48 protein-coding genes and 2 riboswitches (1 of these 50 running past the window's edge) are annotated in these 57,671 nt (G+C 71.3%); of the genes, 28 read left to right on the plus strand and 20 right to left on the minus strand.

Translation table 11 applies throughout. The features are described from left to right. Window positions 1-1,739, minus strand: a 1,739-nt coding sequence (locus ACVV2G_RS30025; RefSeq protein WP_453845934.1) for an alpha-1,4-glucan--maltose-1-phosphate maltosyltransferase, incomplete at its 3' end; no start/stop codon positions are given. A gap of 314 nt (window positions 1,740-2,053) precedes the next feature. Here ACVV2G_RS30025 and ACVV2G_RS30030 point away from each other — a divergent pair. Then, window positions 2,054-4,672, plus strand: a complete 2,619-nt coding sequence (locus ACVV2G_RS30030; protein WP_453845936.1) for a glycosyltransferase family 1 protein — start codon at window positions 2,054-2,056, stop codon at window positions 4,670-4,672. 30 nt (window positions 4,673-4,702) lie between these two features. Here ACVV2G_RS30030 and ACVV2G_RS30035 read toward each other — a convergent pair whose 3' ends face one another. From ACVV2G_RS30035 to glgX, 5 genes are all read right to left on the minus strand, one after another. Further along, window positions 4,703-5,212, minus strand: a complete 510-nt coding sequence (locus ACVV2G_RS30035; protein WP_453845937.1) for a DUF1990 domain-containing protein — start codon at window positions 5,210-5,212, stop codon at window positions 4,703-4,705. 130 nt (window positions 5,213-5,342) lie between these two features. After that, a complete protein-coding gene (locus tag ACVV2G_RS30040; protein WP_453845938.1) occupies window positions 5,343-7,379 on the minus strand; it encodes a M4 family metallopeptidase in 2,037 nt (678 codons plus the stop codon). A gap of 446 nt (window positions 7,380-7,825) precedes the next feature. Next, window positions 7,826-9,700 (minus strand): ABC transporter ATP-binding protein, encoded by a 1,875-nt coding sequence (locus ACVV2G_RS30045; RefSeq protein WP_453845939.1) that lies wholly within the window; start codon window positions 9,698-9,700, stop codon window positions 7,826-7,828. Beyond that, on the minus strand, window positions 9,697-11,676 hold the full coding sequence (locus tag ACVV2G_RS30050; RefSeq protein WP_453845940.1) for an ABC transporter ATP-binding protein: 1,980 nt from the start codon (window positions 11,674-11,676) through the stop codon (window positions 9,697-9,699). Before ACVV2G_RS30050 ends, ACVV2G_RS30045 begins: the two co-directional genes overlap by 4 nt. 351 nt (window positions 11,677-12,027) lie before the next feature. Beyond that, window positions 12,028-14,286 (minus strand): glycogen debranching protein GlgX, encoded by a 2,259-nt coding sequence (glgX, locus tag ACVV2G_RS30055; protein WP_453845941.1) that lies wholly within the window; start codon window positions 14,284-14,286, stop codon window positions 12,028-12,030. A 162-nt stretch (window positions 14,287-14,448) separates the two neighbouring features. Between glgX and ACVV2G_RS30060 the strand changes: the two genes are divergently transcribed. The 6 genes from ACVV2G_RS30060 to ACVV2G_RS30085 all read left to right on the plus strand — a co-directional run bounded on the left by ACVV2G_RS30060 (window position 14,449) and on the right by ACVV2G_RS30085 (window position 19,836). Beyond that, window positions 14,449-15,681: a L,D-transpeptidase gene (locus ACVV2G_RS30060; protein ID WP_453845942.1), complete on the plus strand. Its 1,233-nt coding sequence runs from the start codon at window positions 14,449-14,451 to the stop codon at window positions 15,679-15,681. A 135-nt stretch (window positions 15,682-15,816) separates the two neighbouring features. After that, entirely contained in the window at window positions 15,817-17,079 is a 1,263-nt protein-coding gene (locus ACVV2G_RS30065) for a L,D-transpeptidase (RefSeq protein ID WP_453845943.1), read from the plus strand. 108 nt (window positions 17,080-17,187) lie between these two features. Continuing rightward, window positions 17,188-17,955 (plus strand): enoyl-CoA hydratase/isomerase family protein, encoded by a 768-nt coding sequence (locus tag ACVV2G_RS30070; protein WP_453845944.1) that lies wholly within the window; start codon window positions 17,188-17,190, stop codon window positions 17,953-17,955. A 295-nt stretch (window positions 17,956-18,250) separates the two neighbouring features. Beyond that, complete coding sequence (locus ACVV2G_RS30075) at window positions 18,251-18,754, plus strand: ATP-binding protein (protein ID WP_453845945.1); 504 nt, start codon at window positions 18,251-18,253, stop codon at window positions 18,752-18,754. Between the two features lie 97 nt (window positions 18,755-18,851). Further along, complete coding sequence (locus ACVV2G_RS30080; protein ID WP_453845946.1) at window positions 18,852-19,448, plus strand: ADP-ribosyltransferase; 597 nt, start codon at window positions 18,852-18,854, stop codon at window positions 19,446-19,448. Window positions 19,449-19,623: 175 nt separating this feature from the next. Continuing rightward, window positions 19,624-19,836, plus strand: a complete 213-nt coding sequence (locus ACVV2G_RS30085) for an EF-hand domain-containing protein (RefSeq protein WP_453845947.1) — start codon at window positions 19,624-19,626, stop codon at window positions 19,834-19,836. A gap of 89 nt (window positions 19,837-19,925) precedes the next feature. On the opposite strand, the gene ACVV2G_RS30090 is transcribed toward ACVV2G_RS30085, so the two are convergent. From ACVV2G_RS30090 to gcvT, 9 genes are all read right to left on the minus strand, one after another. Continuing rightward, a complete protein-coding gene (locus ACVV2G_RS30090) occupies window positions 19,926-20,333 on the minus strand; it encodes a hypothetical protein (RefSeq protein ID WP_453845948.1) in 408 nt (135 codons plus the stop codon). Next, window positions 20,330-21,376: a hypothetical protein gene (locus ACVV2G_RS30095; protein ID WP_453845949.1), complete on the minus strand. Its 1,047-nt coding sequence runs from the start codon at window positions 21,374-21,376 to the stop codon at window positions 20,330-20,332. The genes ACVV2G_RS30090 and ACVV2G_RS30095 overlap by 4 nt, the downstream gene beginning before the upstream one ends. A 5-nt stretch (window positions 21,377-21,381) precedes the next feature. Continuing rightward, the gene (locus tag ACVV2G_RS30100; protein ID WP_453845950.1) at window positions 21,382-23,661 is read right to left on the minus strand and encodes a hypothetical protein; all 2,280 of its coding nucleotides are present in this window, start codon (window positions 23,659-23,661) and stop codon (window positions 21,382-21,384) included. 104 nt (window positions 23,662-23,765) lie between these two features. Beyond that, on the minus strand, window positions 23,766-24,323 hold the full coding sequence (locus tag ACVV2G_RS30105) for a glycoside hydrolase family 25 protein (RefSeq protein ID WP_453845951.1): 558 nt from the start codon (window positions 24,321-24,323) through the stop codon (window positions 23,766-23,768). Window positions 24,324-24,452: 129 nt separating this feature from the next. After that, window positions 24,453-25,868 carry an MFS transporter gene (locus ACVV2G_RS30110; protein WP_453845952.1) on the minus strand — a complete coding sequence of 472 codons (1,416 nt, stop codon included), beginning with the start codon at window positions 25,866-25,868 and terminating at the stop codon, window positions 24,453-24,455. A gap of 102 nt (window positions 25,869-25,970) precedes the next feature. Continuing rightward, the gene (locus ACVV2G_RS30115; RefSeq protein ID WP_453845953.1) at window positions 25,971-27,338 is read right to left on the minus strand and encodes an L-serine ammonia-lyase; all 1,368 of its coding nucleotides are present in this window, start codon (window positions 27,336-27,338) and stop codon (window positions 25,971-25,973) included. A 100-nt stretch (window positions 27,339-27,438) separates the two neighbouring features. Beyond that, entirely contained in the window at window positions 27,439-28,701 is a 1,263-nt protein-coding gene (gene glyA, locus ACVV2G_RS30120; protein WP_453845954.1) for a serine hydroxymethyltransferase, read from the minus strand. A gap of 15 nt (window positions 28,702-28,716) precedes the next feature. Continuing rightward, a complete protein-coding gene (gene gcvH, locus ACVV2G_RS30125) occupies window positions 28,717-29,094 on the minus strand; it encodes a glycine cleavage system protein GcvH (RefSeq protein ID WP_453845955.1) in 378 nt (125 codons plus the stop codon). A gap of 119 nt (window positions 29,095-29,213) precedes the next feature. Beyond that, window positions 29,214-30,332, minus strand: coding sequence for a glycine cleavage system aminomethyltransferase GcvT (gene gcvT, locus ACVV2G_RS30130; protein WP_453845956.1), 1,119 nt, complete (start codon window positions 30,330-30,332; stop codon window positions 29,214-29,216). A 39-nt stretch (window positions 30,333-30,371) separates the two neighbouring features. Next, a riboswitch (glycine riboswitch) is annotated at window positions 30,372-30,488 on the minus strand. Next, window positions 30,489-30,583, minus strand: a riboswitch (glycine riboswitch). A 179-nt stretch (window positions 30,584-30,762) separates the two neighbouring features. Between gcvT and ACVV2G_RS30135 the strand changes: the two genes are divergently transcribed. The 9 genes from ACVV2G_RS30135 to ACVV2G_RS30175 all read left to right on the plus strand — a co-directional run bounded on the left by ACVV2G_RS30135 (window position 30,763) and on the right by ACVV2G_RS30175 (window position 40,963). After that, window positions 30,763-31,443, plus strand: coding sequence for an AAA family ATPase (locus tag ACVV2G_RS30135; protein ID WP_453845996.1), 681 nt, complete (start codon window positions 30,763-30,765; stop codon window positions 31,441-31,443). A gap of 127 nt (window positions 31,444-31,570) precedes the next feature. Further along, window positions 31,571-32,374 carry an enhanced serine sensitivity protein SseB gene (locus tag ACVV2G_RS30140; RefSeq protein WP_453845957.1) on the plus strand — a complete coding sequence of 268 codons (804 nt, stop codon included), beginning with the start codon at window positions 31,571-31,573 and terminating at the stop codon, window positions 32,372-32,374. 165 nt (window positions 32,375-32,539) lie between these two features. Beyond that, complete coding sequence (locus tag ACVV2G_RS30145) at window positions 32,540-33,337, plus strand: enhanced serine sensitivity protein SseB C-terminal domain-containing protein (RefSeq protein WP_453845958.1); 798 nt, start codon at window positions 32,540-32,542, stop codon at window positions 33,335-33,337. Between the two features lie 315 nt (window positions 33,338-33,652). Then, window positions 33,653-34,660, plus strand: coding sequence for an ABC transporter permease (locus ACVV2G_RS30150; protein WP_453845959.1), 1,008 nt, complete (start codon window positions 33,653-33,655; stop codon window positions 34,658-34,660). A 70-nt stretch (window positions 34,661-34,730) separates the two neighbouring features. Next, window positions 34,731-36,527, plus strand: a complete 1,797-nt coding sequence (locus tag ACVV2G_RS30155; RefSeq protein WP_453845960.1) for an ABC transporter substrate-binding protein — start codon at window positions 34,731-34,733, stop codon at window positions 36,525-36,527. A 108-nt stretch (window positions 36,528-36,635) separates the two neighbouring features. Then, window positions 36,636-37,634: an ABC transporter permease gene (locus tag ACVV2G_RS30160; RefSeq protein ID WP_453845961.1), complete on the plus strand. Its 999-nt coding sequence runs from the start codon at window positions 36,636-36,638 to the stop codon at window positions 37,632-37,634. After that, a complete protein-coding gene (locus ACVV2G_RS30165) occupies window positions 37,631-38,728 on the plus strand; it encodes an ABC transporter ATP-binding protein (protein ID WP_453845962.1) in 1,098 nt (365 codons plus the stop codon). Before ACVV2G_RS30160 ends, ACVV2G_RS30165 begins: the two co-directional genes overlap by 4 nt. A 23-nt stretch (window positions 38,729-38,751) precedes the next feature. Continuing rightward, a complete protein-coding gene (locus tag ACVV2G_RS30170) occupies window positions 38,752-40,233 on the plus strand; it encodes an ABC transporter ATP-binding protein (protein WP_453845963.1) in 1,482 nt (493 codons plus the stop codon). Window positions 40,234-40,303: 70 nt separating this feature from the next. Next, window positions 40,304-40,963, plus strand: a complete 660-nt coding sequence (locus ACVV2G_RS30175) for a trimeric intracellular cation channel family protein (RefSeq protein WP_453845964.1) — start codon at window positions 40,304-40,306, stop codon at window positions 40,961-40,963. Window positions 40,964-41,073: 110 nt separating this feature from the next. On the opposite strand, the gene ACVV2G_RS30180 is transcribed toward ACVV2G_RS30175, so the two are convergent. Further along, the gene (locus ACVV2G_RS30180) at window positions 41,074-42,303 is read right to left on the minus strand and encodes an erythromycin esterase family protein (protein ID WP_453845965.1); all 1,230 of its coding nucleotides are present in this window, start codon (window positions 42,301-42,303) and stop codon (window positions 41,074-41,076) included. Window positions 42,304-42,361: 58 nt separating this feature from the next. Here ACVV2G_RS30180 and ACVV2G_RS30185 point away from each other — a divergent pair, with 58 nt between their 5' ends. Both ACVV2G_RS30185 and ACVV2G_RS30190 read left to right on the plus strand, forming a co-directional pair. Then, window positions 42,362-43,189, plus strand: a complete 828-nt coding sequence (locus ACVV2G_RS30185) for a TioE family transcriptional regulator (RefSeq protein ID WP_453845966.1) — start codon at window positions 42,362-42,364, stop codon at window positions 43,187-43,189. A 40-nt stretch (window positions 43,190-43,229) separates the two neighbouring features. Beyond that, window positions 43,230-44,090, plus strand: a complete 861-nt coding sequence (locus ACVV2G_RS30190) for a thioesterase family protein (RefSeq protein WP_453845967.1) — start codon at window positions 43,230-43,232, stop codon at window positions 44,088-44,090. Window positions 44,091-44,368: 278 nt separating this feature from the next. Here ACVV2G_RS30190 and ACVV2G_RS30195 read toward each other — a convergent pair whose 3' ends face one another. Continuing rightward, window positions 44,369-44,995 carry a TetR family transcriptional regulator gene (locus tag ACVV2G_RS30195; protein ID WP_453845968.1) on the minus strand — a complete coding sequence of 209 codons (627 nt, stop codon included), beginning with the start codon at window positions 44,993-44,995 and terminating at the stop codon, window positions 44,369-44,371. Window positions 44,996-45,110: 115 nt separating this feature from the next. Between ACVV2G_RS30195 and ACVV2G_RS30200 the strand changes: the two genes are divergently transcribed. The 3 genes from ACVV2G_RS30200 (at window position 45,111) to ACVV2G_RS30210 (ending at window position 46,831) form a co-directional block, all read left to right on the plus strand. After that, window positions 45,111-45,278: a hypothetical protein gene (locus tag ACVV2G_RS30200; RefSeq protein ID WP_453845969.1), complete on the plus strand. Its 168-nt coding sequence runs from the start codon at window positions 45,111-45,113 to the stop codon at window positions 45,276-45,278. A gap of 31 nt (window positions 45,279-45,309) precedes the next feature. Beyond that, entirely contained in the window at window positions 45,310-45,576 is a 267-nt protein-coding gene (locus tag ACVV2G_RS30205; protein ID WP_453845970.1) for a DUF4190 domain-containing protein, read from the plus strand. Window positions 45,577-45,661: 85 nt separating this feature from the next. Continuing rightward, a complete protein-coding gene (locus tag ACVV2G_RS30210; protein WP_453845971.1) occupies window positions 45,662-46,831 on the plus strand; it encodes a cysteine desulfurase family protein in 1,170 nt (389 codons plus the stop codon). Between the two features lie 3 nt (window positions 46,832-46,834). On the opposite strand, the gene ACVV2G_RS30215 is transcribed toward ACVV2G_RS30210, so the two are convergent. Next, window positions 46,835-47,584, minus strand: coding sequence for an N-acetylmuramoyl-L-alanine amidase (locus tag ACVV2G_RS30215; protein ID WP_453845972.1), 750 nt, complete (start codon window positions 47,582-47,584; stop codon window positions 46,835-46,837). Between the two features lie 60 nt (window positions 47,585-47,644). Between ACVV2G_RS30215 and mnmA the strand changes: the two genes are divergently transcribed. The 5 genes from mnmA to ACVV2G_RS30240 all read left to right on the plus strand — a co-directional run bounded on the left by mnmA (window position 47,645) and on the right by ACVV2G_RS30240 (window position 54,980). Next, window positions 47,645-48,772 carry a tRNA 2-thiouridine(34) synthase MnmA gene (mnmA, locus tag ACVV2G_RS30220; RefSeq protein WP_453845973.1) on the plus strand — a complete coding sequence of 376 codons (1,128 nt, stop codon included), beginning with the start codon at window positions 47,645-47,647 and terminating at the stop codon, window positions 48,770-48,772. A gap of 148 nt (window positions 48,773-48,920) precedes the next feature. Further along, window positions 48,921-50,201, plus strand: a complete 1,281-nt coding sequence (locus ACVV2G_RS30225) for an AAA family ATPase (RefSeq protein ID WP_453845974.1) — start codon at window positions 48,921-48,923, stop codon at window positions 50,199-50,201. A gap of 125 nt (window positions 50,202-50,326) precedes the next feature. Further along, on the plus strand, window positions 50,327-51,040 hold the full coding sequence (locus tag ACVV2G_RS30230) for an RloB family protein (protein WP_453845975.1): 714 nt from the start codon (window positions 50,327-50,329) through the stop codon (window positions 51,038-51,040). 99 nt (window positions 51,041-51,139) lie between these two features. Further along, entirely contained in the window at window positions 51,140-53,788 is a 2,649-nt protein-coding gene (locus ACVV2G_RS30235; RefSeq protein ID WP_453845976.1) for a type I restriction-modification system subunit M, read from the plus strand. Then, a complete protein-coding gene (locus ACVV2G_RS30240; RefSeq protein WP_453845977.1) occupies window positions 53,778-54,980 on the plus strand; it encodes a restriction endonuclease subunit S domain-containing protein in 1,203 nt (400 codons plus the stop codon). Before ACVV2G_RS30235 ends, ACVV2G_RS30240 begins: the two co-directional genes overlap by 11 nt. Before the next feature lie 37 nt (window positions 54,981-55,017). On the opposite strand, the gene ACVV2G_RS30245 is transcribed toward ACVV2G_RS30240, so the two are convergent. Further along, the gene (locus tag ACVV2G_RS30245) at window positions 55,018-55,227 is read right to left on the minus strand and encodes a DUF397 domain-containing protein (protein ID WP_453845978.1); all 210 of its coding nucleotides are present in this window, start codon (window positions 55,225-55,227) and stop codon (window positions 55,018-55,020) included. Window positions 55,228-55,229: 2 nt separating this feature from the next. Then, window positions 55,230-56,081 (minus strand): helix-turn-helix domain-containing protein, encoded by an 852-nt coding sequence (locus ACVV2G_RS30250; RefSeq protein WP_453845979.1) that lies wholly within the window; start codon window positions 56,079-56,081, stop codon window positions 55,230-55,232. A 563-nt stretch (window positions 56,082-56,644) separates the two neighbouring features. Here ACVV2G_RS30250 and ACVV2G_RS30255 point away from each other — a divergent pair. Further along, window positions 56,645-57,043, plus strand: coding sequence for an ATP-binding protein (locus ACVV2G_RS30255; protein WP_453845980.1), 399 nt, complete (start codon window positions 56,645-56,647; stop codon window positions 57,041-57,043). A 253-nt stretch (window positions 57,044-57,296) separates the two neighbouring features. After that, window positions 57,297-57,671, plus strand: partial view of a type I restriction endonuclease subunit R gene (locus ACVV2G_RS30260; RefSeq protein ID WP_453845981.1) — the start only. It continues 3,213 nt past the right edge of the window; the window shows 375 of its 3,588 coding nt (coding positions 1-375); the start codon lies at window positions 57,297-57,299; its stop codon lies beyond the right edge, outside the window.

The following is a 57,671-nucleotide window of genomic DNA, read 5'->3' on the forward strand; positions in this document are numbered from 1 at the left end:
CGCCGGATGGTGTTGAGCTTGGTGATGAGGGGGGCGATGGTGCGGCCCTCGCGTTCGGCGGTGGCCCAGTCGCGGGGTTTGAGCTGGTATTTCTCGCTGTCGAGGTATTCCTCGCCGCCCTCGCGCAGGGGGGTGTTCTCGCAGAGTTCGTAGCCGCTGTAGATGCCCCAGGTGGGGGAGAGGGTGGCGGCCAGGACGGCGCGGACCTCGAAGGCGGGGCGGGCGCCGTGCTGGAGGTAGGCGTGCAGGATGTCGGGGGTGTTGGCGAAGAAGTTGGGCCGCATGTAGGAGGCGGCCTGCCCCGTCAGTTCGGTGAGGTACTCCGTCAGTTCCTGTTTGGTGGTGCGCCAGGTGAAGTAGGTGTAGGACTGCTGGAAGCCGATCTGGGCCAGGGTGTGCATCATCGCGGGGCGGGTGAAGGCCTCCGCCAGGAAGATCACGTCGGGGTCGGCGGTGTTGATCTCGCCGATGACCCGTTCCCAGAAGACGACCGGTTTGGTGTGGGGGTTGTCGACGCGGAAGATGCGTACTCCGTGGTCCATCCAGAACCGCAGGACGCGGACCGTCTCGGCGACCAGTCCCTCCAGGTCGGCGTCGAAGGCGATGGGGTAGATGTCCTGGTACTTCTTGGGCGGGTTCTCGGCGTGGGCGATGGTGCCGTCGGGGCGGTGGTGGAACCACTCGGGGTGTTTGTGGACCCAGGGGTGGTCGGGGGAGCACTGGAGGGCGAAGTCGAGGGCGGTCTCCAGGCCGAGCTGCCGGGCCCGGGTGACGAAGTGGTCGAAGTCGTCGATCGTGCCGAGGGCGGGGTGGACGGCGTCGTGGCCGCCTTCGGGGGAGCCGATGGCCCAGGGGACGCCGACGTCGTCGGGGGTGGCGGAGAGGGTGTTGTTGCGGCCCTTGCGGTGGGTGGTGCCGATGGGGTGGACGGGGGGCAGGTAGACGACGTCGAAGCCCATCGCGGCGATCGCGGGGAGGCGGCGGGCGGCGGTGCGGAAGGTGCCGTGGGGCTGTTCGGGGGTGCCCTCGGAGCGGGGGAAGAACTCGTACCAGGCGCCGTACAGGGCGCGTTCGCGTTCCACGAGCAGGGGCAGCGGGTCGGAGGTGGTGACCAGCTCCCGCAGCGGATACCGGGCCAGCACCGCGTCCACCTGCGGCGTCAACGCCGCCGCCAGCCGCGACGCGGCCGGCCGGGTCTCGTCCCGCAGCGCGTCGACGGCGGCGAGCAGCTCGTCCCGGCCCCCGTCGTCGGGCACCTCCGCGGCGGCCCGCTCGTACAGCCGGGCGCCCTCCTCCAGGACCAGGTCCGTGTCCATGCCCGCCGGGATCTTCACGCGCGCGTGGTGCCGCCAGGTGGTGACCGGATCGCCCCAGGCCTCCACGGTGTACGACCAGAGTCCCGGCGCACCCGCGGTGACGGTGGCCCCCCAGCGGTCGGTACCCGGGGCCAGCTCCCGCATCGGGGTCCACGGGCCCCGGCGGCCCCGCGGGTCCCGGAGCACGACGTTGGCGGCGACCGCGTCGTGTCCCTCGCGGAACACGGTGGCGGATACCTCGAACGATTCGCCGGTGACGGCCTTGGCGGGCCGGCGCCCGTCCCGGACGACCGGGCGGACGTCCAGTACGGGGATGCGGCCGACGACGGTGGCGCCCTGGGCGGGTGGCGCCGGGGGGGACGCCCCGGGCGGTGCCGCGGGGCGTCCCGCGGAGGGTGCTGACGAGTGGTGCGTGGCGGGCATGACCGCTCCTGTCCGCGTCAACGTCGATGGGCGGATGACTCTGGGGAGGTGGGTCCTGCGGTGGTGGTGCACGTGAGGCGTACCGCAGGAGCCTTCCCACACTCCTCGGGTGGGCAATCCGGCACTGTGTGAACCACTCGCGCGTACGTCGGCACACGCGGCGACCCTGAACGGACACCTTCCCCGCCGGAAGATCGTCACGCCGGTGGTTATTAGCCCGTCCGGCGATCCGGAACGACGCCGTTCAGGCCGAATCGGAGGTCTGCGGGCGAAGCCCCCGGCGAGGGACACATCGCCCCGGTAACGTCGTGGGGGTGAAGGCGATCCGTCGACTGACCGTCCGTCCCGTTCTCCCCGACCCCCTCCGGCCGCTCAGTGATCTGGCCCGCAACCTGCGCTGGTCCTGGCACCCGGAGACCCGTGACCTCTTCCAGTCCGTCGACCCCGAGTGCTGGGCCGCGTCCGGCTGCGACCCGGTACGGCTGCTCGGCACCGTTCCGCCCGCGCGCCTGGCGGAGCTGGCCGAGGACCGGCGCTTCCTGCGCCGGCTGACCGCGGTGGCCGACGACCTCGATCACTACATGACCGGCGACCGCTGGTACCAGGCCCAGCCGGGCCGCCTGCCCGCCGCGGTGGCCTACTTCTCGCCCGAGTTCGGCATCACCGCCGCCCTGCCCCAGTACTCCGGCGGCCTCGGCATCCTGGCCGGCGACCATCTGAAGGCGGCCAGCGACCTGGGCGTGCCGCTCGTCGGAGTCGGCCTGCTCTACCGCCACGGCTACTTCCGCCAGTCCCTCTCCCGGGACGGCTGGCAGCAGGAGCACTACCCCGTCCTCGACCCCCACGAGCTGCCTCTCGCCCTCCTCGAGGAGCCCGACGGCACCCCCGCCCACGTCGCCCTCGCCCTGCCCGGCGGCCGGGAGCTGCGCGCCCGGATCTGGCTGGCCCAGGTCGGCCGCGTCCCGCTGCTGCTGCTGGACTCGGACGTCGAGGAGAACGACCTCGGCGAACGCGGCGTCACCGACCGGCTCTACGGCGGCGGCAGCGAACACCGGCTCCTCCAGGAGATGCTGCTGGGCATAGGAGGTGTCCGGGCGGTGCGGACGTACTGCCGGCTCACCGGGCACGCCGCGCCCGAGGTGTTCCACACCAACGAGGGGCACGCCGGCTTCCTCGGTCTGGAACGCATCTCCGAACTCTGCGACGAGGGCCTGGAGTTCGGCTCGGCGCTGGAGGCGGTGCGGGCCGGCACCGTCTTCACCACCCACACCCCCGTCCCGGCCGGCATCGACCGCTTCGACCGCGAGCTGGTCGCCCGCCACTTCGGCCCCGACTCCGAACTCCCGCGCATCGACGTCGAACGCGTCCTGCGGCTCGGCATGGAGACCTACCCCGGCGGCGAGCCGAACCTCTTCAACATGGCGGTGATGGGCCTGCGGCTGGCCCAGCGCGCCAACGGGGTCTCCCTGCTGCACGGCGGGGTCAGCCGGGAGATGTTCTCCGGCCTGTGGCCCGGCTTCGACGCCGACGAGGTGCCGATCACCTCCGTCACCAACGGGGTGCACGCCCCGACCTGGGTCGCCCCGGAGGTGTTCCGGCTCGGCGCCCGGCAGATCGGCGTCCAGCGGGCCGAGGACGCGCTGACCGTCGGCGGCTCGGACCGCTGGGACTCGGTCGCCGACCTCCCCGACCAGGACATCTGGGAGCTGCGCCGCACCCTGCGCGAGCAGCTCGTCGAGGAGGTGCGGGAACGGCTGCGCGTCTCCTGGCGGCAGCGCGGCGCCGGGACCGCCGAGCTGGGCTGGATCGACGACGTCCTCGACCCGGACGTGCTCACCATCGGGTTCGCGCGGCGCGTCCCGTCGTACAAGCGGCTGACGCTGATGCTGCGCGACCGCGACCGGCTGACGGACCTGCTGCTGCACCCCGAGCGGCCGGTCCAGATCGTCGTCGCCGGCAAGGCGCACCCGGCGGACGACGGCGGCAAGCGGCTGGTGCAGGAGCTGGTGCGGTTCGCGGACGACCCGCGGGTGCGGCACCGGATCGTGTTCCTGCCGGACTACGGCATGGCGATGGCGCAGAAGCTCTACCCGGGCTGCGACATCTGGCTGAACAACCCGCTGCGCCCCCTGGAGGCGTGCGGCACCTCCGGCATGAAGGCGGCGCTCAACGGCTGCCTCAACCTCTCGGTGCTGGACGGCTGGTGGGACGAGTGGTACCAGCCGGACTTCGGCTGGGCGATCCCCACCGCCGACGGCGCGGGCACCGACCCGGACCGGCGCGACGCCATAGAGGCCGCCGCCCTCTACGACCTGCTGGAGCAGCGGATCACCCCCCGCTTCTACGAGCGGGGCGGGAGCGGGCTGCCCGACCGGTGGATCGAGATGGTCCGCCGGACCCTGAGCCTGCTCGGGCCCAAGGTGCTGGCCGGCCGCATGGTCCGTGAGTACGTGGAGCGGCTGTACACGCCGGCGGCCGAGGCGCACCGCGCGATGGACCCGGACTCCGCCCGCCGGCTCGCCGAGTGGAAGGTCCGGGTGCGGGCGGCCTGGCCCGGGGTGAGCGTCGACCACGTGGAGACGTCCGCCACCACCGCCACGGCGGAGCTGGGCTCGACGCTCGCGCTGCGGGTGCGGGTGAACCTCGGTGACCTCGCCCCGGACGACGTCGAGGTACAGGCGGTGTCCGGCCGGGTGGACTCCGAGGACCGGATCACCGACGCGGCGGCCGTGCCGCTGAAACCGGTGGGCGGCCCCGACCTGGAGGGCCGCTGGGCGTACGAGGGCCCGCTCGCCCTGGACCGCACCGGCCCCTTCGGCTACACGGTCCGCGTCCTGCCCGCACACCGGCTGCTGGCCTCGGGTGCGGAGGCGGGTCTGGTCGCGGTGCCGTCGGACGACCTGGCCCAGGCGGCGGGACTGCTGATGAGGTGAGCGCGGCGGGCGGCGGTGGCGCCGGGCGCGTCAGTCCTCGTCGTCGCCGCCGCTCAGCCGCCGCAGGACGGTGCCGCAGCGGCGGGCGTAGGCGTGCTGGAAGGCGCGGGCGGCCGGCCCGCCGGCCTTGGCGTACCACTTGGCGGGGCGGCTGAAGGCGGTCACCGTCAGCCAGACCGTGCCGTCGCCGGTGCGGTCGACCACGAAGGCCTCCTCGCCGGACTCGGGGTGGCCGGGCAGGGTGCCGTAGGCCCAGCCGGCCCGGCGGTGTTCCTCCAGGGTCCAGACCACCCGGCAGGGAGCCCTGATCATCCCGGCGAGGGTGACGGTGACGTCGACGCCGGGCGCGGCACGCTCCGCGCCCGCGTCGATGCCGACGCCCATCTCCCGGTGCATCTCCCAGGTGAGCACGGCCTCGGCCGCCCGCCGGAACACCGGTTCGCCCTCCCCGAGGCGCGTGCGCACGTGCAGGGAGCGGAAGCCGGGCGGGCAGGGGCCCTGCTCGCGGGTGGCGCCGACGGCGTCGTACGTGAAGGACATGGGTCCCAAGAGTAGGGCGGCATCCGGGAACCGGTGGTTCCGGGTGCCGCCCGCCGTGTTGCGCGAGGGCGCCGCCCCGGGGAGGCGAACCACCGGGACGGCGTCCTGACCGTCGGGCCCCGCGCGGGGCCTACGGGAAGGTGAGCCCGAAGGAGTTGATGTACCCGGTGTCCTGGGCCGCCACGTCCTGGACCCGCAGCCTCCAGGTGCCGTTGGCGGTCTCCGAGGAGGCGTTCACCGTGTACGTCTGGTTCACGTTGTCCGCGGAGTCCGAGGAGCTGCTGTTCTTCAGGCGGTACGCGGTCCCGTCCGGGGCCAGCAGGTCGATCACCAGGTCACCGCGCCAGGTGTGCACGATGTCGACGGCGGCCTGGAGGTTCGCGGGCGCGTTGCCGGCCCGGCCCGTCACCGTGACCGAGGAGGTGACCGCCGCTCCGTTGTCCGGGATCGCCACGTCGGCGGCGTTCTCGAAGGAGGTGCCGCCACCGCCGCCGGAACGGGCACCGACGTTGACGCCGGCCCACGCGTCCTGCACCCGCTTGTACTCCGTGCTGTCGGTGCCGTACAGCTCGCCGGCCGCCGCGAGGGTGCCGGTGCGGGCGCCCGCGTAGTTGGTGGTCGACGTGAACTTCGTGGTCAGCGCGCGGAACCAGATCTTCGCCGCCTTGTCGCGGCCGATGCCGGCGACCGGGAGGCCGTCCGAGGTGGGCGAGTCGTAGGTGACACCGTTGATGGTCCTGGTGCCGCTGCCCTCGCTCAGCAGGTAGAAGAAGTGGTTGGCCGGGCCGGAGGAGTAGTGGACGTCGATCCCGCCGATGCCCGAGTACCAGGCGTCCTTGGACGCGCCGTCCTTGCTGGGCCTGTCCATGTGGCGCAGCGGGCTGCCGTTGCCGTTGATGTCGATCTCCTCGCCGATGAGGTAGTCACCGACGTCGGAGGAGTTGTTCGCGTGGAACTCGACGGCCGCGCCGAAGATGTCGGAGGTCGCCTCGTTGAGGCCGCCGGACTCCCCGCTGTAGACCAGGCGCGCCGTGTTCGAGGTGACGCCGTGGGTCATCTCGTGCGCGGCCACGTCGATCGACGTCAGCGGCTTGGCGTTGCCGGCGCCGTCGCCGTACGTCATGCAGAAGCAGCTGTCCGACCAGAAGGCGTTGACGTAGTTGTTGCCGTAGTGGACCCGCGAGTAGGCGCCCACCCCGTCCCCGCGGATGCCGGAGCGGCCCTGGACGTTCTTGAAGTAGTCCCAGGTCAGCGCGGCCCCGTAGTGGGCGTCCGCGGCGGCGGTCTCGGCGTTGGACGCGCTGCCGTTGCCCCACACGTCGTCGGGGCCGGTGAAGAGCGTCCCGGTGCCGGAGGTGCCCCGGTTGAGGTTGTACGTCCGGTGGTTGCCGCGGGCCGTGTCCGTCAGCGTGTACGACGAGCCGGACTGCGCGGTGCCCAGCGTCACCGTGCCGCTGTACAGGGTGTTGCCGGTGCCGTTGTGGATCGCCTGGTACGCGTGGAGCTTGGCGCCGGTGGCGGCGTCGGTGACGACGTGCAGCTCGTTCGGGGTGCCGTCCTCCTGGAGGCCGCCCACGACCGTCTCGTACGCCAGGACCGGGGTGCCGTTCGCCGCCCAGATCACCTTGCGCGGGGCGCGGTCGGCCTCGGGCTGCTCGGCGCCGGCGGCCTCGGCGGCGGACACCGCCTGCTGCTCGGCCTTGCCGGCGCTGATCCGCGGCGTCACGGTGGCCGGCTCGATCGGCTTGGAGGTGGCCTTCACGACCCGCTCGGTCTTCCCGGCGTCGGTGGTGACGACGAGGTCGCCGCCGAGCACGGGCAGTCCGGCGTAGGTGCGCTCGTAGCGGGTGTGCACGGTGCCGTCGCGGTCCTTGAGCACGTCGCGGACGACCAGCTTCTCCTCGGCGCCCAGACCGAGTCCGTCGGCGGTCCGCGCCGTGGCGGCCTCGGCGTCACGGATCAGTTCGGCCCGCTGGGCCGGAGTGAGCTGGACGGATTCGGCGCCCGGGACCGGCGCCTGCCGCGGAGCCGCGGTGGCGGCGCCGGACTGGACCGCCGTGGCGATCAGCGCGGCCACACCGGCCAGGGCGACGGCGGCGGCGCGGCGGTGGGTGGTGCGCGGGGACGCGGTGTGGGAGGTGCGTCTGTGGGGAGAACTGCTGCTCAACACTGACTCCTTCTGCGTGGCCGCGGGTCGCGCGGCCGGGGGAGACCGGCCGGCGGGTGGGCCGGCCGGGCGGTACTGATCGGTACGCAGAAACCACGTGCTAGGAGCTGGCCACGGCACGGCGCTGGTGAGGAAGACGGTGGGGGCGCTGCGGCGCGACCGTGGGAAGCCTGGCAGGCGCGCGCGCCTCCTGTCAGGAGCGCGTCAGGAAGTTGGCCGGAAATGGTTCGTTGTCCGGGCGTACATGTTCGATATACGGAGTCGTTGCCCGGGGGTGGTACCGACTGGCCGGTCAGTCAGTGGCGGGGACGGCCGGCCGGTCCCTCCCGGACCGTCCGCCTCCCCGGCGGCGACAAGCTCGGTGGCGCGCCCCCTCGACGCCGCTCAGGTGACCGCCTACGCCCGTACGTGCGAGGAAGTCCTGCTCAACCCGGTCGACGGGTCCCTCACGCCAGACTGTCCCGCCAGGCCCGGTGCAGGTCCGCGAACCTGCCCGTGCCGGCGATCAGTTCGTCCGGTGCGCCGTCCTCCACGATCCGGCCGCCCTCCATCACCAGCACCCGGTCGGCGATCTCCACGGTGGACAGCCGGTGCGCGATCACGACCGCCGTACGGCCCTTCAGCACCGTCGCCATCGCCCGCTGCACCGCACGCTCCCCGGGGATGTCCAGCGAACTGGTCGCCTCGTCCAGGATCAGCACCGCCGGGTCCGCGAGCAACGCCCGGGCGAACGCCACGAGCTGCCGCTGACCGGCGGAGATGCGGCCGCCGCGCTTGCGCACGTCGGTGTCGTAGCCGTCGGGCAGGGCGGCGACGAAGTCGTGGGCGCCGATCGCCTTCGCGGCCCGCTCGATCTCCTCCCGCGTCGCCTCCGGACGGCCGATGGCGATGTTCTCGGCGACCGTGCCGGAGAACAGGAACGCCTCCTGCGTCACCATCACCACCCCGCGCCGCAGTTCGGGCCCGGCCAGGTCGCGCAGGTCGGTGCCGTCCAGCAGGACCCGCCCGCCGGAGGCGTCGTAGAACCGGGCGAGCAGCTTGGCCAGCGTCGACTTGCCGGCACCGGTCGAGCCCACGACGGCGACCGTCTGCCCGGCCGGGATCGTCAGGTCGAAGAGGGGCAGCACCTCGCCGCCGGTGCGGTAGCCGAAGCGGACCGAGTCGAAGACGACCTCGCGGCCGGGCTGCTCCGACGTCAGCGGCGGCAGCTCCTTCGGCGCGGCCGGCTCGGGCACGGACGGCGTCTGCGCCAGCAGCCCGGCGATCTTCTCCAGGGAGGCCGCCGCCGACTGGTAGGAGTTCAGGAACATGCCGAGCCGGTCGATCGGGTCGTAGAGCCGGCGCAGGTACAGCACCGCCGCCGCCAGCACACCGAGCGCCAGCGTGCCGTCGGCGACGCGGTGGGCGCCCCACAGCACGATCCCCGCGACGGCCGTGTTGGCGACCAGCCGCGAGCCGACGACGTACCGGGCCATCTCCAGCAGCGCGTCGCCGTTGAACCGCTCGTGGCGCCGGTTCAGCTCCGCGAAGTCGGCGTCGTTGGCGGCCTCCCGGCGGAAGGCGCGCACCGGCCGGATGCCGTTCATCGTCTCCACGAACTTCACGATCACCGCCGCGATCGCCGTGGACCGCTGCCGGTACACCCGCCCCGCGCGCCGCCGGTACAACCGCACCAGCGCGTACAGCGGCACGAACGACGCCACCGCGACGCCGCCGAGGCCGAGGTCCAGCCAGAGCAGCAGCGCCGCGATGCAGACGAAGGACAGGATGACCGTCACCAGTTCCTGCAGGCCCTCGTCGAGCAGCTCGCGCAGCGCCTCCACGTCCGTGGTGGAGCGGGAGATGAGCCGTCCCGAGGTGTAGCGCTCGTGGAAGTCGACGCTCAGCGCCTGCGCGTGCCGGAAGATCCGGCCCCGCAGGTCCAGCAGCACGTCCTGGCTGACCCGGGCGGCGGCCGCGACGAAGGCGTACTGCAGTGCGCCCGCCCCCAGGGAGCAGAGCAGGTAGCCGGCGCCGACCGCGATCAGCGGGCCGTGGTCGTCGTCCCGCAGCGCCGGCACGGCGTGGTCGATGGCGTACGCCACCAGCAGCGGGCCCGCCTGGACCGCCGCCTGCTGGAGAAGGAGGAGGAGGGCGGTGAGGGCGACACGGGCCCTCATCGGCCCCAGCAGGGAGCGCAGCAGGGCGCCGGTCGCGCCCGGCGGGCTGGGCAGGACGTCCCGGTCGAAGAGGTCGTCGGCCGGACGGTTCCCCGCCTCGGCCGCCGGGTCCCCGTCCTCGGGCCGTCCCCGGTCCGGCGCGGTGGCCGTGGGCGCGGTCATCGGCCGTCCCCTTCCCCGGACGCGCCGGTCCGCTGGTGCCCGTCGGACCCGGACATCAGATGGGCGTACTCGGCGCTGGTGCGCAGCAGTTCCTGGTGGGTGCCGACGGCGGCGATCCGGCCGCCGGAGAGCAGGGCGACGCGGTCGGCGAGCAGCACCGTGGAGGGCCGGTGGGCCACGATCAGGGCGGTGGTGTCCGCGAGGACCTGCCGCAGGGCGGCCTCGACCGCGGCCTCCGTGTGCACGTCCAGCGCGGACAGCGGGTCGTCCAGGACCAGGAACCTCGGCCGGCCGACCACCGCGCGGGCGAGCGCGAGACGCTGGCGCTGGCCGCCGGAGAGGCTCAGGCCCTGCTCGCCGACCTGGGTGCCGGTGCCCCGGGGCAGGTCGTGCGCGAAGCCGGCCTGGGCGACGGCGAGTGCCCGCCCCAGCTCCTCCTCGCCGGCGCCGTCACCGGCGCCCATCAGCACGTTCTCGCCGACGGTCGCGGAGAAGAGCGTGGGCTCCTCGAAGGCCACGGCGACCATGGAGCGCAGCTCGTCGCGGGGCAGGGCGCGGATGTCCTCGCCGTCCAGCGTGATCCGCCCGTCGGTCACCTCGTGCAGGCGGGGCACGAGCGCGGTCAGCGTCGTCTTGCCGCTGCCGGTGGCACCGACCAGGGCCAGGGACTCGCCGGACCGGACGTGCAGGTCGACGCGGTCGAGGAGGGGCGGGGAGCCGGGGGGCGCGTCGGGGTAGCGGAAGCGGACGTTCTCGAACCGCAGGCCGCCCCCGTCCCCGCCCCCGTCCGTGGCCGCGGACAGCCGTGCCTCCCCCGGTGCCCGCACGGCCCGGGAGGCATCCCCGGCGGCGGCGCGGGCGGACGCGGCGGCGCCCCGCTCCGCCGGACCGTGCTGCCCGCCCCCCGGCGCCGGCGCGGGCGCGCGGGGGCTCCCCGGGGACTCGACCTGCGCGTCCATCACCTCGAAGTACCGGTCCGTGGCCGTGGCGGCCTCCTGACTCATCGCCAGCAGGAAGCCGATCGACTCGACCGGCCATCTCAGGGCCAGCGCCGTGGACAGGAACGCCACCAGCGTCCCCGCCGACAGCGACCCGTCCGCCACCTGCACCGCGCCCACCACCAGCGCCGCCCCGATCGCCAGCTCCGGCAGCGTCACGATGACCGCCCAGATGGACGCCAGCAGCCGCGCCTTGCGCAGCTCCGTCCCCCGCAGCGTGTGCGACAGCTCGTGGAAGGCCCGGGCCTGGCTGCGGTGCCGTCCGAAGCCCTTGATGATCCGGATGCCGAGGACGCTCTCCTCGACCACGGTCGTCAGATCCCCGACCTGGTCCTGCGCGCGCCGCGCCACCGCGGAGTACTTCTTCTCGAAGATCCCGCAGGTGATCATCACGGGGATGGCGGGCCCCAGGATCACCAGGCCCAGCGTCCAGTCCTGCACCAGCATGATGCCCACGCCGACCAGGATCGTCACGCCGTTGACCAGGAGGAACGTCAGCGGGAAGGCCAGGAACATGCGCAGCAGCATCAGGTCCGTCGTCCCGCGCGACAGCAACTGTCCCGACGCCCACCGGTCGTGGAAGGCCACCGGCAGCCGCTGCAGGTGCCGGTACAGGTCCGCCCGCATCCCCGCCTCGACCCCCGCCAGCGGCCGGGCCACCAGCCAACGCCGCAGCCCGAACAGCAGCGCCTCCGCCAGACCGAGGAGCAGCAGGTACAGCGCCCCGAGCCACACGCCGGCCGGGTCGCCGCGGGCGATCGGACCGTCCACCATCCACTTCAGGACCAGCGGGATCACCAGCCCCACGCAGGAGGCGAGGATCCCTATGACCGCCGCGGTCGCCAACCGCGCCCGCACGGGCCGCACATGGGGCCACAGCCGCAGCAGCGAGCGAACGGTGGACCGCTCCTCGGCGGGGACCTCGGCGGGGTTCTCGGTGGCGATCCCGGTGGGGGAGGGGGAGGGTGTCGTGGACATCAGCAGCGAGCCTACGGTTCACCACTGACACTGCCCACCGGGTTTTCGCGCGCACCGGGGTCGTACGGGGCGCATCGGCCGATCGGGCCGGTGCGCCTTCGAGCGCGTCGGCCGATGTGCCGGACACCCGCCGGACGGGACGCCGGCGGCAGGTCCGTCGGCGAAGTCGCCGACCCGTCACGGAAGTCACCGGCCGGCGCGAGTCCTACGGCGGACGGCCCGCCGTCGGCGGTGCGTCCTCCACACCGGAGCCCGGCGCGGGCGACCACGCGGCGGCGGCGTCGGTGGCGGTGGCGGAGGTGGCGGCGGTACGACCGCGGCACCCCCGGCCGCGCCGCCCCGCGCCCCCGCTCACCCCACCTTCAGCAGCAGCACCGACCGCGCCGGCACCGTGATCTCCGTCCCCGCCGGACGCGTCCCGCCCGGCTCCTCGGCCTGCTCCTCCCGGCTGGTGTCGACGACCACCTCGTACCGCTCCGCCCACGGCGCGGCCGGCAGGACGAAGGCGGCGGGGCGTTCCCCGGCGTGCAGCACGGCCAGGAAGCTGTCGTCGACGATCGGCGCCCCCCGCTCGTCCCGGCCCGGGATGTCCCGCCCGGACAGGTACATGCCGAGCGTGGCGGCGGGGGCGTACCAGTCCCGCTCCGTCATCTCCGTGCCCCGCGCGGTGAACCACGCCAGGTCGCGCAGGCCGTCCGCGGAGTGCGCGCGGCCGGAGAAGAAGGCCCGGCGGCGCAGCACCGGATGCCGGTGGCGCAGCGCGATCAGCCGGGAGGTCAGCTCGAACAGGGGCCGCCACTCCGGGTCGTCCAGCAGGCTCCAGTCGACCCAGCTGATCGCGTTGTCCTGGCAGTAGGCGTTGTTGCTGCCGCGCTGGGTGCGGCCCAGCTCGTCGCCCGCGACCAGCATCGGCACCCCGGTCGACAGCAGCAGCGTGGTCAGCAGGTTGCGCAGCTGGCGACGGCGCAGCGCCCGTACGCCCTCGTCGTCCGTCTCCCCCTCCGCCCCGCAGTTCCAGGACCGGTTGTCGTCCGTGCCGTCCCGGTTGCCCTCGCCGTTGGCCTCGTTGTGCTTGCGCTCGTAGGAGACCAGGTCCCGGAGGGTGAAGCCGTCGTGCGCGGTGACGAAGTTGACCGACGCGTACGGCCGCCGCCCGCCCCACGCGTACAGGTCGCTGGAGCCCGACAGGCGGTAGCCCATCTCCCGCACGTCCGGCAGGGCGTGCCGCCAGAAGTCCCGCACGGCGTCCCGGTACCGGTCGTTCCACTCCGTCCACAGCGGCGGGAACGCGCCCACCTGGTAGCCGCCCGAGCCGACGTCCCACGGCTCGGCGATCAGCTTCACCCGCCGCAGCACCGGGTCCTGCGCGATCACCGCGAGGAACGGGGACAGCATGTCGACGTCGTGCATCGAACGGGCCAGCGCCGCCGCCAGGTCGAAGCGGAAGCCGTCCACGCCCATCTCCGTCACCCAGTACCGCAGGGAATCGGTGATCAGGCGCAGCACGTGCGGCTGGACGACGTGCAGGGTGTTGCCGCAGCCGGTGTAGTCGGCGTACCGGCGGGCGTCCGGCTGGAGGCGGTAGTAGCCGCGGTTGTCGACGCCCTTCAGGGAGAGCGTCGGGCCCAGCTCGCCCGCCTCCGCGGTGTGGTTGTAGACCACGTCGAGGATCACCTCGATCCCCGCCGCGTGCAGCGCGCGCACCATCCGTTTGAACTCGCCGACCTGCTCACCGGTGGTGCCGGAGGCGGCGTAGGCGGCGTGCGGGGCGAAGTAGCCGATCGAGTTGTAGCCCCAGTAGTTCCGCAGGCCGCGCTCGAGGAGGTGGTCCTCGTGCGCGAACTGGTGCACCGGCAGCAGCTCCACCGCCGTCACGCCCAGTTTCACCAGGTGCTCGACCGCCGCCGGATGCGCCAGACCGGCGTACGTGCCGCGCAGCTCCTCCGGGATGCCGGGGTGCAGCCGGGTGAAGCCGCGCACGTGCAGCTCGTAGATCACCGAGTCCGCCCACGGCGTCTTCGGCCGCCGGTCGTCCGACCAGTCGTCGTCGTCATGGACGACGACGCCCTTCGGGACGAACGGCGCCGAGTCCCGGTCGTCGCGCACGGTGTCCGCCACGTGCTGCTCCGGCCAGTCCCGCACGTGCCCGTACACCTCGGGCGGCAGGGCGAAGTCACCGTCCACCGCGCGCGCGTACGGGTCGAGCAGCAGCTTCGCCGGGTTCCAGCGGGCGCCGGTCCACGGGTCCCAGCGGCCGTGCACCCGGAAGCCGTAGCGCTGCCCGGGGCCCACGCCCGGCACGAAGCCGTGCCAGATCTCGTGCGTCAGCTCGGTCAGCCGCACCCGGCGCTCCCCGCCGCCCGCCCGCCGTTCGTCGAACAGGCACAGCTCCACCGCCTCCGCCCCGCCCGCCCAGAGCGCGAAGTTGGTGCCCGCCACCTGGTCCGGGCCGGTCCGGAACCGGGCCCCCAACGGCACCGCGGTGCCCGGCCGGGCCGGCTCGGCGGGCGGCGGCGCGGCACGCCGCGAGCCGTTCACCACGACGGCGGGGCGCCCGTCCTCGGCGGCCCGCTTCCCGGCCACCGCCTCCTGCTCGGCTGCGCTGGACACCTGTCAGCCTCCTGCGGCTCGTGGAACGACCTGCCAGAGACGGGAGAAGGGCGCACGGTGTCCCGATCGCTGCTCCCCGTCGCGTCGTCCTCCCCACTGTTCTGCCCACCGCATGGCTCGCACTCACGTTTCCCCAGGGCGGACCGGTCGTTACGGGTGGATGTGAGGCACGTACACGGGCGCGCACGGCGCGCGGGGGCCGCTCTGGCCGCCGTACTGACATGGGCAGGACTGCTGGCCGGGGCCGCCGGATGCACCTCGGGCGGCGGTGGTGCCGGCGGGGTGTTCGGCAAACCCCCCGCCGCCGAGGACGTCATCCGCGTCACCCCCGACGACGGCAGCAAGGCCGTCCGGCCGGACAGGGAGCTGTCGGTCCGGGTGCCCGGCGGGCGCCTGGAATCGGTGAAGGTCGTCGCGTCGCAGGATGCGCGGGAGACCCCGGTGCCGGGCCGGATCTCCGACGACGGCCTCAGCTGGCGGCCCGACGAGGACCGGCTGGCACTCGCCGCGAAGTACACCGTCGACGTCGTCGCCCTGGACGGCCGGGGGCGCCGCTCGGCCCGGCACACCACCTTCACCACCCACGTCCCCGAGAAGCGCTTCATCGCGTACGTCGCCCCCGAGAACCGCTCGGTCGTCGGCACCGGCATGATCGTCTCGCTGGAGTTCAACCGGGAGATCACCGACCGCGCCGCCGTCGAACGCGCCGTCTCGGTGACCGCGAAGCCCGCCACCGAGATCCGCCCCCACTGGTTCGGCAGGGACCGCGTCGACTTCCGCCCCGAGGACTACTGGAAACCCGGCACCGAGGTCACCGTCGACCTGCGGTTGCGCGACGTCGAGGGCGCGCCGGGCGTGTACGGCCTTCAGCGGAAGTCGTTCTCCTTCACCGTCGGCCGCAGCCAGGTCTCGCTCGTCGACGCGGCCGAGCGGACCATGCAGGTCCGCCGGGACGGCACGCTGCTGGCCACCGTGCCGATCACGGCGGGGGCACCGAAGACCCCCACGTACAACGGCAAGATGGTGATCACCGAGATGCTCGACGTCACCCGCATGAACAGCCGCACGGTCGGCTTCGGCGGCGAGTACGACATCCCCGACGTCCCGCACGCCATCCGCCTGACCACCTCCGGCACCTTCCTGCACGGCAACTACTGGGCGCCCGCCGACACCTTCGGCCGGGCCAACGTCAGCCACGGCTGCGTCGGCCTGCGCGACGTCAAGGGCGGCGGTCCCGACACCCCGGCCGGGTGGTTCTTCGACCGCAGCCTGATCGGCGACGTCGTCGAGGTGGTCCACAGCAAGGACAAGACGGTCGCCCCCGACAACGGGCTCGGCGGCTGGAACATGAACTGGAAGAAGTGGAAGGCGGGCGGCGCGGTGAACCGCACCTGACACCCGGCCGCGAACTCGGTACGGAACGGTGACAATTCCGCCGCCCCCGATGCCCCTGGCCTGCGGTTACGATGCGCCGGTGCGCGCGGGCGCACCGGGGTGCGGGCCGGAGCGGGCCCGGCGAGGGGAGACGAGTTGAACGTGCGTCCGATATCGGGGGCGTCACCGGCGGGCACCCGGGGGCGGGGCGGCAGGGGACGCGGCAGGACACTGCCGGCGCTGGCCCTGGGCCTCCTGCTCACGCTCACCGCGTGCGGCGGAGGCGGAGCGGACCCGGGCGCCGGGTCCGGGGGCGGCGGCAAGAACGCCCAGGACTCCACGGCGGCCCGGAGCGAGCAGTCCGAGGCCGTCGTCACCATCGCCCCGAAGGACGGGGCGCAGGCCGTCGACACCAGCGGCGACCTGCGCATAGGCGCCGCCCGGGGCAAGCTGACCGAGGTCCTGGTCAAGGACGCCGACGGCGCCGCGGTCGACGGGAAGATATCCGAGGACGGCGCCGCCTGGACGCCGTCCACCCACCTCGCCGCCGCCACCACGTACACCGTGCACGCGGTCGCCAAGGACTCCGAGGGGCGCACGGCCGCCGAGGACTCCCGCTTCACCACCCTGACGCCGAAGAACACCTTCGTCGGCACCTTCACGCCGGAGGACGGCTCGAAGGTCGGCGTCGGCATGCCGTTCTCGCTCCGCTTCACCCGGGGCATCACCCACCCCGAGGACGTCGAGAAGGCCATCCGCATCAGGACCGAGCCGGCCGTCGAGGTCGAGGGCCACTGGTTCGGCAACGACCGTCTCGACTTCCGCCCGGAGAAGTACTGGAAGCCCGGCACCAAGGTCACCGTCGACCTCAACCTCGACGGCGTCGAGGGCCGCGACGGCGTCTACGGCGAGCAGGCCAAGACCGTCTCCTTCACCGTCGGCCGCAGCCAGGTCTCCGTCGTCGACGCCAAGAAGCTCACCATGGAGGTCGTGCGCGACGGCAAGACCCTCAAGACCATCCCGGTCACCACCGGCGCACCCGGATACGAGACCTGGAATGGCCAGATGGTCATCACCGAGCGGCTCCCCGTGACCCGCATGAACGGCGAAACGGTCGGTTACGGCGGCGAGTACGACATCAAGGACGTCCCGCACGCCATGCGCCTGTCCACCTCCGGCACCTTCATCCACGGCAACTACTGGGGCGGCGACGCCTTCGGCAACCGCAACGCCAGCCACGGCTGCATCGGCCTGCGCGACGTCCGCGGCGGCTGGGACGAGAAGGCGCCGGCCGCCTGGTTCTTCGAGAACTCCCTCATCGGCGACGTCGTCGTCGTGAAGAACTCGAACGACGCGACCATCGCCCCGGACAACGGCCTCAACGGCTGGAACATGTCCTGGGAGGAGTGGAAGGCCTGACCCCTCCGGCATGGGCCCTCCGGCCTGAGCCCGGCGTACGGCCCCGGTGCCCTCGATGTGAGGTACGGCACCGGGGCCGCAGCCGTTAGCCGGCGTTAACCTGCTGGCATGACCGTACATCTCGAAGTCGCGGACGGCGTCGGCACGCTGCGTCTGGACCGCCCGCCCATGAACGCGCTGGACGTCGCCACGCAGGATCGGCTCAAAGAGCTGGCGGAGGAGGCCACCCGCCGCGAGGACGTACGCGCCGTCGTGCTGTACGGCGGCGAGAAGGTGTTCGCGGCGGGCGCGGACATCAAGGAGATGCAGGTGATGGACCACGCGGCGATGATCCTGCGCGCCCGTGCCCTGCAGGACTCCTTCACGGCGGTGGCCCGCATCCCGAAGCCCGTGGTCGCGGCGGTGACCGGGTACGCCCTCGGCGGCGGCTGCGAACTCGCGCTCTGCGCCGACTTCCGTATCGCGGGGGAGAACGCCAAGCTGGGCCAGCCCGAGATCCTGCTCGGCCTGATCCCCGGCGCCGGCGGCACCCAGCGGCTGTCCCGGCTGATCGGCCCCTCCAAGGCCAAGGACCTGATCTTCACGGGCCGCCAGGTCAAGGCCGACGAGGCGCTCGCCCTCGGCCTGGTGGACCGGGTGGTGCCGGCCGGCGAGGTGCACGAGCAGGCGCACGCCTGGGCCGCGCGGCTCGCCAAGGGGCCCGCGACCGCGCTGCGCGCGGCGAAGGAGTCGATCGACACGGGCCTGGAGACGGACATCGAGACCGGACTCGCCGTCGAGCGGAACTGGTTCGCGGGACTGTTCGCCACCGAGGACCGCGAGCGCGGGATGCGCAGCTTCGTGGAGGAGGGGCCGGGGAAGGCGACGTTCCTCTGAGGAAGCCCCGCGGCTCTCCCGGAGTCGGTCCGCGCCCCGTGCGGCCGACGCGGTGTCCGAGCCGGATCCCTCGATGGGGCGGTTCGCGGCAGCCTTGGGGCTCCCTCGAGCGCGCCGTGTCGAGGGAGCCCGCCGCTCGTCCACGGCCGAGTCGTCCGCGCAGGTCAACAGGGCTGTTGTCGGCTCCGACATGCCTACGGCACATGCCGGCAGCCCGTCGCCGGGCGGCGGCTCGGCGGGAGTGTATTCCACGGGAACGCCCCCGGCGTCCCCCGGGGGCGGCCATCATGGGGGCATGGCGGGGCTGGAGGGTACGGAACGGCCGCGGGGAGCCGGCCGTGCGACCGCGGCGCGCTGGTCGCCGGGGGTCGAGGACGAACGCGCACTGAAGGCGCTGGAGTTGTTCGGCGACCCCACGGAGGGCGAGGTTCCGTTACGGTCCCGTCCCGAGTCCGCCGCCACCGCCCGCCGCCTGGCCCAGGTCGTGTCCCTGCGCCAGTGGAACCTGGGCCCCAAGGTCACGGAGGACGTCGTCCTGCTCGTCTCCGAACTGGTGGGCAACGCCGTCCGCCACACCGGCGCCCGTGTCTTCGGCCTGCGCATGCGCCACCGGCCCGGCTGGATCCGCGTCGAGGTCCGCGACCCCTCCCGCGGACTGCCCTGCCTGATGCCGGTGCAGGTGACGGACATCGGCGGGCGCGGCCTCTTCCTCGTGGACACGCTGTCCGACCGGTGGGGCGCCGACCTGCTGCCGCGGGGGAAGACGACCTGGTTCGAGATGCGGGTCCTGGACCGCTGAGGCCCCATCTGCCGTCGTGCGCAACCCCGTTCGCCGGACACGCCGCCTACGGGTGAAGGTCCGCACAACGGAGCCGGGGAGCCGGAATCGTACCCGCATGATCATGACTCGCCTGCGGCGACGGGCCGCCGCCGCCGTCCTCTCCCTGTCCGCCGTCCTCGCCACCTCGGCCGCCACCGCGCCCGGCGCCGCGGCTCCCGCTGCCGCCCCCGCCTGTCCCCAGGTCGACGACCGGATCCAGGCCGCCGCCGACCGCGAGGTCGACATCGCCCGCATCACGCCGGAACCGGTCTGGCGCACCACCTGCGGCACCCTCTACCGCAGCGACAGCCGGGGCCCGCGGGTCGTCTTCGAAGAGGGCTTCCACGCCAAGGACGTCAAGAACGGCCAGTACGACATCGAGCAGTACGTCCTGGTCAACCAGGACTCGCCGTACGTCTCGACGACGTACGACCACGACCTCTACAAGACCTGGTACAAGTCCGGCTACAACTACTACGTCGACGCCCCCGGCGGCGTCGACGTCAACAGGACCATCGGCGACACCCACAAGTGGGCCGACCAGGTGGAGGTCGCCTTCCCCGGCGGCATCCAGCGGCAGTACATCATCGGAGTCTGCCCGGTCGACCGGCAGACCAAGACCGAGATCATGAGCGAGTGCGAGAGCAACCCGCACTACCAGCCCTGGCACTGAGCACGTCCGGCTCGCGAGGCCCGGCCCGGAACGCTCCGACGCGACCGGGGGCGGCACCGGAACCATGGGGTGGTCGCCGCGCCGCGGGCGCGGACGGGCGGCTAGTCTGACCTGCGTCAGAGCGTCCGCCGGGGTGACCGGCGCACGAGCAGAGCACGGAATGAGGGGCGGATCGGTGGCGGACATCGAGGAAGCACGCAAGCAGTTCGACCGGATCGACACGGACGGGGACGGCTTCATCACCGCGGCCGAGTTCAAGACCGCCCTCGCCCAGGGCGGTGACTGGAACGTCACCGAGTCGGTGGCCGAGGCGATCATCGCCGGCCGCGACCTCGACGGCGACAAGCTGCTGTCGTTCGACGAGTTCCGGGCGCACCTGGACACGTAGCGAGCCCGAGGGGGCGCCCGTCCGGCAGGCGCCCCCTCCCGGTACCGGGGCCCGCACATCGCTCGGCGCGGTTCCCCGGCCCCTCGTGCTCAGTAACCGTCCAGAGGCGACGGGACGCGCCGGGAGGCCGCTCCCACCTGGAAGTCGGTGCCGTTCAGCAGGGTGTTGACGGCGCGCAGGGACTCCTTCTCCCCGCCCAGCCGGTTCATGAGCGCCTGCACCTGCCTGCCCCACGTCTCGTGCGCGCTCTTGAGCGCACCCGACGTCGCCCAGCCTCCGGCGTCCTTGGGGCCGAACTCCTTGACCGCGGCGGCGGTCGACTCGTCGGCGAGGTCTCCCGCCTTCCGGGTCTCGGGCTCGACGTGCTCCTCGATCGACGTCGCGGCCTTCTTCTTCTCCGCGGGCGTCGAGGCCAGATAGGGTCCGCGCGGTCCGCCGTTCCCCCCGCCCCCCGGCTCCGCGGGCAACTGGTTCAGCCGCATGTTCCCGTCGCTCACCGTGAGCCGCCTCCCTCGGCGCCTGCCGCCTGTGCCGTGCACGCCAGTGCCGAGCGCACCGCGTCGCCGAACGACTCGGCGAACTCCGCGGTGTCGGGCAGGCCGGTCACGGCCCGCTGGCCGTCGTCCGACTGCCTGAGGTCGAAGGCGAGGACCGTCTCCTTGCCGCCGCAACGGGCGCGCTCGAACCCGCGGCCCTCCAGGGTGGGGACGAGAGCGGCGTCGCCGACGACCGCGAGACGCGCGAAGGCGCCTTCCTCGTCGCCGTCGAACGAGAGGTCGCAGAACAGGGTGTGACCGGGCGCCAGGGAACCGGACGTCCGCTGCTCCACGGATTGCCCGTCAGGGCCCTGCGCGTTCGGCAGACGGAACCCGTCGATGCCGCAGACCTCGTCCAGGTCCGCCTGACGGACGGGTGAGGGCGCCGTGTGCCGGGTCTCGCCGCCCGTCGGACCGGACGCTCCGCAGTCCTCCGCGGTGCTCAGCGACCGTGCCGCGGAGGCCAGCAGGCCGCCCAGCCCGTCCGCGTCGCCGGGCGAGCCCTCGCCGGTGATCGCGGCGCGCACCACCGGCGTCCCCCCGGCGTCCCCGGAGGCGTTCCGGCAGGCGGACGGAAGCAGTGCCCAGCCGCCGTACTCGTCGTAGGCCCCCTGCGTACCCCCGGTCAGGAGGTGCCGGCTGCCGGAGACCTGCCAGTCGTCCTTCCGGAACGGGAAACCGGTCTCCTCGCCGACGCTGCGCAGGCTGAGCCGTTTCTCGCCCCCCAGCCAGCTCTGCAGGCGGATGGTGCAGGCGGTGCCGGAGTCCTCGGTGGCCGAGATCCTGCCCATCCCGCCGCCCAGCGCCTCGGCGGCCTCGTCCGGGGTCACCCAGCCGTGACAGACGCGTTCGGGGGCCAGGACGTTCGTGTGGAAGTACCCGAAGGTGCCGCCCGCCAGCAGGAGCGCCACGGCGGCAGCGGAAGCGACCAGGGCACCGCGCCGCGAGCGCCGTGGGGGAGAGCCGCCGGTGACCGCGGTGCCGGCGGATCGCGTGCTGTCCACTGTGCCTACTCCCACCCGAGATAGACGGCCGCGTCGCCGCGCGACGCCCCGTACGACTGCTTCGCCTCGTCCCGCATCGCCTGCCACGCGTCCCAGTCGGGATCCTCCTTGGCGTTGTTCTCGTCGTGGATGTCCACCCCGCGGTCCTCCGCCCACCGGTCGATCAGGTCGTACGTTCCGGTCGTCCCGGACGCGTAGTGGTCCGAGTTCTTCTCCTGGGCCTGCGACTCGGCCGCGTCCGCGACGTCCTTGGACCACTCGTAGGTCGCCGCGTCCACCAGCCGCTGCGCCGTGTCACCGATCACCGGCAGGCCGGTGATCGGCGCGCCGACGCCGTGGTAGGCGTACTTGGCCATGTCGTTGGCGGCGCTGACCCTGCCGTCCCGTTCGTCGAGGATGACGTCGGAGCCGATGGAGTTCATCGCGCCGGTCACGGCACCGAGGTCGCGGGCCGGGTTCTTCCAGGCGTCGTTGCCGGGGCCGCCGCTCTCCGGCGCGTGGGCCAGCCGGTCGAGTGCGTACTGGCGTTGGGTGTCCTGGAGGAGGGCGTAGGTCTGGTCGTCGGACGAGACGCCGCGCATCACGCGCAGGAGGCTGTCCTTGCCGACGGTGACGCCGGCCTCGTCGCCGTCGGTCCAGATCTCGTCCTTGCCGTGCGGGCTGCCGTACTTGGTGCCGTTCTCGGCGAGGATGGCGTGGTTGTCCGCCGCGTAGTCGGCCAGGGCGTGCCCCAGCGGCCTGCGGAGGTTGGCGTGCACGTCCTCGCCGCCGGAGCCGTCGTCCAGGAGGGTGATGGTGCTCTGCATGACCCGGGCCTGCGCGGGGGTGTGCGGGCCGGAGGGGCCGCCCCGCTCGTTCTCCCGGAGCGGCTCGTGACCGGTGGTGGCCGCCTCCAGGGCGGCGCCCAGCCCCATGCGGCTGGTCGGATCGTCCAGGGTCGTCACGGCATAGCCGGTGATGGTGTTCCTCGGCCATTCCCGGGCGCCGTCACCGTCGCCGAGGAGGTACGCGAGATGGTCGTTGCCGACGTGGTCGGCGCCGGATCCGTTGCCCTGCGGATCGAGGAAGGCGGTCGCGGCGTCCGGGTTCCGGCTCAACAGGCCGAGGACGCCGTCGACCGCGTCCGTCTCGATGCCCTGGTGGCCGGCTCCCCACTTCTCGTAGATGCCCGGGTGCTCCTTCTCGGCCCTGATCGTCTGCTCGCCGAGGTCGTAGAGGAACTGGTCGTCGAAGTCCTGATCGGCGTGCTGCATCAGGCTGACGTAGGACTGGTAGCCGTACAGCGGACTGGTGTTCGGTCCGAAGTTCTTCGTCCCCTCCTTCTTGAGGGACTCCGTCCACGCCCGGTAGAACGTCCCGTCCTTGCTCGACACCCATGCGTGGAACGCGGGGGAACCGGGCGGCATGTCCTTCACGCCGCCGGGCACCGCGGTCGCCGTGGCCATGGTGTTCGCGAGGTTGCGCTCGACCTCGGCGAGCTGGAGGCGCTCCGTGCCGTCCGCGTCCTGGAAGCGCTCGTTGAGTTCGTTGCCCAGCCTGATCGTCGCGTTCGGGCCGAGGTCGCGCAGCAGTTCCTGGCCGAAGGCCTGGTCGTCGTGGTTGTCACGCAGGGCCCGCTGCAGCTCGGCCATCTCCTCGGCCGAGACCTTCTCGCCGTCGGCGACCCGCTGGGCGATGTCCTCGACCGCGTCCGCCTCGTACACCTCGACGTCGCCCTTGGCCCCCGCGTTGAAACCACCCGGCATCCCGTGGAGGGGATCGCTGTCCTTGACCACCGCGTTCAGGGCCGTCCTGACGCCGTCGTCGGCGTCGGTCACCGCCTTGACGGCCGCGTCGATGCGCGCGGTCCAGGACCGTTCGGTCTCCGGCAGATCGGGGTCGTGGCGGAGGGCGAAGGCCTCCTGGTCGCTCACCTTCGAGAAGTCGAAGCGGCAGGTGCCCTGGTCGGAGACGCTCATGCCGGCCATGACGGCGTCGTCACGGGCCTGTTCGACCTTCTTCTTCAGGTCGGTGAAGGTGGAGTGGGCGTCCCGCAGGAGGGAGGCGACGGCTTTCGCCTCGGTCTGGGCCGCCTGGATCTCCTTGAGCGTGATCCCGAAGCGTTCGTTGGCGACGTCGGCGCTCAGCCCGTTCCATATCGGCCCACCGAGCGTGATGCCGTGGACGTCGTCCCGGTAGCGGGGCTCCACGTTGTCGTGGAGTGCCTTCGCCATGCCGTCCCACTTCTCCGCCGCGGTCGTCAGTGCGGACAGGTCGGTGGTCACGACCTCGTGGTAGCTCGGCATGCCTGCTCCCCCAGCAGTGATCTTTCGCGTTCCCGGGCGATGCTACCCGCGGCCCGGAACGTTTCGGCAGGCGGTGAGGGCGGCCGGCGGCCCGTGCCACCGGCTCAGGCGCCGTCCGCCCATTTCTTCAGCGCGGCCCGGCTCGCGAAGTCCGCCACGTTGGTGTCGACCGGGTCGTCGGTGTACTGGTGGAAGCGCCACGTGGCCTGGATGCGGGGCTTGCCGGCCGACACGTAGTCGGCGATCCACAGACCGTCGCCCGCGTACGAGGTCGTGTCGACGTTCAACCAGAAGTGCCGGTTGCAGTAGAGGACGACCCGGTGGTCCGGCCGCAGCTCCCGCACCGTCCGGATGAACCGGTCCTTCTCCGCGTTGCTCGCGTGGGTGCCCTCGCCCGTCGTCTCCCAGTCGACGGCGAGGACGTCACCGGCCCGGTCCGGTGCCCTGGAGACGAAGTACTCGGCCTGGGCGGTCAGGTTGCCCGGCCACAGGAAGTGGTAGAAGCCGACGACGAGCCCGGCGTCGCGGGCCCGTTTCGTCTGGGCCGCGAGCTTGGGGTTGACGTACGAACGGCCCTCCGTCGCCTTGACGAAGACGAAGGACAGGCCGTCCGTGCCGTAGGTGGAGGACTGGTACGCGCTCACGTCGATGCCGCGCAGCATGGGAACTCCCTCGAAACCTGTGGGGGCCGAAGTGCCCCGGGGACGGAGGTTGTCGTTATGCCCGGCACCGGTGGCCGTACGCCGGGCGTGCGGACGCACGGCGTACGGGGGTGGTGAACGCCGGTCGGATCAGGAGGCGGAGGAGGCGACCGCGGGCCGGGGGCCGTCGGCGGGGGCGGTCTCGTCCTCGTCCTCGTCCAGGGGGACGTCCCTCGTCTCCTTGCCGAGGAGCAGCGCGATCAGCGTCAGCACCGCCATCGAGGAGAGGTAGACGCCGACCAGCCACGGCGAGCCGTCCCCGGCCTCCCACAGCGCCACCGCGATGAACGGCGCGACGGCCGCCCCGAGGATCGAGCTGACGTTGTACGAGATGCCGGAACCGGTGTAGCGCACGCTGGTCGGGAACAGCTCGGGCAGCAGCGCGCCCATCGGGCCGAACGTCATGCCCATCAGCGTGAAGCCGAGCACCAGCCACAGCACCACGCCGAGCGTGCCCAGGCCGATCAGCGGCACCCAGACCAGGCCGAAGACCACGATCGCGGCCGTGACCCAGAGCAGGGTGGCGCGCCGCCCGTACCGGTCCGCGAGCGGACCGGAGACGAGGGTGAACGCGGCGAAGAACAGCACACCGAAGATCATCATCAGGACGAACGTGGTGTAGCCGTAGCCCAGTCCCGGTACGTCGGCGTCCTTCGCGGTGCGGCCGTAGCTCAGCGAGAACGTGGTCATCAGGTAGAAGAGCACGTAGGTCGCCAGCATGATGAAGGTGCCGAGGACCAGCTGCTTGCCGTGCCCCCGGACGACCGTGGCCAGCGGCAGCCTCCGCACCTGGCCGGCCTGCCGGGTCCTGGTGAACACCGCCGACTCCACCAGCCGCGAGCGCACCCACAGGCCGATCGCGACCATCACGGCGGAGAACAGGAACGGGATGCGCCAGCCCCAGCCGGTGAACGCCTCGGACGGCTGCGTGGGGTCGGCGCCGGCCGTGGAGGGCAGCAGCGCTCCGATGACCAGGAACAGGCCGTTGCCGATGATGAAGCCGAGCGGGGCGCCCAGCTGCGGGAAGGTCCCGTACAGGGCGCGTTTGCCGCGGGGGGCGTTCTCGGTCGCGACCAGGGCCGCACCGCTCCACTCGCCGCCGAGCGCGAAGCCCTGCGCGAGGCGCATCAGCACCAGCAGCGCGGTGGCGACCCAGCCGGCCTGTGCGTAGGTGGGCAGTACGCCGATCAGGAACGTGGCGATGCCCATGGTGAGGAGCGAGACCACCAGCGTCCTCTTGCGGCCGAGCCGGTCACCGAGGTGGCCGAAGAAGACGGCCCCGACCGGGCGGGCCACCATCGCGGCGCCGAAGACCGCGAAGGAGGACAGCAGCGCCGTGGTCGGGTCGCTGCTCGGGAAGAAGAGCTTGGGGAAGACGAGCACGGCGGCGGTCGCGTAGATGTAGAAGTCGTAGAACTCGATCGTCGTGCCCATCAGGCTGGCGACGAGGACGCGGGACCGCGGATTGGCGGGTGCCGGGGCGGGGCCGGTGGCTGGTGCGGGCATGTCTCGGTCTTTCACGTGCGAAAGGTGCTGGCACCGTCACGATCTCAGGCGTCTCACCTTTCAGCCGCCCCATGTCACGATGTGAGACACCCCGGCGCCTGCTCAGCACTCGATGATGTTCACCGCCAGCCCGCCCCGGGCCGTCTCCTTGTACTTGACCGACATGTCCGCGCCGGTGTCCTTCATGGTCTTGATGACCTTGTCGAGGGACACCTTGTGGGAACCGTCGCCGCGCATCGCCATCCGCGCCGCCGTGACCGCCTTGACCGCGGCCATGCCGTTGCGCTCGATGCACGGGATCTGCACGAGGCCGCCGACCGGGTCGCAGGTCAGGCCGAGGTTGTGCTCCATGCCGATCTCGGCGGCGTTCTCCACCTGCTCGGGGCTGCCGCCCAGCACCTCGGCGAGCGCGCCGGCCGCCATGGAGCAGGCGGAGCCGACCTCGCCCTGGCAGCCGACCTCGGCGCCGGAGATGGAGGCGTTCTCCTTGAAGAGCATGCCGATGGCGCCCGCGGCCAGCAGGAAGCGCACCACGCCGTCCTCGTCGGCGCCGGGCACGAAGTTCACGTAGTAGTGCAGGACCGCCGGGATGATCCCCGCCGCGCCGTTCGTCGGGGCGGTGACGACCCGGCCGCCGGCCGCGTTCTCCTCGTTCACGGCCATGGCGTAGAGCGTGATCCACTCCATCGACAGGGCCAGCGGGTCGCCCTCGGAACGCAGCTTGCGCGCGGTGTTGGCGGCGCGGCGGCGGACCTTCAGGCCGCCCGGCAGGATGCCCTCGCGGGACATGCCGCGGTCCACGCACGCCCGCATCACCTGCCAGATCTCCAGCAGGCCCGCGCGGATCTCGTCCTCGTCGCGCCAGGCCCGCTCGTTCTCCAGCATCAGGGCGGAGATGGACAGGCCCGTCTCCCGCGCCAGCCGGAGCAGCTCGTCGCCGGTGCGGAAGGGGTACTTGAGCACCGTGTCGTCGAGCACGATGCGGTCCGCGCCCACCGCGTCCTCGTCGACGACGAAACCGCCGCCGACCGAGTAGTACGTCTTGACCAGCACCTCGGCGCCCTGCGCGTCGTACGCCCACAGCGTCATGCCGTTGGCGTGGTAGGGGAGGGCCTTGCGGCGGTGCAGCACCATGTCGTCGTCGTAGGAGAAGGCGATCTCGTGCTCGCCGAGGAGGCTGAGGCGGCCCGAGGCCCTGATCGTCTCGACGCGGTCGTCGGCCGTCTCCACGTCGACCGTGCGCGGCGAGTCGCCCTCCAAACCGAGCAGCACCGCCTTGGGCGTGCCGTGGCCGTGGCCGGTGGCGCCGAGCGAGCCGTACAGCTCGGCGCGGACCGAGGCGACGGAGCCCAGCAGTTCCTCGCCCCGCAGGCGGCGGGCGAACATGCGGGCCGCGCGCATCGGGCCGACCGTGTGGGAGCTCGACGGGCCGATGCCGATCGAGAACAGGTCGAAGACCGAGATGGCCACGGGGGACTCCTCAGAACGGGGGTGGTGCAGAGGGTGGTGCTTCGGGGCGGGGCGCCGTGCCTGCTTGTGGCGGCACGGCACCCCTGGACACGCGGTGGTGCTACTGGTGCAGACCCGGGTACAGCGGGTGCTTGTCGGCCAGGGTCCTCACCCGGGCCTTGAGGGCCTCGACGTCGCAGGACGGCTTCAGCGCCTCGGCGATCACGTCCGCGACCTCGGCGAAGTCCCCGGCGGTGAAGCCGCGGGTCGCCAGGGCCGGCGTACCGATGCGCAGACCGGAGGTCACCATCGGCGGACGCGGGTCGTTCGGGACGGCGTTGCGGTTGACCGTGATGCCGACCTCGTGGAGACGGTCCTCGGCCTGCTGCCCGTCCAGCTCGGAGTCGCGCAGGTCGACCAGGACCAGGTGGACGTCCGTGCCGCCGGTCAGCACCGACACGCCCGCCGCCTTCGCGTCGTCCTGCACCAGGCGCTCGGCCAGGATGCGGGCGCCTTCCAGCGTACGACGCTGACGCTCCTTGAAGTCCTCGCTCGCGGCGACCTTGAAGGCGACGGCCTTGGCGGCGACCACGTGCTCCAGCGGGCCACCCTGCTGACCGGGGAAGACAGCGGAGTTGATCTTCTTGGCCAGCTCGGCCGTGGAGAGGATCACACCGCCGCGCGGGCCGCCCAGCGTCTTGTGGGTGGTCGTGGTGACCACGTGGGCGTGCGGGACCGGGTTCGGGTGCAGGCCCGCCGCGACCAGACCGGCGAAGTGCGCCATGTCGACCATCAGATACGCGCCGACCTCGTCCGCGACCTTGCGGAACGCGGCGAAGTCCAGCTGGCGCGGGTAGGCCGACCAGCCGGCCACGATCAGCTTCGGCCTGCTCTCCCTGGCGAGGCGCTCCACCTCGGCCATGTCGACCTGGCCGTCGTCGCCGACGTGGTACGGGACGACGTCGTAGAGCTTGCCGGAGAAGTTGATCTTCATGCCGTGGGTCAGGTGCCCGCCGTGGGCGAGGTCCAGACCCATGATCGTGTCGCCGGGCTTGAGCAGTGCGAACATCGCGGCGGCGTTGGCCTGTGCGCCCGAGTGCGGCTGCACGTTGGCGTGCTCGGCGCCGAAGAGCGCCTTGACCCGGTCGACGGCGATCTGCTCGACCACGTCGACGTGCTCGCAGCCGCCGTAGTAGCGGCGGCCGGGGTAGCCCTCGGCGTACTTGTTGGTGAGGACCGAGCCCTGGGCCTCCATGACCGCGACCGGAGCGAAGTTCTCCGAGGCGATCATCTCGAGGGTGGACTGCTGGCGGTCCAGCTCGGCGTCGACGGCGGCGGCGACGTCGGGGTCGAGCTCGTGCAGGGGGGTGTTCAGAAGCGACATGCGGTCCGTGACTCCTCAGCCGGCGGTGAAGGCGGTGTACTCGTCGGCGGAGAGCAGGTCGGCCGGCTCGTCCGTGACGCGCACCTTGAACAGCCAGCCGCCCTCGAAGGGCGCGGAGTTCACCAGCGACGGGTCGTTGACGACGTCCTCGTTGACCTCGGTGACCTCACCGGAGACGGGGGAGTACAGGTCGGAGACCGACTTGGTCGACTCCAGTTCGCCGCAGGTCTCGCCCGCGGAGACCGAGTCGCCGACCTCGGGGAGCTGGACGAAGACCACGTCACCGAGCGCGTTGGCCGCGTGCTCCGTGATGCCGACCGTCGAGGCGCCGTCCTCGGCGTCCGACAGCCACTCGTGCTCCTTGCTGTAGCGCAGCTGCTGGGGGTTGCTCATGGCCTGGATTCTCCTGTACGCGGGAAACTGCTGATGAACGGGGGACCACCGGCACCGCCGGTGAGCAGCGGGGACGTGAGCGCGGTCACGGAAGGCCGCGACCGCGGTCCCTCCACTGTCTACTTCTGGCGCTTGTAGAACGGCAGCGCCACGACCTCGTACGGCTCGTGGCTGCCCCGGATGTCCACGCCGACACCCTCGGTGCCCGGCGCCGCGTACGCCGGGTCGACGTACGCCATGGCGATCGGCCTGCCCAGCGTCGGGGACGGCGCCCCGGAGGTGACCTCGCCGACCACCTCGCCGCCGGCGACGACCTGGTACCCGGCGCGCGGGACCCGGCGGCCCTCGGCGACCAGGCCGACCAGGACGCGGGGCGGGTTCCGCTCCGCCCGGGAAGCGGCCTCGGTCAGCGCCGCGCGCCCCACGAAGTCGCCCTCCTTCTCGAACTTCACCACCCGGCCGAGACCGGCGTCGAAGGGCGTCAGCGCGGTCGTCAGCTCGTGCCCGTACAGCGGCATGCCCGCCTCCAGGCGGAGCGTGTCCCGGCAGGACAGGCCGCACGGGACCAGCCCGGCGCCCTCGCCCGCCGCGGTCAGCGCCTGCCACAGCCCGACGGCGTGCTCGGGCTTGACGAACAGCTCGAAGCCGTCCTCGCCGGTGTAACCGGTGCGCGCGACGAGCGCCGGTACGCCGGCCACGGTGCCGGGCAGACCGGCGTAGTACTTCAGGCCGTCCAGGTCGGCGTCGGTGAGGCTCTTCACGATGGCCGGGGACGCGGGGCCCTGCACGGCGAGCAGCGCGTACGCGTCGCGGTCGTCGCGCACCTCGGCGTCGAACCCGGGGGCCCGCCCGGTCAGCGCGTCCAGCACCACCTGGGCGTTGGAGGCGTTGGCGACGACCATGTACGTGTCGTCGGCCAGCCGGTAGACGATCAGGTCGTCCAGGATGCCGCCGTCCTCGCGGCAGATCATGGTGTAGCGGGCGCGGCCCGGCTTCACGCTGCCGATGTTGCCGACCAGCGCGAAGTCCAGCAGGGCGGCGGCGCCCGGTCCGGTGACCGTGATCTCGCCCATGTGCGAGAGGTCGAAGAGCCCGGCCCGGGTGCGCACCGCGACGTGCTCGTCGCGCTCGGAGCCGTAGCGCAGGGGCATGTCCCAGCCGGCGAAGTCGGTCATCGTCGCGCCCAGCGCGCGATGCGTGGCATCGAGCGCGGTACGGCGGAGTTCGGTACTGCTCATCGGTCGGTCGTCTCCCAGGACAGGACGGGGCGAGGTCGATCCTCCCCATCTGTCATCGAAACCTGAGAGGTTCGCCACGACCACCGGAGTGCGGCGGCCGGGACTTGCACCTTGGGTGGGGCAGCCGTCGGACGGCGGCCCGCTTTTCAGATGTGCCTCGCCCGCGCGGTAACGGTGCCTGAGAGATTCAAGGGAGGGACTTGCTCCTTCGGCGCCCCGGCGACGGCCGGGGACTCTCCCGCGCGGATTCAAACGGCCGGTATGCAGTTGGCGCCGCCATCATTGCACGCCGGGCCGATCCGTGGCAGACCGTGATCTGTAACCGGCTTGTGGCAGTAAGCGAACGAAAACACGAGACCTGCGCATTACCTTCTCTTTACACTCGACGGGGATGGGAACTCGTGAACCGCCCCAGGGGAGGACGATCACGGTGAACAGGACCACGGCGTGCGCCACGACCACGGGTCTCGCACTGCCCGAACAGCCGGTCGCCCCGGCCCCGAAGGCGCGCGCCGAGACGCGCGCCGAGACGCCCGCACCCGTCGTCCGCGACCTGCGGGACCGGGACGGCCGCAGCCCGCACGCCCTGCTCTTCGGGCCCCGGGACCTGGTCGTGATCACCGGCCTGCCCGGCAGCGGCAAGTCCACGCTGATCAAGCGCACCGTGCGCGGCCTGCGCATCGACTCCCAGGACAGCCGCGACCGCTGGGAGCGCCGCATGCCGCGCTTCCTGCCGTACGCGCTCTACCGCCCCCTCGTCCGCCTCGCCCACTACGCCGGACTGCGGCGCGCCCTGCGCTCCGGCGAGGGCGTGGTCGTGCACGACTGCGGCACCCAGGCCTGGGTGCGCGGCTGGCTGGCCCGCGAGGCCCGGCGCCGGCAGGGCGCCCTGCACCTGCTGCTGCTCGACGTGGACGCCGGCGAGGCACTGGCCGGCCAGCGCGAGCGCGGCCGGGGCGTGTCGCGGTACGCGTTCCTGCGGCACCGCACGGCCAACACCCGCCTGCTGGGCGCGGTCACCGAGGGCGTCCTGCCGGCCGGCTGCGCCTCGGCGATCCTGCTGGACCGGGCGGCGGCGGGCGCGCTGCGCCGGATCGCCTTCACCGGGTGACGCACCGGATCGGCTTCACCGGGTGACGTACCGCAGGGCCGTCACCGGGTGACGCACCGTAGGGCCACAGGGCCGAACGGGTTAGCCTTTTCAGCCACAGCAGCGGTACCAGGCAGGCGGTAGGCAGATGGACATCCCAGGGAACCTCCCGGCGGACTTCTCCGCCGGCTTCCCGGCGCAGACGCACCCCCACCCGCACGGCGGGTGGCCCGGCAACGAGCTGGAGGAGGTGCTGTCCGCATCCCTCGGGGTCCCGGGTGCCGGAGGCCGGATCGTGGAGGTGCTCGGCCGCAGCTTCCTGTGGATACCCCTGCCGAACGGCGGCGGCCCGAACAGCGGCCCCCTCGACCTGCCCTCGCTGGAGATCGACGGCCAGGCCTACGTGCCGGTGTTCAGCTCCGAGGAGCAGCTCCGCCAGGCCGCCGGCGCGCAGATGGCGTACACCGTCGCCCCCGCCGCCCAGTTCGCCCGCGGCCTGCCCCCGCAGGTCGGCATCGCCGTGAACCCGGACGGCGTGGTCGGCATCCCCCTGCCGCCGCCGGCCGTGGCCGAGCTGTGCCGGGCCGGCCGCACCCCGCTGGACGGGCCCGCGTCCGGCGGCCGGGTCCGCCTCTTCGAGCCGGACTGGCGGGACGACCCGGTGGACTTCCTGGCCGCGGCCTCCGCCGAGTTCGCCGCCGTCGGCGTCGTGCGCACCGCCCGCCGCTGCCTGGCCGCCGTCGAGACCGCCGATCCGGTCATGTTCGTCGGCGTCGAACTCGCCCACTGGGAGGGCGACGCCCGTGCCCTTCCCCTGGACGCCCTGGGCCGCGCCCTGGCCAAGGCCCCCCTGGGCATCCAGGTCAACCTGGTCCTTCTGGAGGCCGCCCAGGACCCGGTCTGCGACTGGATGCGGGCGAACGTCCACCCCTTCTACGACCGGAACCTGTGAACACCGGTCACGCAGACGCCCTCGCGGGGCGCCGGGGACGGCGCGACCGGCCACGACGCGCCCGCGGACGCGGCACGACCGCACCCCCCGGCTCATAGGCGCCCCCTGTCCGCGGAGCCTTAAGCTGGTTCCACATCCGGGGAACTTCTCGAAGGGGCGATACGCGTGAGCGCCAGCGGCACCACGACCGGGCAGGTCGAGCACATGCTGCGCCAGGTGACGCCCGGGCGCTACGACGCCTACGAGGCCCTGCTGCGCGCGCTCGCCACCCCCACCTCCGGCCAGGTCTGGATGCTGCTCTGGCACGGCCAGGCCGGCGCCCCGGACGCCCAGTACGGGAACATGGAGGTCGACGGCTTCGGCTACGCGCCCTGCGTCACCTCCGCCCAGGAGCTGTCGGCCAGCGGCTGGAGCCGGTCCTACGAAGTCGCCGACGGACTCGAAGTGGCCCGCGCCCTCTACCCGGACCACTACGGCCTCTGGCTGAACCCGCACGCCCCCGGCGGCGGCGTCGGCATCCCCTGGCTCGACCTGCGCCGCATCGCCCGCGGCCTGGACCGCCAGCCCGCGGGCCCCCTGCGCCTGTCCGAACCGGCCATCGAGATCCCGCAGTTCTACGCCCTGCTCGCGCAGAACGCCCATCGCACCCCGGCGGTCCGCGCCCTGCGCCGCGCCTGGGTGCAGCCGGCGCTCGGGGCGCCGTACCTCGCCATCGGTCTCGACGTGTACGACACCTCCCCGCCGGCCGTCGACGCGGTGCGCGCCATGATGCAGCAGTCCGTCGGCGCGGTGCCGGAGGGACTGCCGGTGTCGACCGTGGCGATGACCGACGCCCACGACCCGGTCGCCATGTGGCTGGGCGCCAACGCCCGCCCCTTCTACGACCGCGAGGCCCACGCCGCCGCTCCCGCCCAGGCTCCGGCGGGCGGATACGGATACCCTCCGGCCGGGGGCGGGTACTGACCGTCGCGGTGCCCGGACCGACCGTGGCGGACGGGGATCTTCGCGCGTAGACAAGGGCGTATGACACCGGTATGCCCCCGATGTCCCAACTCGTCCGCGTCCGGCCCCCGTTACCCAGTGTCCGGATAACGGAACACCTCAAACAGCATCACGGTTGCGCATCCATTCCCCGTCAAGTCTGGCTACAGATCGCCAAAGCGTTGAAGACTCCCGCAACAGGGGGTGATTGTTCGCCCCTGTGTACGACGGACTGATCACGCCGCTACAGCGGCAAGTGCGGGCCGGCTACCGCCGGTTGAGAGGGGTCCCTGCCAGATGACGGCACCATTGCACGAGCCGACCGCGGAAGCGGCCCCGAGTGCGGCCGAGGAAGCGGCGGTTGCCGGCGCCGAAACCAAGTCGGTACAGGGGCGTTCCCTGGGCCGGATCGCCTGGGAGCGCCTGAAACGGGACAAGCTGGCCCTCGGGGGCGGCGTGGTGGTGCTCGTCCTCATCCTGATCGCGGTGCTCGCTCCCGTGATCACCTCCCTCTACGGGCAGGACCCCAACGCCTTCAACGAGGAGAAGATCGACCCGCTGTTCGGCACCCCCGTGGGGTCCCTGGGCGGCATCAGCGGCGAGCACTGGCTGGGCGTCGAGCCGGTCAACGGCCGCGACATCTTCGCCCGCATCGTGCACGGTGCCCAGATCTCGCTGCTCGTGGGCTTCCTGTCCGCGCTCGTCGCCGTGGTCCTCGGCACCGTCCTGGGCATCCTGGCCGGTTTCTTCGGCGGCTGGGTCGACGCCCTCATCAGCCGGGTCATGGACGGCCTGCTCGCCTTCCCGCAGCTGCTGTTCATCATCGCGCTGGTCTCCGTCATGCCCGACAACATGCTGGGACTGAGCGGCACGGGTGTCCGTCTGCTCATGATGATCCTGGTCATCGGCTTCTTCGGCTGGCCCTACATCGGCCGCGTGGTCCGCGGTCAGACGCTCTCGATGCGCGAGCGGGAGTACGTCGAGGCGGCCCGGTCCCTGGGCGCGGGACGGTTCTACATCCTGTTCAAGGAACTGCTGCCCAACCTGGTGGCGCCGATCATCGTCTACACCACGATGATGATCCCCACCAACATCCTCACCGAGGCGGCGCTCAGCTTCCTGGGCGTGGGCGTCAAGCCGCCCACCTCGTCGTGGGGACAGATGCTCTCGAGCGCGATCGACTACTACAAGTCGGACCCCACCTACATGGTGGTCCCCGGCGTGGCGATCTTCATCACCGTTCTTGCCTTCAACCTCTTCGGCGACGGCGTACGCGATGCGCTGGACCCGAAGGGCTCCCGCTGACCTGCCGTACCGGCAAGTGACCCGTGGTACCTGCACGGGGTCTCTCATCTAATCCGGAGGATCCGAGATCGTGACTACCCAACGCACCTCAGGGCGGCGCAAGCAGGCTTTGGCCGCTGCCGCAGTGGTCGCCGCGCTGCTGACCACGGCGGCGTGCGGCGGCGGCGGTGAGGACGACAGCAGCGGCGGCGGTTCGAAGAACGGCGCGCCCCAGTTCGACGCGGCCAACAACAAGGTCCTTCAGGCCTCCGAGGCCAAGAAGGGCGGGACGCTGAAGTTCGCCAGCGCGCAGGACGCCGACTCGTGGGACACCACGCGCGGCTACTACGGCTTCATGTGGAACTTCTCCCGCTACTACAGCCGCCAGCTCGTCACGAACAAGACCGAGCCGGGCAAGACGGGCGCCGAGGTCACCCCCGACCTCGCCACCGCGACCGCCGAGGTCTCCGACGACGGCAAGACCTACACGTACACCCTGCGTGACGGCGTCACCTGGGAGGACGGCAAGCCGATCACCTCCAAGGACGTCAAGTACGGCATCGAGCGCGTCTGGGCGCAGGACGTGCTGTCCGGCGGTCCGACGTACCTCAAGGAGGTGCTCGACCCCAAGGGCGAGTACCAGGGCCCGTACAAGGACAAGTCCAAGGACAAGCTCGGCCTGAAGGCGATCGAGACCCCGGACGACAAGACCATCGTCTTCAAGCTCCCCGCGGCCAACTCGGACTTCGAGGAGATGCTCGCGCTGACCTCGGCGTCCCCGGTCCGCCAGGACAAGGACACCAAGTCCAAGTACGGTCTGCACCCGTTCTCCTCGGGCCCGTACAAGTTCGAGTCCTACAGCCCGGGCAAGGACCTCACGCTGGTCCGCAACACCGAGTGGAAGCAGGAGTCGGACCCGGTCCGCAAGGCGTACCCGGACAAGATCACGATCAACTTCTTCTCCAACGCCAACGACCTGGACGCCCGCCTGATCGCCGGCGACTACGACCTGGACCTGGCCCAGACCGGTCTGTCCCCGCAGGGCCGCACCACCGCCCTGCAGGAGCACAAGGGCAACCTGGACAACCCGGTCTCGGGTTACATCCGGTACGCGTCCTTCCCGCAGAACGTGAAGCCCTTCGACAACATCCACTGCCGCAAGGCCGTGCTCTACGGGGCCGACCACGTCTCCCTGCAGACCGCGCGCGGTGGCCCGGTCGCCGGTGGCGACATCGGCACCAACATGCTGCCGCCGGCCGTCCCGGGCTCCGAGGGCCAGAAGTACGACCCGTACGGCATGGCGGGTGAGAACAAGAACGGCAACGTCGCCAAGGCCAAGGAAGAGCTGGAGGCCTGCGGCAAGCCGAACGGCTTCAAGACCACCATCGCGGTCCGCAACAACAAGCCGGTCGAGGTGGCCACCGCCGAGTCCATGCAGGCGTCGCTGAAGAAGGTCGGCATCGACGTCGAGATCTACCAGTACGACGGTGCCCAGTACGCCAGCGTCATCGGCAGCCCGACGAACGTGCAGAAGAAGGGCTACGGCATCATCATCATGGGCTGGGGCCCGGACTTCCCGTCCGTGCAGGGCTACGGTCTGCCGCTGTGGCACAGCGACTACATCCTGGACAGCGCGAACAACAACTTCGCGCTGATCAACGACAAGACGATCGACGGTCTGTTCGCGGACTACCTGACCCAGCAGGACGACGCCGGCAAGACCAAGATCGCCACGGAGATCAACCACAAGGTCATGGAGGGCGCGTACTACCTGCCCTTCGTCTTCGAGAAGTTCATCAACTGGCGCTCCAGCCGACTGGCGAACGTGTACACGACCGACGCGTACAGCGGTATGTACGACTTCGTCAACCTCGGCCTGAAGAAGTAACCGGTACACCCGCCGTACGGCACGAAAGGCAGGTGAAGGCCGGCGCGGCGTGACCGTGGGCCGCCGGATGATCTCCGGCGGCCCGTGGTCCGCAGCGGGCCGCAACCCGTGCTCGCTTATCTCATCAGGCGGCTGTTCGCCGCCGCAGTGATGCTGGTGGTCATCATTCTGGTGGTCTTCGGCATCTTCTTCCTCGTCCCCAAGTGGGCGGGCGTCGACGTCGCCCTGAGCTTCGTGGGCAAGCAGGCGGACCCCGCCGCCGTCGAGGGAGTGCGACAGAAGCTGGGTCTGTCCGACCCGGTCTTCGTCCAGGCCTGGGAGTTCTTCAAGGGCATCTTCGCGGGCCGCACCTACGCGGCCGGCGGTGACGTCACCAACTGCTCCGCGCCGTGCTTCGGGTACTCCTTCCGCACCGAGCAGTCCGTCTGGCCGGTCCTGACCGAGCGTTTCCCAGTGACCCTGGCTCTCGCGCTCGGTGCGGCCGTCCTGTGGCTGATCTTCGGTCTCGCCGCCGGCGTGCTCTCCGCGCTCAAGCGGGGCACCCTGTGGGACCGCGGCGCGATGGTCGTCGCGCTGGCGGGCGTCTCCCTCCCCATCTACTTCACCGGTCTGGTCAGCCTGGCGGTCTTCTCCTACGGACTGGGCTGGATCGACGGTCAGTTCGTACCCCTGGAGGAGAGCGTCACCGGCTGGCTCGGCGGCATGATCCTCCCGTGGGTCACCCTGGCCTTCCTGTACGCCGCGATGTACGCCCGGATCACCCGGGCCACCATGATGGAGATCCTCGGCGAGGACTACATCCGCACCGCGCGCGCCAAGGGCCTCACGGAGCAGGTCGTCATCCGCAAGCACGCCATGCGGTCGACCCTGACCCCCCTGCTCACCATGCTCGGCATGGACCTCGGCGCCCTCATGGGCGGCGCGATCCTGACCGAGACGACGTTCAGCCTCCCCGGCCTCGGCCAGAAGGTGCTGGACGCGATCCAGACCCAGGACCTGCCCTTCATCCTGGGCGTCGTCCTGATCACTTCCCTCGCGGTGCTGATCGCCAACCTCGTGGTGGACATCCTGTACGCCGTGATCGACCCCCGAGTGAGGCTCGCATGACCGACCCCAGCAAGAGCGGAGCAGCCGTGGGCGAGCCCACCGGCGCCTCGCCCGCGCCGAAGGCCTTCCTGGAAGTACGCGACCTGAAGGTGCACTTCCCGACCGACGACGGCCTGGTCAAGTCCGTCGACGGCCTCACCTTCCAGCTGGAGAAGGGCAAGACCCTCGGCATCGTCGGCGAGTCCGGCTCCGGCAAGTCGGTGACCTCGCTCGGCATCATGGGCCTGCACACCGCCGGCCAGTACGGCAAGCGCAAGGCGCGGATCACGGGCGAGATCTGGCTGGACGGCACCGAACTGCTCTCCGCCGACCCGGACCACGTGCGCAAGCTGCGCGGCCGGCAGATGGCGATGATCTTCCAGGACCCGCTGTCCGCGCTGCACCCGTACTACACGATCGGGCAGCAGATCGTGGAGGCGTACCGCATCCACCACGACGTGGACAAGAAGACCGCCAAGCGCCGTGCCGTGGAGATGCTCGACCGCGTCGGCATCCCCCAGCCGGACAAGCGCGTCGACAGCTACCCGCACGAGTTCTCCGGCGGTATGCGCCAGCGCGCGATGATCGCGATGTCGCTGGTCAACAACCCCGAACTGCTCATCGCGGACGAGCCGACCACCGCCCTGGACGTGACCGTCCAGGCGCAGATCCTCGACCTGATCCGCGACCTGCAGAAGGAGTTCGGCTCCGCGGTCATCGTCATCACCCACGACCTGGGCGTCGTCGCCGAGCTGGCCGACGACCTCCTGGTGATGTACGGCGGCCGCTGCGTCGAGCGCGGTCCGGCGGAGAAGGTGTTCTACGAGCCCCGGCACCCCTACACCTGGGGCCTGCTCGGCTCGATGCCGCGGCTCGACCGCGACCAGCAGGAGCGCCTCATCCCGGTCAAGGGGTCCCCGCCCTCCCTCATCAACCTCCCGTCCGGCTGCGCCTTCAACCCGCGCTGCCCGTACGCCGACGTGCCCAAGGACGACGTCACCCGCACGGTCCGCCCCGAGCTGACCGAGGTCGGCAGCAAGCACTGGGCCGCCTGCCACATGTCGCAGGAGCAGCGGGAGCGTATCTGGACCGAAGAGATTGCGCCGAAGCTGTGAGCGACAAGGCAGAGGACAAAGCGGTGACCATCCCCGCACAGACCGGCAGCGCACAGGGCGCCGCCACCCTCACCAAGGACGCCGCCCCCGGCGAGACCCTGCTGAAGGTGACCGGGCTGCAGAAGCACTTCCCGATCAAGAAGGGCCTGCTGCAGCGCCAGGTCGGCGCGGTCCGCGCCGTCGACGGCATCGACTTCGAGGTCAGGTCCGGTGAGACCCTCGGTGTCGTGGGCGAGTCGGGCTGCGGCAAGTCGACCATGGGCCGGCTGATCACGCGGCTGCTGGAGCCGACCGCGGGCAAGGTCGAGTTCGAGGGCAGGGACATCACCCACCTCGGGGTCGGCGGGATGCGCCCGCTGCGCCGCGACGTGCAGATGATCTTCCAGGACCCGTACTCGTCGCTGAACCCGCGCCACACCATCGGCACGATCGTCAGCGCCCCCTTCAAGCTCCAGGGCGTCGAGCCCGAGGGCGGGGTCAAGAAGGAGGTCCAGCGGCTGCTGTCGGTGGTCGGTCTCAACCCCGAGCACTACAACCGCTACCCGCACGAGTTCTCCGGCGGCCAGCGCCAGCGCATCGGCATCGCCCGCGCGCTCGCGCTGAACCCGAAGCTGGTCGTGGCCGACGAGCCGGTCTCCGCGCTCGACGTGTCGATCCAGGCCCAGGTCGTCAACCTGCTCGACGACCTCCAGAGCGAGCTGGGCCTGACGTACGTGATCATCGCGCACGACCTGTCCGTCGTCCGGCACGTCTCGGACCGGATCGCGGTGATGTACCTCGGCAAGATCATGGAGCTGGCCGACCGGGACCAGCTCTACAAATCGCCGATGCACCCGTACACCAAGGCGCTGCTCTCGGCGGTGCCGATCCCGGACCCGTCCCGCAAGGCGGCCAAGAGCGAGCGCATCCTGCTCAAGGGCGACGTGCCCTCGCCGATCTCCCCGCCGAGCGGGTGCCGCTTCCACACCCGGTGCTGGAAGGCGACGCAGATCTGCACGACCACCGAGCCGCCGCTGAAGGAGCTGCGGCCGGGCCAGCAGGTGGCCTGCCACCACCCGGAGAACTTCGAGGACCAGGCCCCGCAGGACGTCGTCCTGCTGACCGCCGCCAAGGGGGCGGCGGAGCTGGTCTCCGAGGAGGCGCTGGCGGAGTCGGCGGCGACCTCGGCGGCGGTGGCCTCGGAGGCCGACACCGACACCCGGGACACCGGGCCCGCGTCGGACGGCGCGGAGTCCGTGGTGGACGGTGCGGAGTCCGCGGCGGAGGGTGCGGAGCCCGCCGTGAAGGGTGAGGGGGCCGTCGCGAAGGGCACTGCGTCCGGCTCGGACGACGCCGTGGTCGCTCCGGATGACGCGAAGCCCGCTTCGGACGGCGCGGAGCCCGTCGCGAAGGGTGCCGAGCCCGTGGTGGACGGTGCGGAACCCGCCGCGAAGGGTGCCGAGCCCGTCGGCGGGGCGGCGGACGCCGACGGCCCTGACGAGGAATCTCCCGCCAAGGAGAAGTGACCTTGCCCCGCCGGTGAGCCCCCGCCTTCGTTTGTAAGGCGGGGGCTCACCAGCAGGTGAGAATGGCAGGGTGTACGAGCAACTCTTCAGCCCCACCGTCCAGCACACGCTCGATCTGGTCGGCATCTTCGTCTTCGCCATCTCCGGCGCGCTGCTGGCCGTACGCAAGAACTTCGACGTGTTCGGCATCGCGGTCCTCGCCGAGGTCACCGCGCTGGGCGGCGGCCTGTTCCGGGACCTGGTCATCGGGGCCGTACCGCCCGCGGCCTTCACGGACCTCGGGTACTTCGTCACCCCGCTGCTCGCCACCGCGCTGGTCTTCTTCCTCCACCCGCACGTGGAGCGCCTCCAGACCGGCGTGAACGTCTTCGACGCGGCCGGCCTCGGCCTGTTCTGCGTCGCCGGCACCACCAAGGCGTACGACTACGGACTCGGCCTGACCGCCTCCGCGTGTCTGGGCCTGGCCACCGCGGTGGGCGGTGGTGTGCTGCGGGACGTGCTCGCCAACGAGGTGCCGTCGCTGCTGCGCTGGGACCGCGACCTGTACGCCGTCCCCGCCATCGTCGGCGCCACCATGGTCGCCCTGTGCATCCGCTACGAGGCCCTCACCCCCTTCACCAGCGGCCTGGCGGTGATCACGGCCTTCGTCCTGCGCCTGCTCGCGCTGCGCTTCCACTGGCGGGCACCCCGCGCCTGGAACCGGCGGTCGACGGTGGCGGAGGGGGACTGAGGGCCGGCCGGCCCGGGCCCCGGCTCCGCCGGCTCTCCGGGACGTCCTGCGGGACCTCTGCCGGGGGCTTCTGTCGGGACTCTGCCGGGAACGTCCCGGGAGAGGTCCCGTCAGACGTCCTCGGAGACGTCCTCGGAGACGTCCTCGGCGACGTCCTTGAGGAAGACGATCCCGTCACCGCTCGTCAGGTGCTCCGGGTCGAGCGGGGCGTAACCGAACCAGGGGGACACGCGGGCAGCGGGCCGCGTGCCGCCGAGGGCGGTGGCCAGCCGCCGCGGGTCGACGAGGCAGCGGTCCCCCGGGAGCGCGTACAGGAGTCCTTCGAGGGTGTCCGGCGGCGGGGCGTCCACTCCCCGGTGCCGGAGGGTGCCGAGGGCGGTGGCCAGGAAGGCGTACTCCTCGCCGAGCCCGGCGCTCACCAGGGCGCCGGCGCCCCACCACTCCACCGGACCCTGCCACATCCGCATCGTGCTCCTCTCCCGCTGGAGATGGGCGTTGTGGGCGTCGACGAGTACCGGCCCCCGGGCGGCGAGCGCCAGGAGGTTGTGGGCCATCATCAGGTCCCGCACGCCCAGCAGCCGGTTCATGCGGGCGGGGGAGGCGTCGGCCATCCAGTGGTGGTAGCGCAGCAGACCGGTCGCGGTGCGCCCGTACAGGCGGGCCCGCTCCCAGTCGTCCCGCGTGGTGTGCGCGCGCAGGTGCGGGGCCTGCTCGTCGAGCAGCGACACCAGATCGTCGGCGAGCAGCCGCAGCCGGACGGCCTCGGGCGACTGCCCGATGGACAGGGCCGGGTCCGTCATCGCGGCGGGGTCGGTCCACCGGTCGTCGGTGCCGAGGAGACGGTCGAGCGCCTCCTCGGTGCAGGGGAGCAGGCCGGCGTCCACCCGGGCCGCGAGGAAGCCGTGGAGTCCGGTGAGGGCCGCCCGCGGGCTCGCCGCGCCGGTGATCTCCAGCGGGCCGTCGATACCGGCGAAGCGGAGCCGGTCGGTGGCGGGCCTTCGTTCGTTGTGCGCGCGCATCCAGCGCACGAGGTCACGGTTGGCCGCCTGCGCGCCCCAGCCGTGGCTGAAGCCGTGCTCCATGACCTCGTCGAGGGTGCCCGTGCCCGAGGTGACGTAGGCGTCGACGGCCTGGCCCCTCAGGCAGTCGCTCTCGATCGCGACCGTCCGGTAGCCCTCCTCTTCGACGAGCTGCCGGAAGAGGTCGTTGCGCAGGCCGAGCAGCGTGTCCTCGCCGTGGGTGGGCTGCCCCAGGGCGAGCACCCGTGGCCGCGCGGGGAACAGCCCCATGACGGTGCCGGCCTCGACGGTCCGGGCGATGTCCTTGATGTCGGTAGCCATGCCTTCAACGGTATCGTTGAACTTTCGGTGGAAACTTTCGTGGAATAACGTGCGGTTCGTGGCTCGAAACCTTCAAAGTGACAGGCGTCTGAGGCCGGTCGACCTGGCGCGCGGGCACGGCCTGTCGACGCAGACCGTCAGGAACTACGAGGAGGACGGCATCCTCCCGGCCGCCGGTCGTACGGCCCACGGTTACCGCACCTACACGCCGCTGCACGCGCGGGCCCTGGGGGCGTTCCTCGCCCTGGTACCCGGTCACGGCCACCGGTCGGCGGCGGCGATCATGCGGGCCGTCAACCGCGGCGCGATGGACGAGGTGTTCCGGCTCGTCGACGAGAGCCACGCCCAGCTGTTCGACGACCGGCGGACGCTGCGGGCCGTGGAGAGCGCGCTGCGCGATCTGGCACCCGCCACGGCGCCCGTGCCGGCCGCGCCCACCACCGTCCCCGGACGCGACTCGACGGCGCCCACCACCGTCCCCGGACGCGACTCGACGGCGCCCGGCTCCGGCTCCGGCTCCGGCGGTACGTTCGTCGGGCCGCTGGCGGAGGAACTCGGCGTCCGGCCCGCGACGCTGCGCGCGTGGGAGCGTGCCGGGCTGGTGCGTCCGCGCCGCGATCCGCTGACCGGATACCGCGTCTACGACGAGGCCGATGTGCGGGACGCCCGACTCGTCCACCAGCTCAGGCGGGGCGGCTACCTGCTGGAGCAGATCGCGCCCGTGATCGTCCGGGTACGGACGGCCGGTGGCGTGGAGCCCTTGGAGGCCACCCTGCGCGACTGGCACGACCGGGTGTCGGCCCGCGGACGGGCGATGCTGACGGGGGCCGCCGAGCTGGCCGCGTACCTCCGTGAGTCCGAAGGGGACAGCACCTCGGCCGTCTAAAAGCTACCGCTTAGTAGGCTCCCTGTTGTACCGTGCGGCCATGCCAGAAGCAGCCTCCGCAGCGGCCACGCGTGCCGCCATCGGCGCCAGTGAGTTCGATCGGGACACCGCCGTCACCCGGCGCGCCCCGGGTGTGTACGACATCGACCTCTCCGCCGGCTGGACGATCATCAGCGCCGTCAACGGCGGGTACCTGCTGGCCGTGCTGGGCCGCGCCCTCGGGGACGCGCTCCCGCACCCCGACCCCTTCACCGTCTCGGCCCACTACCTCACCGCCTCCCGGCCGGGTCCGGCGGTCGTGCGCACCGAGACCGTCCGGGCGGGGCGCACCCTCTCCAGCGGTCAGGCCTCGCTCTTCCAGTACGACGACGACGGCAACGAGGTGGAGCGCATCCGGGTCCTCGCCTCCTACGGTGACCTCGACACGCTGCCCGACGACGTCCGCACCTCGGCGAAGCCGCCCGCGATGCCGCCGATGGACCAGTGCTTCGGTGCGCAGGACGGCCCCGTCCCCGTCGACGGCAGCTCCGCCATCACCGACCGGCTGATGCTCAGGCTGGACCCCGCCACGCTGGGCTGGGCCCTCGGGCAGCCCTCGGGCAGGGGTGAGATGCGGGCCTGGTTCGGACTCGCCGACGGGCGCGACGCCGACCCGCTGTCGCTGCTCCTCGCGGTGGACGCGCTGCCGCCGACCGCCTTCGAACTCGGACTGAAGGGCTGGGTGCCCACGGTCGAGCTGACCGTGCACGTGCGGTGCCGGCCGGCGCCGGGTCCGCTGCGCGTCGCCGTGACCACCCGCAACCTGGCCGGCGGGTTCCTGGAGGAGGACGCCGAGGTCTGGGACAGCGCCGACCGCCTGGTGGCCCAGTCCCGCCAGCTGGCCCGGGTCCGGCTCGGCTGACCCGCGGCGGTCGGGCCGGGTCGCACCACGGCGAGAAACCGCTGGGGCGGGCCGGCGCGGTCGAACCACTGCGGCGGCCCACCGCGGGTGAACCGCCGCGCGAGCCGCCCCAGCCGGATTCACCGCAGCCACCGTCCAGCACGCCCACCGTCCACCCTCCACCGCGTCCACCGTCCACCGTGCCGACCGAGTCGACCGAGTTCACCGTGCCGACCGAGTCCACCGCGTGACAGGGCGCGCGCCGGTGGGAGGTGTGTCCGACGCGGGCCGGCGTCGCGTCAGTCGAGCCAGTGCCGGCGGCCGACGGTGATCAGCCGCATCTGGCGGGTCGCCGTTTCGGTGGCCTGCCGGCGCTCCTCCTCCGGGGCCTCCAGCGCCTCCAGGAACAGCGACGCCGTGATCAGCATCTGGTCGACGTACAGGCCGGCGAGCATCCGCAGATCGGCGTCGCTCCACCCCTCCGACAGGGAGTCCTTGGCCAGCTCGGCCCGTACCTCCTCGGCGAACCGCGCCAGTTGCTCCCGTATGGCCTCCCGCACCGGCTGCACCCCGCCGTGCCGCTCGCGCGCGATGAACCGGACGTGGGCCGGGTGCGCGGCCACATGTCCGGCGATCAGCCCGACCGCGCGGGCGATGCGTTCGTCACTGTCCTCGGACGGCGACACCGTGGTCCCGATCATCGGGTGCAGGCTGCCCAGCGCCTCCTCGACCAGCGCCACGCCGAGGTCGGCGGTGGAGCGGAAGTGCCGGTAGAAGGCGGTCGGGGCGACGCCCACGGCGCGGGTGACCTCACGCAGACCGAGGCTGCTCAGGCTCTGTTCCTCCAGCAGTCCGAGAGCCGCGTCCAGGAGCGCCTGCCGGGTCTTCCGCTTCTGGGCCTGCCGAACACCGGAGATGTGACTCATACCATGCAGTTAACAACTGTTCTCCGGAATTGAAAAGCGGTGAAGCGGGCTAGACTGGGAAGTCAGTGAACAAGTGTGACTACAGTCGTTCACCGAAGGTTGGGGGATCCGCTCCATGCTGTTTCTCGTCGTCGCTCTCCTGCTCCTCGGCGTGGTGCTGGGCACCGTGGCCCACGCGCCGCTCACCTTCTCCGTCGCCGCCGGCCTCGTCATCGCCGTCTGGCTCGGCGTCTTCGCGATCCGCGAGCGGCACGGCCGCCGGCGGAGCACCTCCGCCCACTGACGCACGGACCGTCGACCGCAGGGAGAACACCATGCAGCTCACCGCACCGGCCACCCGCCGGACCGGTATCCGGGACACCGACGGCATGGCCGTCGCCTCCTTCGTCCTCGGCCTGCTCGGCCTGCTCGTCCTCAACGTCTTCCTGGGGCCCGTCGCCATCGTCCTGGCGAGCATCGCCCTGCGGCGCGGTACCGCCCGCCGCGGCCGGGCCCTCCTCGGCCTCGGCCTGGGCGTCGCCGACCTGCTGGTCCTGGTGGCGTTCATGTCCGCGGACAGCACGCCGTCCTGGAGTCTGTGAACCGCCACAGCGCGCGGCGGGCCCGGGGATCAGGCCGGGCTTGGTCTGAGGCCGGACGGGGCCGCCCCGTAGAATCGGCCCCACCATGGCTTACCTCGACCACGCCGCGACCACCCCGATGCTTCCCGAAGCGGTCGAGGCACTCACCGCGCACCTGAGCGTCACCGGCAACGCCTCGTCCCTCCACGCATCCGGCCGCCGTGCACGGCGCACCGTCGAGGAGGCCCGCGAGACCCTCGCCGAATCCCTCGGTGCCCGGCCCAGCGAGGTGGTCCTCACCTCCGGCGGCACCGAGGCCGACAACCTCGCCGTCAAGGGCCTGTACTGGGCCCGCCGCGACGCCGACCCGGCCCGTACCCGGGTCCTGGCCAGTCCCGTCGAGCACCACGCGGTCCTCGACGCCGTGCACTGGCTCGGCGAGCACGAGGGCGCGACGGTCGAGTACCTGCCGGTGGACGCCCACGGCCGCGTCCACCCCGAGGCACTGCGCGAGGCCATCGCCCGCGACCCCGACGACGTGGCCCTCGCCACCGTCATGTGGGCCAACAACGAGATCGGCACGATCATGCCGGTCCGGGGACTGGCCGACGCCGCCGCCGAGTTCGACGTCCCGCTGCACGCCGACGCGGTCCAGGCCGTCGGCCAGCTCCCGGTCGACTTCGCCGCCTCCGGGCTCGCCGCGATGACGGTTTCCGGCCACAAGGTCGGCGGCCCCTACGGCATCGGCGCGCTGCTCCTCGGCCGTCGGTACAGCCCCGTACCGGTCCTGCACGGCGGCGGCCAGGAACGCCACGTGCGCTCCGGCACCCTCGACGTCCCCGCCGTCACCTCCTTCGCGGTCGCCGGCCGCCTCGCCGCCGAGCGTCAGGAGTGGTTCGCCCGCGAGATCGGCGCCCTGCGCGACGACCTGGTCGACGCCGTCCGTACGGCCGTCCCGGACGCGATCCTCGGCGGCGACCCCGCACCGGGGGGCCGCCTCCCCGCCAACGCCCACTTCACCTTCCCCGGCTGCGAGGGCGACTCCCTGCTGCTCCTGCTCGACGCCCAGGGCATCGAATGCTCCACCGGCTCCGCCTGCACCGCCGGGGTCGCCCAGCCCAGCCACGTCCTGCTGGCCACCGGAACCGCCCCGGACCTGGCCCGCGGCACCCTGCGCTTCTCCCTCGGCCACACCTCCGCGAAGGCCGACGTCGAGGCGCTCGCCGAGGCCATCGGCCCGGCGGTGGAACGGGCACGGGCGGCCGGACTGACGTAGGGGTCAGGCGCTTTCCGGGGCGGTGGGGGAGGGGGCGCTCGTCGCCGCGCGCCGCACCAGCTTCATGTACCGGTCCCAGTCCCAGTGCGGCCCCGGGTCGGTGTGGTCGGTGCCCGGCACCTGCACGTGACCGATGATGTGCTCGCGGTCGACGGGTATGTCGTACCGCGCGCAGATCCCCGCCGTCAGCCGCGCGGAGGCCGCGTACATCGCGTCGGTGAGGTCCTGCGGGCGGTCCACGAAGCCCTCGTGCTCGATGCCGACACTGCGCTCGTTGTAGTCGCGGTTGCCCGCGTGGTACGCCACGTCCAGCTCGCGGATCATCTGGGTGACGCGTCCGTCCTGCCCGACGATGTAATGCGTGGCCGCCTGGTGACCGGGGTCCTGGAACGCCTTGACCGCACTGGCGAAACTGCCCTGGGTGACGTGGACGATCACCATGTCGATGCCGAAGTCGTCGGGCCGGTCGGCACGCCGCCAGTTCGCGTCCGAGGCCGCCACCCACCGCGCGCCGCCGTAGTCGACCGCACCCTCCTCACGGGGCCGCTCGACGCCCGGGGTGCGCCACCACAGGCGGGCCAGCTCGTCGCGGGCCAGCACCGCCGTGCCCACGGCCGCCGCGGTGCCGCCGACCAGCAGCGCCCGCCGGCCGATGCGCCGGTCCGCGTCCTTGGACCCGCCGGTGGACCCGCCGGCGCGCCCACCGGCGGAGCCGTCCGCGGATGAGCCTCTGGATTCGTGCTTCGCCCCCATGCGATCTTCAACGCATACTCGCGGGCTCCGGTTCCCGCCTCCCCGTACTCTGGAGGGGTTATGACTCACACCCCGCAGCGCACCCGTCCCCTCCGCGTCCTCGCCGCCATGTCGGGCGGAGTCGACTCCGCCGTCGCCGCCGCCCGCGCGGCCGAGGCGGGGCACGACGTGACCGGCGTCCATCTCGCACTCTCCGCGAACCCCCAGTCCTTCCGCACCGGCGCGCGGGGCTGTTGCACCATCGAGGACTCGCGGGACGCCCGCCGCGCCGCCGACGTCATCGGCATCCCGTTCTACGTGTGGGACCTCGCCGACCGCTTCCGGGAGGACGTGGTCGAGGACTTCGTCGCCGAGTACGAGGCCGGACGCACTCCGAACCCCTGCCTGCGCTGCAACGAGAAGATCAAGTTCGCCGCGCTGCTCGACAAGGCGCTGGCCCTCGGCTTCGACGCCGTCTGCACCGGCCACTACGCCAAGGTGATCCTGCGCGAGGACGGCACGCGCGAGCTGCACCGCGCCTCCGACATGGCCAAGGACCAGAGCTACGTCCTCGGCGTCCTGGACGACCGGCAGCTCGCGCACGCGATGTTCCCGCTCGGCGACACCCTCACCACCAAGGACGAGATCCGCGCGGAGGCCGAGCGCAGGGGACTGGCGGTGGCCAAGAAGCCCGACTCGCACGACATCTGCTTCATCGCCGACGGCGACACCCAGGGCTTCCTCGCCGGCCGGCTCGGCCGCGCGGAGGGCGACATCGTCGACGAGGCGGGCAACCGGCTCGGCACCCACGAGGGGGCGTACGGCTACACCATCGGCCAGCGCAAGGGCCTCAGGATCGGCACCCCGGCCCCCGACGGCAAGCCGCGCTACGTCCTGGACATCTCGCCCGTGGACAACACCGTCACGGTGGGCCCTGCGGAGGCGCTCGACGTCCACGCGCTGCGGGCGGTCAAGCCCCGCTGGTGCGGCGCCGCCCCCACCGGCCCCGGCGCCTACACGGCCCAGCTCCGCGCGCACGGCGGCGAGACGCAGGTGCGGGCCGAGCTGGTCGACGGCTCCCTGGAGGTGTCGTTCGAGGAGCCGGTGCGCGGAGTCGCCCCCGGCCAGGCGATCGTGCTGTACGACGGCACGCGCGTAGTGGGCTCGGCGACGATCGCGTCGACGGTGCGCGCGGCATCGGCAGTTTGACCCAGGTGCCTGAGGCGTAACAGCGGTCAACGGCGCGTGACGAGCCCTGGCGCATCTCGGGATGTCACCTTAGGCTCGGTGGTGCGGATTACCCGCACGTAACACCCTAAGGCGGTGGTCTCATCCCCGTCTCGTCAGGAGGTCGGACGTGCTGCTCAGTTTCCGGGTGGCCAACCACAGATCCATCCGCGAGGAGACCGAACTCTCCTTGGTGGCGACCGACCTCAACGAGGGCACCGCACGCGAGACCGGCGCCCGCTCCGAGGGCAGGCCGGTCTCCGTGCTGCCGGCGGTCGGGATTTTCGGGGCGAACGCCTCCGGCAAGAGCAATGTCCTGAATGCCCTGCGGTTCATGCGGTCGGCCGTGCTGGACTCCTTCGCGGACTGGAGCAAGAGAGCCGAGATCCCGCGCCAGCCCTTCGAACTCGACCCGGGCGCACAGGAGGAGACGAGCTTCTTCGAAGCGGACCTCCTGCTCGGCAAGGACCGTGTCCGTTACACCTACGGCTTCGAGTTGTCGGACGAGCGGGTGGAAGCCGAGTGGCTGCACGCCTACCCGTCCGGGCGGCGCCAGATCTGGTTCGACCGCGAGGCAGGCCGACCGGACGACGAGGGCGGCGAGTTTCGCTTCCCCGGAACCGGCCTGAAGGGCCAGAAGGACCTCATCGTCACCTCCACCCGACCCGACGCCCTGTTCCTCACGGTCGGCGCCACGCTCAATCACCCCGGGCTCGCGGCGGTCCACCGCTGGTTCGTCAACAACCTGTGGCTCGTCACATCCGTCTCTGACGTTCCGCACCGCACGGAATGGACCCGTAAACGGCTGACCGACCGCAAATCCGGCGCCCGCCTGCGCGAGCGCATCGGCGCCATGCTGGCCGCCGCGGACCTGGGGGTCTCGGGGCTGACCCTCGACCCCGAGAGTGGTGAGGTGCAACTGTTGCACCGCAGCGCCGACGGGATCCCTCGCCCCCTCGACTTCTGGGACCAGGAGTCCCTGGGCACGCACGCCTGGTTCGCGTTTCTGGGTCCGCTCTTCCATGTGCTGGAGCAGGGCGGAGTCCTCCTCGCCGACGAACTCGACTCCAGCCTGCACCCGATCCTCGCCGCGGAAGTCCTCCGCCTCTTCCAGGACCACGAGGCCAACCCGCGCCTCGCCCAGCTGATCTTCACCACGCATGACGCGACCCTGCTGGGCCCGTCCGTGGTGGAGCGGCCGCTGGACCGCGACCAGGTGTGGATCGCGCTGAAGAAGACCACTGGCGAGTCCCAGCTCTACCCCATCACGGCCGCACGCAAGGCCCGTCGCGACGACAACCTGGAACGCCGCTACCTGCACGGCCACTACGGCGGCGTCCCACGTTTGACCAGTGGCGAGATCGCACGGCAGATCGCACTCATCGAAGAGGGGCTGCGGGCAACAGCGTGAGCAGGGCACAGCAGAACCAAAACCAGCCGGGAAACCGCCGCCGTCGTCGCCGGGACTGGGAAGCGACCCCGTCGGTCCGCAGACCGGCCCAGTTCTACGGGGACGAATCCCGGCGGGTGGTCTACGTGGCCGCAGAGGGGGAGAGGACCGAGCGCGACTACGTCACCCTGCTGAACTCGGCTTACGGAGAGCGCCAGAAATTCTTCCTCAAGTTTTCCGAGACCAGGAAGGGACTCCGCCCCACAGAGGTCGTTGACCTCGTCCTCGCGTCGGCATCCGCTCCCGAGGACGAGAAGTGGGCCCTCTTCGACCGTGACGCCCTGGACAACCGGGACCAGGACATCCCCGAGGCCATGCGCGACGCGGCGAAGCAGGGGGTCCAGGTGGCCCTTTCCCACCCCTCCTTCGAACTGTGGCTGCTCCTGCACTTCCAGCAGTTCACCGGCCAGGAAGGAGGTATCTCGGACACAGTGGTGCAACGGCTGCGGGCGCATCGCGAGGCGAAAGGTTTCGAGCACTACGACACGGGCTCCGGCGACCAGGGCAAGGGCATCACCGAGGAGCAGGGCCGCACCCTCACGGACCCGGACAAGCAGCGTGAGAAGACGGCCGTACGAAACGCCCGCAAGCTGGTGGGCATGTGCGCGCACGGAGGCTGCTCGGGCCGGGGCGTCGACCACTCCGCGATCCCCGGCCCTCGCACCGAGACCTACGAGCAGTGGACCCGCCGCAGCGGCCACGCCGAGAACTGCGACCCGCTCAAGCGGGACCCCTCCTCCGACGTGTGGCGCCTGCTCGTCCAGCTCGGGATCGTCGAGGACGAGACGCGGAGCGCCTGAGTCCGTATGCCGCCCGTCCGGCGATTTCTGGCGGAGCCGCCGACCGGACTAGGCTGCCGGGGTTCTCCCCATTCCCGACGGTGTACGAAGGACCGGTCCGTGGCCAGACTGACCCTGCCCCAGCTCGAACGGCATCTGTACTCGGCCGCCGACATCCTGCGCGGGCGGATGGACGCCTCGGAATACCGGGACTACATCTTCGGGATGCTCTTCCTGAAGCGTTCCTCGGACGAGTTCCAACCGGAGTGGGAGCGGATCTACCACGCGGAGCTCGAACGGCCGGGCAAGGAGGAGAAGGACGCCCTCGCCCGCGCCAACGACCCGGAGAGCTACCCTCGCGTCTTCTACGTGCCCCAGAAGGCACGCTGGTGGAAGGGCCCCCACAAGTACCACGAGCCGCTGGAGGAAGGCGGCCCGATCCCGGAGCCTGAGCCTGGCATCTCCGGCCTCACGGAACAGGTCGGACAGGGCCTCGACCAGGCGCTGGCGGCACTCACCGGCTCCAACCGGCGCCTGGCCGGAGTCACCTCGCACATCTCCTTCAACGACACGGTCGGTACCAAGACCCGCTTCACGACCGCCGAACTCCGCTCGCTGATCCGCCACTTCACCCTCTATCGGCTGCGCAACGAGGACTTCGAGTTCCCGGACATGCTGGGCGCGGCGTACGAGTACCTGCTGGCCAGCTTCGCCGACACGGCCGGGCAGCGGGGCGGAGAGTTCTACACCCCGCGCGAGGTCGTACGGATGATGGTCCGGCTGGTCGATCCACAGGAGCGGGAATCGGTCTACGACCCCTGCGCAGGCTCCGGCGGCATGCTCATCGCCGCCCGCGAACACGTCGAGGAACACGGCGGTGACCCGCGAAACCTGTCCGTCAACGGCCAGGACAAGAACGGCCCCTCGTGGTCCATGGCGAGCATGAACATGGTGCTGCACGGCATCCAGGAATTCGAGCTGGAGCTGGGCGACACCCTCACCGAGCCGCTGCACTGGAGGCCGGACGGCAGCAAGCAGCTGCGGACCTTCACGAAGGTGCTCTCGAACCCTCCCTTCTCCCTCCCCTACGACAAGCACGAGGTCGAGAAGGCCGAGGAGGTACACGGCACCCGGATGAAATGGGGCTGGGCGCCGGAAACCGGTAAGAAGGCCGACCTGATGTTCGTCCAGCACATGATCTCCGTGCTGGAACGGGACGGTGTCGCTGCCACCGTCATGCCACACGGCGTGCTCTTCCGGGGCGGCAAGGAACGCGACATCCGCAGGAAGCTTCTGGAGGACGACTGCGTTGAGGCGGTCATCGGCCTCGGCCCCAACCTCTTCTACGGCACCGGCATCCCGGGCTGCATCCTGATCCTGCGCCGACCGCACCGCAAGCTCGGCGACCGGCAGGGCAACGTCCTGTTCATCAACGCCGACCGCGAGTACCGCCCGGGACGCAACCAGAACGTCCTCGGCCCCGAACACGTCGAGAAGATCGTCACCGCGTACCGGGACTGGACCCCGATCGCCGGCTACTCCCGTGTGGTCAGCCGGGACACCCTGCTCGCCGCCGACTGCAACCTCAACATCCGCCGCTGGGTCGACAACTCCCCGCCCGCCGAACCACAGGACGTGCGAGCGCACCTGTACGGGGGAGTGCCGAGGGCGGAGATCGACGCGAGGAGGGAGGCGTTCTCGTCCTACGGCGTGGACCTGCTGTCACTCTTCGCGAAGCGTCCGGACGACGACGCGTACGTCGACTTCCTGCCCGAGGGCCCGGACACCACGGCGGAACGCATTCCGGGACTCGCGGCGGCGAAGGAGAGCGAACTGCGCGAGCGGTACGAGGAGTGGTGGGCGAAACAAGCCGAACACTTCACCCACCTCACCGTGGACCGAAAGCCGATGCGCCTGCGGGAACGCCTGCTCGCGGACTTCCGCAAGGCGATCGAACCAGTCGGCATCCTGGACCAGTACCAGACGGCCGGGATCATCGCCGACTGGTGGGCCTCGGCGCGCTACGACGTGAAGGCCCTCGCGGCCGGCGGCTACGAGCGGGTTCTGGACGGCTGGGTGGAGACGGTGGAGACCGTGGTCAACCCGGTCGTCCCGAAGACGGACGACGACGCCGACACGGACGGACGCCCCCGCCGTGGCCGCGCCAAGTCCACCGTCTCGACGGCGGACAAGCGCCGTGCCCTGGACGAGCCGGTGGTACGCGCCCTGATCCCCGACTTCCTGGCCGAGGTCGCCCGCGCGGACGCGGCACTCGCGAAGGCGGACGCCGCGTACAAGACGGCGGTGGCCGAGCTCGCGGAGGCTCAGAGCCCCGCGCAGGCCCCAGACGCGGACGACGGGGAGTCTTCGGATCCGGAGGACATCGACGAGGACACGCCCACGCCCGAGCCGGTCGACCCGGAGAAGCTCGCCGCCCTGGAGACTGCGGTCACCGGGCGCCGCAAGGAACGCACGGCGGCATCGAAGCACCGGTCGGCGCTGGACGCGAAGTTTTTGGGCGAGTTGAAGGCGGCGGCCGAGATGGCCAAGGCCCAGGACGACGGACAGCGTGTCGTCCTGCGGGTCCTTGGCGAGGGACTCGCCGCCCGCCTCGACACGACGGCCGCCGCCGGTCGCCGGGAACTAGTCGCGGCCTTCCGCTGCTGGACGGAGAAGTACGCGGTGTCTCTGGCGGAGCTGGAAGCGGAGAGCGACGGGGCGGCGGAGGAGTTCGAGGCGTGGATTGAGGAGCTGGGTTATGGGCAATGAAGTTGGGCGCGCGGCCTATCCGGTGGTTCCGCTGAAGGATGTCTTGGTGCATATCGAGACCGGCTGGAGTCCGGTCTGCTCGTCGAAGCCACCAGGCCCCGATGAGTGGGGTGTGATCAAGCTCAGCGCGGTCACAAGTGGGAAGTTCGTGGAATCCGAGGCTAAGGCGTTCCCTTCAGGATCCCTTCCGCGTACGGGATTTGAAATTCGCGAGGGAGATGTTTTGATGTCTCGCGCGAACGGCGTGAAAAGTCTCGTCGGAGTTGGCTGTGTCGTGGGTTCAGTCAGACGCTTTCTACTTCTCCCTGATCTAGTTTTTCGCCTTGTTCCGGACCCTGATAGGTTGGATCCCGCATATCTTGGGCTAACTCTTTCGACCGTCGGACTGCGTAGCCAAGTTGAAGCAGTCATGAGAGGGACCAGCGGACAATATAAAATTTCCAAGGCTGACATCCATGCCTTGCGTGTTCCCGTTCCTGAACTCGTGGAGCAGCGCAAGATCGTCGCATCCCATGCGATGGTGCGACGACGGATCGAGGCTTTGAGGAGGGTTTGTGTGAAGCTGACAAAGCTCCGCGGCAGTTTGATTTCCGACCTCATCGAAGGGCCGATGGAAGCAGTTGGTGACCTGCTTGTAGAGAGGCCGAAAAACGGGTACTCGCCCGTGGAGGTATCCGAGTGGACAGAGTTGCTGACACTCGGATTGGGCTGTCTCACTGCGACGGGCTTCAAGCCCCGTCAGTTGAAGCGGGTGCCCGTGAGTGATGTCGCCCGTAAGTTCCAACTTGCTGATGGCGATCTACTGATGAGCCGGGCCAATACGCGAGAGCTGGTAGGGCTTGTGGGGCGATACCGGGACGTTGGATCTCCCTGTATCTACCCGGACTTGATGATGAGGTTGCGTCCGGATACTCGGCGCTGCAGGGCTGATTACTTGGAAATCGTGCTGCGGATGGCGTCCGTTCGAAGGGCGATACAGGGCGAGGCGCGTGGTACAAGTGAAAGTATGGTGAAGGTCAGCGCCGAGATGGTTGAGTCGCTGCGAATTCCCGTTCCCTCGCCTGAAAAGCAACGGAAGGTCGTAGAGGCCCTCTCTGCTGTGGATAGCAGGATCGCGTCTTGTGATGCAGTAATTAGTAAGCTGAGTTCGATTCAGCATGGGATGACGGAAGGAATGTTCGCCAATCGTTAGGCGTGCTGCTTGAATGCCCAGAAGTTGAAGTCGATCGTTATCGCGATGGAGTGCGCAGAGTTCCGGCCCGGACCGCCTGTACCAAAGCGTTGAAAGCTGAGAATCCTACGGTCAGACCTCGTGAAGGGTGGACGCTGTGTCGTATCGCCACCTGCTCGTCATCGCAGACGGCTACTTCGACGCATGCGTTGCCGGACGCTTCGGAGAAAGAAGACTTGAACCACTTCAATTCGGACAAAGTCAACACTCCTATAGGGACTTGGCGATTTCGAGGATGAAGTCCCTCGATTCACTCGGATTCAACGTCACCTGTTCGACCAAGTCCAGCCGGGTGCGGAAGTTGGCCAGATGGGTGGGGGAGTCGAAGAAGACCGCTCCGGTGGGCGAGTCCACCTGGACCGTGTCCAGGTGTGGATTGGGCGCCGACGCGTACATCACGGTGTCGCCTGCCATGGGGAAACCGTCTGCGCTGAAGGGGATCACGAGCAGCCGGACGTTGCTGCGCTCGCTCTCTTCGACGAGCCGGTTCAGCTGGGCCCTCGCGACGCGGCTGCCTCCGATGCGCATCCGTAGCGCCGCTTCGTGGACGTAGCCGATGTACGGCACGCCCGGAATGCCGTCGACCACGCGGTGCCTGCTGAGCCGCTGGGCCACCCGAAGCTCCAACTCCAGGCGCGGCAGTGCTGGGACGAACAGGTCGAAGAGGGCCCTGGCGTGGTCCTCCGTCTGGAAGATGCCTGGGATGTGGGCGGTCTGGAGTGTTCTGATGCCCGTGGCGTGGTGCTCAAGTTCGGCAACGTCCAGGAAGTCAGGCGGGATCTTTCCCCGGTACTCGTCCCACCAGCCCTTTGGGCGTCCGCCCGTCATCGAGGCCAGGGCGTCGATCAGGTTCGGGTCGTTGCACTCGTAGATGCTCGCGAGGCGACGTAGGCGCTCCTCGCTGATGCCGAACCGCCCTGCTTCGATGTTCGAGATCATCGTGCGGTCCGCGCCAAGTCGAGTCGCGGCTACGGGGGCGGACATGCCTGCGGCCTCCCGCATTCGCCGTAGTTCGGACCCGAAGCGGCGTTGACGGATGCTCGGCTGCTGCCGTGGTGCCATGAACAACTCCTCGCTCGCGCGCACAGTTTGCCGATGGTTCGACCGGACGTCCATCGAAACTCGCATTAAAACTCGTTTTGGTGAATCAGGTAGCACCTGTTTTAGATGATGCTCTAGCGTGTGACCCACGCCACCCACCTGCTCCTCGGGGAGGAAGTGCACCGCCCGCCCCGCCTCTCGTCCCCGGGCCCGACGAGAGGCAGAGCGGGCGGCAGGCCACCTCTGGGTAGCGCCGGCCGGGCAGCGCCGCAGGGCGTGAAGACCGCCACCCACCCACTCACCCCCACTCCACTCACCCCGTCTCAACGAACCGAACCCGTAACTCGTCGCACACGCGCAAGACACGCACACGCACAAGGAGGTGCCGCGTGAAGAATGCGGAACCGGAACACGAGCCGTGCCCCGAATCGAGCCCCGCATCACGTCCCGAACCGCTCGGGCCAGCCACAGAACAGGCAGTCCTCGGCCCGCGCCCCCTCCCGTTCACCGAGCCCTGGGAGTACGAACTCCACTTCCCGCGCGATCCGCGAGGGCCAGCCGTCGCCCGTACGACGCTCAAGGCCGTGCTCGGCGCGCATGGGCTGGGGGAGTTCACGGACCGGGCCGAGTTGCTGGCTTCCGAGCTGACCACCAACGCCGTCCGGTACTCCCTCGGCCCCGCCACCGTGCGGCTCTGCTGGACCAACCCCGTGCTGCGGGTCAGCGTCACGGACACCTGCCCGCTCGTTCCCGTGCCGTTCGCCTCGGCCGGGCCGGACGAGGAGCGAGGGAGAGGGCTGCTGATCCTCGATCTTCTGGCCGACGACTGGGGTGGGTGCCGTCTCGGCGAGTCCGCCTTCGGGGTCGGTGGCAAGAGCATCTGGTTCGAGCTGGTGCTGGGTGGTGGGGACCGGCCGACAGACGGCGGTGTTGGTGGTGGGAGAGGGCCGTCACAACCCGGCCCGTCCGCTCTCGCCGCCTGACGCCCCTGCGCGCCGCGCCGCCCCTGCGGACCGGGGCCCACTCCGTGAAAGCGTGAACGCCTTGGGCCCATGTGTTCACGCTTCCCCGAAGTGCCCCCTCGCCCCACCGTCGACCGGATTGCCGCCCTCGCCGCGCCACGCCACCTGACGGCACCGACTTCCGCCGATAGGGTGATCCGCACCTCTGTTCACGACGGCGTGAACGGACGCGTACGGCAGCGGGCAACAGGCAACGGGTGGGCAAGGGGAGCCGGTGGCGGAACAGCCGGAGTACGTGAAGGTCGAACGGCCGCTGATCGAGCAGTTGACGGTCATGGGGTGGGAGCACCTGCGGGGTGCGCCGCCCGGGGAGCCCGCGACCCGTCCCCGGGACACGGAACGCTCCTCGTTCACCGACGTCGTCTACGCGGACCGGTTCCGCAACGCCGTGGCCCGGATCAACGTCCGGTCGGAAGACGGCACGTCCTGGCTCACCGCGCACCAGCTCGACCACATCCTCGCCCGCGTCCTCGGCACCGCCCCTGGTCAAGGGCCGGCCGGGCGGGGAGTCGCCGGGAACCTGGACGTCACGCGGCTCCTCCGGGAGGGCATCCCCGCCCGGACACTCCCCGGCTGGAGCAAGGGCGAC

Source organism: Streptomyces sp. JK94 (genome assembly GCF_053613315.1).

What these genes read in the sequence shown, in the direction of transcription:
- gcvH (WP_453845955.1), bottom strand. Translation starts at nt 29,094, where the DNA reads ATGAGCAACCCCCAGCAGCTGCGCTACAGCAAGGAGCACGAGTGGCTG.
- ACVV2G_RS30250 (WP_453845979.1), bottom strand. Translation starts at nt 56,081, where the DNA reads ATGGCACCACGGCAGCAGCCGAGCATCCGTCAACGCCGCTTCGGGTCC.
- ACVV2G_RS30140 (WP_453845957.1), top strand. Translation starts at nt 31,571, where the DNA reads ATGGACATCCCAGGGAACCTCCCGGCGGACTTCTCCGCCGGCTTCCCG.
- ACVV2G_RS30105 (WP_453845951.1), bottom strand. Translation starts at nt 24,323, where the DNA reads ATGCTGCGCGGCATCGACGTGAGCGCGTACCAGTCCTCCACCTACGGC.
- ACVV2G_RS30240 (WP_453845977.1), top strand. Translation starts at nt 53,778, where the DNA reads ATGGGCAATGAAGTTGGGCGCGCGGCCTATCCGGTGGTTCCGCTGAAG.
- ACVV2G_RS30215 (WP_453845972.1), bottom strand. Translation starts at nt 47,584, where the DNA reads ATGGGGGCGAAGCACGAATCCAGAGGCTCATCCGCGGACGGCTCCGCC.
- ACVV2G_RS30150 (WP_453845959.1), top strand. Translation starts at nt 33,653, where the DNA reads ATGACGGCACCATTGCACGAGCCGACCGCGGAAGCGGCCCCGAGTGCG.
- ACVV2G_RS30110 (WP_453845952.1), bottom strand. Translation starts at nt 25,868, where the DNA reads ATGCCCGCACCAGCCACCGGCCCCGCCCCGGCACCCGCCAATCCGCGG.
- ACVV2G_RS30195 (WP_453845968.1), bottom strand. Translation starts at nt 44,995, where the DNA reads ATGAGTCACATCTCCGGTGTTCGGCAGGCCCAGAAGCGGAAGACCCGG.
- ACVV2G_RS30035 (WP_453845937.1), bottom strand. Translation starts at nt 5,212, where the DNA reads ATGTCCTTCACGTACGACGCCGTCGGCGCCACCCGCGAGCAGGGCCCC.
- ACVV2G_RS30045 (WP_453845939.1), bottom strand. Translation starts at nt 9,700, where the DNA reads ATGACCGCGCCCACGGCCACCGCGCCGGACCGGGGACGGCCCGAGGAC.
- ACVV2G_RS30210 (WP_453845971.1), top strand. Translation starts at nt 45,662, where the DNA reads ATGGCTTACCTCGACCACGCCGCGACCACCCCGATGCTTCCCGAAGCG.
- ACVV2G_RS30050 (WP_453845940.1), bottom strand. Translation starts at nt 11,676, where the DNA reads ATGTCCACGACACCCTCCCCCTCCCCCACCGGGATCGCCACCGAGAAC.
- ACVV2G_RS30080 (WP_453845946.1), top strand. Translation starts at nt 18,852, where the DNA reads ATGATCATGACTCGCCTGCGGCGACGGGCCGCCGCCGCCGTCCTCTCC.
- ACVV2G_RS30205 (WP_453845970.1), top strand. Translation starts at nt 45,310, where the DNA reads ATGCAGCTCACCGCACCGGCCACCCGCCGGACCGGTATCCGGGACACC.
- mnmA (WP_453845973.1), top strand. Translation starts at nt 47,645, where the DNA reads ATGACTCACACCCCGCAGCGCACCCGTCCCCTCCGCGTCCTCGCCGCC.
- ACVV2G_RS30070 (WP_453845944.1), top strand. Translation starts at nt 17,188, where the DNA reads ATGACCGTACATCTCGAAGTCGCGGACGGCGTCGGCACGCTGCGTCTG.
- ACVV2G_RS30180 (WP_453845965.1), bottom strand. Translation starts at nt 42,303, where the DNA reads ATGGCTACCGACATCAAGGACATCGCCCGGACCGTCGAGGCCGGCACC.
- ACVV2G_RS30100 (WP_453845950.1), bottom strand. Translation starts at nt 23,661, where the DNA reads ATGCCGAGCTACCACGAGGTCGTGACCACCGACCTGTCCGCACTGACG.
- ACVV2G_RS30165 (WP_453845962.1), top strand. Translation starts at nt 37,631, where the DNA reads ATGACCGACCCCAGCAAGAGCGGAGCAGCCGTGGGCGAGCCCACCGGC.
- ACVV2G_RS30190 (WP_453845967.1), top strand. Translation starts at nt 43,230, where the DNA reads ATGCCAGAAGCAGCCTCCGCAGCGGCCACGCGTGCCGCCATCGGCGCC.
- ACVV2G_RS30200 (WP_453845969.1), top strand. Translation starts at nt 45,111, where the DNA reads ATGCTGTTTCTCGTCGTCGCTCTCCTGCTCCTCGGCGTGGTGCTGGGC.
- glyA (WP_453845954.1), bottom strand. Translation starts at nt 28,701, where the DNA reads ATGTCGCTTCTGAACACCCCCCTGCACGAGCTCGACCCCGACGTCGCC.
- gcvT (WP_453845956.1), bottom strand. Translation starts at nt 30,332, where the DNA reads ATGAGCAGTACCGAACTCCGCCGTACCGCGCTCGATGCCACGCATCGC.
- ACVV2G_RS30075 (WP_453845945.1), top strand. Translation starts at nt 18,251, where the DNA reads ATGGCGGGGCTGGAGGGTACGGAACGGCCGCGGGGAGCCGGCCGTGCG.